We start from the raw sequence: 57,671 nt of genomic DNA, 5'->3' as shown, positions 1-57,671 counted from the left end.
GACTTCTGGAGAAGCATCAGTCAAAATCGCTCCAATCTGAGTTGCAGCTTCAAACAAACGTGCTGTTTTTGAATAGATGACCTGCATATAGCTTTCTTCAGTTGTATCTGGGTCATTACAATTCATTAATTGCTGTACTTCGCCTTCAGCAATAATGTTGACCGCATCACTCATTAATTCGAGGATCTCCATGGATCCAAGCTTCGTCATCATCTGAAAAGAGCGCGTATAAATAAAGTCTCCCACAAGTACACTGGCTGCATTTCCAAACGCTGCATTGGCGGTGGCCTTGCCACGACGCATATCTGATTCATCAACGACGTCGTCGTGTAATAAAGTGGCAGTGTGAATGAATTCAATAAAGGCTGCAGCGGTGGTATGGCTATTACCTTCATAGCCAAGTGCGCGAGCAGACAATACAGCAAGTAGCGGACGAATACGTTTACCGCCACCACTTACAATATAAAATCCTAGTTGGTTAATTAAACTCACATCAGAGTTAAGTTGAGCAAGGATGGTTTCGTTCACTTTTGCCATATCATCGGCTGTGAGCGCTTGGATAGCTTTAAAATCCATTGTTCTTCCGGCTGAGGTTATACCCTATAAGGCTTAATGATTTTTATTAATTGCTGAATATTACACTAAAAATCGTTGCGAAATACATTATCTAACGGCATGATTGGCACACTTTTCTTTGGCGATTAGCTTTTCGCCAATTTTTTAAAAATATGGCTTGTCATGGGGATAGCCTTTCTGTAGAATCTGCGCCCTATTGATGATTAGTTTAGCGCACACCCAAATTGCTCACATAGCATAGGCTGTGCGGAAAAAGCGGAGTAAAATATGTACGCTGTTTTCCAATCTGGTGGTAAACAACACCGTGTAAGCGAAGGTCAAACTCTTCGTTTAGAAAAATTAGACGTTGAAACTGGCGCAACTGTTGAGTTCGACAAAGTTCTTCTTGTAGCTAACGGCGAAGAAATTGCTGTTGGTGCTCCTCTTGTAGAGGGTGGCAAGGTAACTGCTGAAGTGGTTAAGCACGGCCGTGGCGATAAAGTTAAAATCGTTAAGTTCCGTCGTCGTAAGCACTCTCGTAAGCAACAAGGCCATCGTCAGTGGTTCACTGAAGTGAAAATCACTGGCATCAACGCTTAATAGATATTAGGAGAGTTTAACAATGGCACACAAAAAAGCTGGCGGTTCTACTCGTAACGGCCGCGATTCAGAAAGTAAACGTCTTGGTGTTAAGCGTTTCGGTGGTGAATCTGTTCTTGCAGGTAACATCATTGTTCGTCAACGTGGTACTAAGTTCCACGCTGGCACTAACGTTGGTATCGGTAAAGACCACACTCTTTTCGCTCTTACTGAAGGTAAAGTGAAATTTGAAGTTAAAGGTCCTAAAAACCGTAAATTCGTTAGCATTGAATCTGAATAAATTTAGTTTCTAGCTGAATTCAAAAGCCCTGCCGATTCGGCGGGGTTTTTTATTTATGACAGAGCCAAAAGCAAGATCTCGTCACTATCTAAATGATAAGTATCGAATTATTTTTTTAGATGGTCTTTCTTTTTGTTCCTGAATGCAGACCGATCCTGGATCTCAGGTGATCGATCTTACATCTGGATCTGCTAGAATTTATACCACTTTACTCAGGTGGTATTGCAACGCACAAAATGCGGAGTAAAAAATGAAATTCGTTGATGAAGCGGTAATTAAAGTAGATGCTGGCGACGGCGGTAATGGCGTTGTTAGCTTTTGGCGTGAGAAATTTGTCGCCAAGGGTGGTCCTGATGGTGGTGACGGTGGTGATGGCGGTGATGTTTATGTCCAAGCGGATGAAAACCTGAATACCCTTATCGACTATCGATTCCAACGCTTTTACAACGCTGATCGTGGCGAAAACGGTCGCGGTGGTAACTGTACTGGTAAACGCGGTAAAGATATCATCTTGAAAGTGCCTGTTGGTACCCGTGCTGTCGATATCCACACGAATGAAGTTGTGGGTGAAGTAGCCGAGCACGGCAAAAAAATCATGGTTGCTAAAGGTGGCTGGCATGGATTAGGTAACACGCGCTTTAAGTCGTCTGTTAACCGAGCTCCACGTCAGAAAACCATGGGCACAAAAGGCGAAGTTCGTGAATTGCGTCTAGAGCTACTCTTACTTGCCGATGTTGGTATGTTGGGATTACCAAATGCCGGTAAATCTACGTTTATCCGTGCAGTATCAGCAGCTAAACCGAAAGTAGCAGATTATCCTTTTACTACACTTATTCCAAGCTTGGGCGTTGTTAGTGTCGTTCCTGAAAAAAGCTTCGTAGTTGCGGATATTCCAGGCTTGATTGAAGGAGCTGCAGACGGTGCTGGTTTGGGGATCCGATTCCTTAAACACTTAGAGCGCTGTCGAGTATTGCTTCACATGATCGATATTATGCCAGTTGATCAAAGTGACCCGATTCAGAATGCATTAACGATTATCGATGAGCTTGAGCAATACAGTGAAAAGGTAGCGCAAAAGCCACGTTGGTTGATCTTCAATAAAACAGACTTGATGCCTGAAGAAGACGCTGACGAGTTAATCCAAGAGATCTTGGATGCACTTGGTTGGGAAGACCCTTACTTCAAAGTATCAGCTGTTAATAAACAAGGTACAAAAGAGCTTTGTTATAAGCTAGCTGACTTCATGGAAAGCCTTCCTCGTGAAGAAGAAGTGGAAGAGGTTGAAGATAAAGTCGACTTCATGTGGGACGATTACCACAAAGATGCAATGAGTGGTAAAAACGTTATCACAGAAGATGATGATGACGACTGGGACGACGAAGAAGATGACGGCCACGTTATCTACGTTCGAGACTAACCCACACATATTCGTTTTAAAAATGCCGCAAACTTTGGTTGCGGCATTTTTTATTTGTGTAGCAATTGTATAATTTTCGGCTCGTCCAATTGAGAGGCATGGTTATGGATAACAATCAGCGAGAAGTCACTCGGCTTATCGCTCAAGCGGCACAAATGCTCTTGGCTCATGGTGCAGAGAGCACGTTAGTCGGCGATATATCCCGAAGAATAGGGCTTGCAAGCCATATGGATGAAGTGGAAGTATCTCTATCTGCGAGTTCATTGGTGGTCACAACGTTAAAGTCCGGTAATTGCATCACCACAGCAAGACGCAGCCCCGATCGCGGGATTAACATGAAAGTGGTTACTCAAGTTCAGCGTATCTGCATCTTGATGGAAAAAGGATTACTGGATTGTAAGCTAGCTAAAAGTAAGCTCGCAGAAATCAATCCAGAACGTTATAACCGCTGGTTAGTTGTATTCATGATTGGTTTATCTTGTGCATCCTTCAGCCGACTTGCAGGAGGGGATTGGAGCGTTTTCGCCATGACTTTCTTGGCATCTTCTGTTGGCATGATCGTTAGACAAGAAATAGGTCATCGACATTTTAATCCATTCCTCAACTTCTCGGTCACGGCTTTTGTGACCACATTAATTTCCGCACAAGCAGTCACGTTTCAAATCGGTAACGAGCCATTTATTGCGATGGCGTCTTCGGTATTGATGTTGGTACCGGGCGTGCCCTTGATCAATGCTGTCGCAGACATGCTCAAAGGGTATGTCAACATGGGGATTGCCCGATTCGTTATGGCAAGTTTGTTGACGTTGGCAACCGCTATGGGAATTATCGGAGCCATGAACATTGTTGGTGTATGGGGGTGGGTTGGATGAGCCTAATTTTAGCGTTAATTAATGATATGTTCTTCGCCGCTATTCCCGCAGTTGGTTTTGCGTTGGTATTTAATGTTCCGGTCAACGCGCTAAAGTTTTGTGCGATTGGTGGTGCTTTGGGGCATGGTAGTCGCTTTTTATTGATGGAATTCGGAATTCCTATTGAGTGGGCTTCATTTCTTGCAGCAACGGTCGTTGGGTTTATTGGTGTGCGATGGTCACATCGATTCTTAGCTCACCCGAAAGTATTCACCGTAGCCGCTTTAATTCCAATGGTACCTGGAGTTTACGCTTTTAAAGCCATGATTGCGTTAGTTGAGTTAAACAGCTTGGGGTACAGCGAAGCGCTATTTGGTGACTTAGTAGAAAACTTCTTGAAAGCGATGTTTATCATTGCTGGGTTAGCCATTGGCTTAGCAATGCCGGGTTTGTTATTCTACCGCAGAAAACCCATTGTTTAGTTGCTTCAAAGGACCCAAATGAAGATTAGTATGATTGCCGCAATGGCTCGTAACCGCATAATTGGTAAAGACAATGATATGCCATGGCATCTACCTGCAGATTTTGCTTGGTTTAAGCGTTGTACGATGGGAAAACCTGTCGTTATGGGGCGAAAAACTTATGAATCTATTGGGCGACCTCTACCTGGACGTCGAAACATTGTTGTGAGTCGCGATCCGAATTTAGCCATTGATGGTGTAGAGACAGTGACCAGTATTGAGCAAGCCAAGTCACTTGTGGAAGGGATTGAAGAGCTGATGATCATCGGTGGCGGCTCAATATACGCAGAGTGCTTACCTATTGCAGACACACTGTATGTAACACATATAGATGCCGATATAGATGGCGACACTCAGTTTCCTGATTGGGGAGAAGGTTGGAAGCAAACGCATCAAGAATTCTTCAGTAAAAATGAAAAAAATGCGTACAACCTGGAGTTTGTTGTTCTGGAAAGAAGTAATTAAATTATTGAAACAGAACTCACCGACAGTTGATTTCTACTAGAGCTCTGCTTTTTTGGGAAAAGGAAAAGGAAAAGGAAAAGGTAAAGCTTCTTCCTTGAAAAGGACAGGGTTCTCTATATCGCTTTTTGAGTGAATAACTTTTTATCTTCCCAGCGAATCATCGTCAGCTCACCACCCCAGACACATCCGGTATCTAAACCGATTACCTTTTCTTGAATCACACCTTCCAAAGCTGCCCAATGCCCAAATAGGATGGCTTTTCCGACATCTTTCTTGTTAGGAAGGTCAAACCAAGGCACTAAACTTTCATCGGAAATGTCAGATGGAGGAAGCTTACATGCCATATCTAACCTTCCATCGGCGTGAACAAAACGCATTCGTGTAAACGCGTTAATCGCGTATCGATAACGTTCAATGCCTTTGAGCTTTGGACTCCACTGATCTGGCTGGTTATCATACATATTTTCCAGTAACCAAACCCATTTGTCGCTTTGTAAAACAGATTCGACTTTGCGAGCTTCTTTACGCGCCGTTTGTAAGTCCCATTGAGGGGAAATACCTGCATGACACATGACAAATTCATCGTGTTCAGCAATAAGCGGTTGCTCACGAAGCCATGCCATCAGCTCGTCGCAATCATCAGCTTCAATAATTGGCGCAGTCTTGTCTTTCTTTTTAAGAGGGCTAATACCGTGGTACACCGCTAGCAAATGCAAGTCGTGATTCCCAAGAACCACTTTTGTCGCTTTACCTAGATCTTTGGCAAACCTGAGTGTTTCAAGCGAGCTAGGACCTCGAGCTACAAGATCACCTGCAAACCATAATATGTCTTTTTTCCGGTCAAATTGAGCTGATTCCAGCAATAGGGTCAGCTCTTCAAAACATCCTTGGATGTCACCAACAATATAATTTGCCAATGAATTTTCCTTAATTGAGGATATTGGGTACTGCGAGGCGGAATGGGTCGATATCGGCTTTAAACTCATCGCCCGATTGGTCGTGCATTAGGTAGTGACCTTGCATGACACCTATTGGCGTCTCAATGGCGGTACCACTTGTATAAGTGTATTCGTCGCCAGCGTCAATAACGGGTTGCTCTCCGACGACACCATCACCTTCCACCACCAATTGCTTTTGGTTGCCGTCTGTAATAAGCCACTTTCTACTCATTAGCTGTACAGACTGCTGGCTGAGGTTTTTGATTGTGATGATATAAGCAAAAACGTATCGATTTTGATCGGGTTGGGATTGTTCAGGCACGTATTTCGTGTGTACCTGACATTTGACACAAGGATGGGATACTTCCATATAAGCGCTCCTTGGATGCAAAAAAGCCTTAAATCCGGTATATGACTTAACTATAACAGACTTAAGGCATTTATCAGCTTTCGAAGTATAGATTCTAGTTAGAGTGGTTAGAATCTAGCCAGTTAGCCATATCGACAAACTGCTCTAATGTGATATTTTCGGGGCGCATACTCGGGTTTATGCCCAGATTTTCTAACTGTTCTGCCGTTAATAGACCTTTATAACAGTTTCGAATGGTTTTACGGCGTTGGTTAAAGCCTTCGCGACACACTCTATCTAGCCACTTTAGACTGGTGGCAGGGTAGGGGATTTCTTCGTAAGGTACTAAACGCACAACGGCAGAGTCCACTTTAGGTGGCGGAACAAATGCAGTAGGTGGAACTTCCAGTACTGGGACCACTTTGCAATAGTATTGAGCCATTACAGTTAGGCGACCATACGCTTTGCTACCTGGTGCTGCGGCTAAGCGATTAACCACTTCTTTTTGCAGCATAAAGTGCATGTCTTGGACGTCTTTATGAAACTCAAATAAGTGGAACATTAACGGCGTAGAGATATTGTAAGGCAGGTTACCAAAAATACGCAGTTTGTTATTCGGTTTAACCAATTGCGTAAAATCGAAACGCATGGCATCGCCTTCATGAATTGTCAGCTTATCGCCCAATTCTGGGTGATTGCGCAAGCGCTCTGCCAAATCGCGGTCTAACTCAATAACCGTAAATTTGTCGACTTCTTTGCCTACAGGTTCAGTGATGGCACCAAGCCCAGGACCAATTTCAACTAAGTTCTGACCGGGTCTCGGGTTGATCGACGAAACGATTCCATCAATGATATAGGGATCGTTTAAAAAGTTTTGACCAAAACGTTTACGCGCTTTGTGTCCTAAATGGACATCGTTTCTCATTGTTTTTTCTCTACTAATTCGATGGCGTGCGTGAGCGCTGTTTGGAAACTTCCTGTATCCGCCTGACCAGTCCCTGCCAAATCAAGTGCTGTACCATGATCTACTGATGTTCTAATGAACGGTAAACCGAGCGTGATATTAACAGAACGACCGAATCCTTTGTACTTTAATACAGGTAATACTTGGTCGTGATACATCCCAAGGACAGCGTCAGCTTCTTGCAAGTACTTTTGATTGAAGATTGTGTCAGCAGGAAGCGGTCCAACTAAGTCGTACCCTTTTCCTTGGCGGATCTTGGTAAGGGTCGGTGTGATCGTTTCAATTTCTTCCATACCCAAACAGCCATCTTCACCAGCATGTGGATTCAACCCACATACGTAAATTTTAGGTTCCTTGATAGCGAACTTTTCGACCAGATCCTTGTGCAAAATCTCAATAATTTGTTCTAGACGATCTTCAGTGACAGCTTGAGATACATAAGCCAAAGGGATATGCGTTGTTACCAGAGCAACTCGCAGCCCCTCCGTTGCCAACATCATCACCACCAGTGACGTATTCGACTTTTCAGCAAAGAACTCTGTATGCCCGCTAAATGGGACGCCGGAACGATTGATGACGCCCTTGTGTACAGGGCCGGTGACAATAGCATCAAATTCATTATTCATACAGCCTTGAGCGGCTCTCTCTAATGTTTTGAGTACATAGCTACCGTTAGCTTCATTGAGCTCACCAGCCACAACTTCTGTATCAGTAGGTAAATGATCAACGATGAGCGTCCCGCTTTTTTGCGGGCTTGCTACGCTATTAGCGTTGTAATCAATGAGATCTACATTAATATTGAGCTGCTCAGCACGTCGGTTTAGCATTTCTTTATCGGCGACGACAATGATTTGGTGGTCCCAATTGTGTGCGGAAAGCGCAAGCACGAGATCTGGACCAATTCCCGCAGGTTCACCAGCGGTGACAGCAATTCGTCTAACTGTCATTTTCATCTCCCAGGATTTCGACATAAGCACCAGCACGGATTTCCTGCATCCATGCGCCCACTTCTTCATTGAACTTCCGGTTGAATAGAATTCGGTACGCTTTATTTGTCATTGCGGAGTCTGTTCTATCCACTTGGCGTCTTTCCAATACCTCAACAATGTGCCAGCCATGCACCGTTTCAAATGGCTGACTCAATTGACCGACAGGAAGTGATTCAATTTGGTGCTTGAATTCTGGAACGTAGAGATCGGGCGTTTGAAACCCTAGCTCACCATTGCTTACAGCAGAACCAGGGTCAGCACTGTATTGCTGGGCAAGATCGCCAAAGGTTCTTTCTCCAGCTTCAATCTGGCGTCTGAATTCGTTCAGCTCGCGTTTTGCTCCATCATCACTCAATATAACGGATGTTTTGATCAGAATATGACGAGCATTAACTTCTGTCACAGCAACGGTTTCCAAACCTTTTACATCTTCAAGCTTAATAATGTGGAAACCTACACCACTTCGGAAAGGACCAATAACGGTCCCTTTACCTTGCGTGGTTATTTGATCTGCAAAGATGGTTGGCATTTCTTCTTTTCTTAGCCATCCCCAATCACCACCTTGAAGAGCTTTAGGACCTTTTGAGAAGGTATACGCCATGGTTTTGAAATCTTCACCGCCGTTGATTTTTGAGACGAGTAAGCTCGCTTGATCTTCGACTTCTTGCTTCGTTTGAGAATCATTAAATCTCAGTTGAATATGGTTCACTTTGTATTGAACGGTCGCATTGCTCTCTTTGGCTAAAATTTCAGCCAAACCTTCAACTTCAGCAGGAAGGATATTAATTCGGCGACGTACTTGAGCATTTCGTGCTTCAGATGCCGCAATTTCATTTCGTACTTGTTCACGAAACTCTGCGTAGCTCAAACCTTCACTTGCCAATACCTTACGTAATTGAGGAATGGTTTTCCCTTGATTCGATGCGATTTCTTTAATTGCACTTTCAAGGCGATTATCATCGATTCGGACACCCAATTTTTCCGCTTGCTGCGTTTGTATGGTGTCTAAAATCAGCTTTTCTAAGACTTGTTCTTTTAGTATGTCTTCTGCTGGTAATGATTGATTGGCAGAACGCGCATTAGCACGGATTGTTTTCATTGCCGAGTCAATGTCACTTTTTAAGATGACACCTTCGTTAACGATCACTTCAACTTTATCAAGTTCTACCGGTTGGGCAAATGCTTCAAATGAACCAAGCGCTCCTAGTGAACCAAGAGAAACAGTGAGGCTTAGTAGCGTTTTATTCCAGATTTTCATTTATGTTTCCATGTACATCAGGAAGGGTGCTCCTGAAATAATTCGATTAGTTGTTTAGGTAAAATGGGCGTCCATAGCCTAGCGCGTTATCACCACTGGATGGTGTTGGGGCACCTACGCTGGTTCCAAACCCAAATATGCCAAAGTTCAAAGCAAAGTTGTCGTCGTATACCGGTATAGCATTTGGATCTGTTACGAAATTGCCATTCCAACTGCGCAGTTGATTACTGTAAGTAAAACTGACGTACCAACAGTCTGAGCGATACCCTAAATGCGCCATATATTCGATATTTTGTTTAACGGTCAAATCGTAGAAGTACTGAGCGCTCGCGTACCATCTCGGTGTAAACTGATAGGATGCTAACAGACCAGCCTGAGAAATACCCGACTTGGTGATATCCGTTACGTCTAATCCATCGACTGAGTTTTCGATGTACTCTTTGGTTACGTATCGGTAGTTGGACTGAACATAACCTCCGTCGAATCGATATTCCAACGCGCTGTTTGCGAGCTGAATCGCACTGGATTCTATGTCGTATTGAACGCCACCGTGATAGAAAAGGTAATCACTGAAGTTGAAGTCCGTTTCCACCGCCCAAGCGGAGTAATTGGAAGCATTTTCAGCAGAGGACACAGGTTCAAGATAATAGATTTGACCAAAAGAAATATTCATTCTTTCTTTGTAGTCGTCATCATAAAATCGAGTGGTTGCACCGTAGCTAAACTGATTGGCTTTCTGAATCCTATCCACGCCACTGTGCTTGTGGCTTCTAAATAAGCCATAGTAATCGGTTTGTAAAAGTGTGGTGTCGTAGAGCCCAATACCACTCTGGTCCACCTCTGGGATATAGAGATATTGGACTTGAGGTTCTAGCGTTTGAATATAACTTCCAGCTTGTCGTTCTAAATTAAGTAAACCATGAACTCTGACTTCAGGAATGGTTCGTGTTACAGACTCGGTGAGATCTGGATCACTGGTGTCGGTCAGTTCTTGCTGGTAATGCGTTGCTAACATTCTAGCTTCACCCGTTAGCGAGCCCCATGGTCTTGAAAAAGGAACCACCACACCAGGTTCGATGTGTACTCTAGTCGCTGAAGGCTTGTCTACATCATCGGTAACGAACCGACTGATGTGGCTAGTGAAGTCGAAGCTCACACCTGTGTAAAAATCAGGAGCGTAATAGTTGTACTTCAACTGAGGAAGCATTTGATATGGCTGGTTCCCCGCTTCATCTAATATTTGGAAGTCTTTTAGAGTGAGGGTTAGATCCCAATCTTGTGTTCGGTACGCGGCACTACCCGTTTGTAGTAGTTGCCCATCTTCTCGATTACCAATACTGGATTTAAAATCCCTAAAGTAATCAATATCACTCGCCACTGAGTAATCGACGTTGACTTTCCAAGCGTTAGCAATGATTCCATCGTGGCTAAAATTGAACCCCCAGCGCTCATCAAACTCTTCATTTCGTTTGTCTTTACTTATAAATTCGCCATGCAGAGAACCGGAACCATATGGCGTCAAATAGCGGAGCTTACTATCAAGTTGAAGCCCTCGACGTTCCATGTAATTGAATTTGGTCAAGAGGTCGTAGTTTGGGGCAATATTCCAATAAAATGGCACGTTCACGCTCAAGCCATCATTAGTATCAAGGGATACCCGAGGGAAAAGTAGACCCGTTTTGCGTTTATCACCGATCGGCATGCTCATATAAGGGACATAAAAGATCGGGACATCCATGACTTCAAAGCGCGTGTGATAGAAATACGCTTGCTCTTCATCTTGATCGATTTCGATATCTGATGCTTTAACTCGCCATGCATTATCACCATCGGGGCATGCGGTTAACGAACCGTCTTCCATTTCATAGATGGCTTGACCTGTCTTTAAAATACGCTTGGCATCTCCACGACCCGCTTCACACAAGAAATTGTATTGCGTGTTTTCCATTGTGACTAATTCGTCATCAATATTAGATGTGACCAAATCAGATTGGGACTTAATCTGACCATCACTAAAACGGACGTTGCCTTCCGCTTTTAATGTATTTTCTATCGGGTTATGGGTGACAGAATCAGCCTGCATTTGGCGATGAGCCTGTGTAATCACTACATCACCTTTATAGACGGCACTTTTTCCGGCTTGTGCAGTCACACTATCGGCTTTTACGAAAGCGGGTTGCTCGCTGACGTCGGTTGCGCCCACTTCAGGAACGTAACATTGGTCAATAGTGGGCATTTCCTGCACACTGTTGTCTTTGAGAGTATCGGCTTGAGTCGAAGGCACTGAAAGTGCAGCTGTTATTGATGCTGCCAAAAATGTGCGGGAAGAAAAAGACATCGAGTTGAGCTATCCTGTGAAACCTAATCCATTCGGTAATGTTGTCGGATACCGAATACAAATATCGTCCTTTATCATAAAGGAATTTATATTAACCGACACTATAAGACCGCTTTACTTAGTAAAAATTCATAGATTGAGAGCACAATAATGCAGATTTTCGGCAAAATCCTAGGTTTTTTCTTCGGATTCCTGTTTGGTAATATTCCGGGGGCGCTTCTTGGGCTTTTTTTGGGGCATCAGTTTGATAAGGCTAGAAACCGCCAATCACGTGGTTTCCAATCGTCTGGTGGACCTAAAGGTTTTGGTGGTCCTTCTCAGGCAGAAAAGCAGGCAGAGTTCTTTAAAAGTGCTTTTGCCGTTATGGGACATGTTGCGAAAGCAAAAGGGCAAGTGACCAAAGAAGAAATCCAACTGGCTTCTGCCATGATGGAGCGTATGAGCTTACACGGTGAGCAGCGAACGGCGGCGCAAGAAGCCTTTCGCTCTGGTAAATCTGCAGATTTTCCATTAGAAGAAACGCTTGCCAGTGTTCGAGTCGCAACAGGTGGACGCTTTGATCTGCTACAGTTCTTTTTGGAGCTGCAAATTTCAGCTGCCTTCGCTGATGGAGATTTACACCCTAGCGAACGCAATGTATTACATGTCATTGCTAAGGGGCTTGGTTTCTCATCTCAGCAACTTGAGCAAAGACTGCAAATGCAAGAAGCGGCTTTTCGTTTTCAGCAAGGCGGTTTTGGTGGAGGGCACTCTGGTCATCAGCACAGTGGCTCATCTGGTCAATGGCAAGCGTCGTCGGCAAGCCAGTTACCTGATGCATACAAAGTACTTGGTGTAGCGGAAAGTGCGGATTCGAAAGCAGTGAAACGAGCTTATCGAAAATTAATGAATGAACATCATCCAGATAAATTGGTTGCGAAAGGTTTACCACCGGAAATGATGCAAGTAGCAAAAGAGAAGGCTCAGGAAATCCAGTCGGCTTACGATCTTATAAAGAAAGAAAAAGGGTTTAAGTAGCCAAGGTTTGGAGAATAAATAGTAAGAGAAGCTCTCTTATTTTGCCAATTCACGACGATACGAGAGTTTGTTTTCAGTAATATCAAGGAGAAGATATGTATCAGGATGTACTCAATTTTTGGTTTGAAGAACTAAGCCCTAAAGATTGGTTTGCGGGGGGAGAAGAACTTGATTCTTTGATCAGCGAACGTTTTGGCTCGGTGCATGCTATGGCAGCTCAGAGTGAGTTAAGTGAATGGCGAGTGAGTGTGCAAGGCAGGCTAGCAGAAGTCATTGTACTTGATCAGTTTTCTCGTAATATTCACAGAGGCACTCCCAATGCTTTTTCTTGTGATCCACTTGCTTTGGCACTCGCTCAAGAGACCATTCAACAAGGGCTAGATAAATCACTATCTCAAACAGAGAGAACGTTTTTATATATGCCTTTCATGCATAGTGAATCATTAAAAATTCATGAGAAAGCTGTCGAGCTATTCAAGGGAAATGGCGTTGAAAATACCTTAGATTATGAATACAAACACAAAGTGATTATTGAGCAATTCGGTCGATACCCTCATCGTAATGACATATTGAATCGGGTATCAACGGAAGAAGAGATTGAATTCCTAAGTCAACCGGGGTCGAGTTTCTGAGTGCCCCTTATCTGAGTATGGATATTAGGTCCACACTCCTCGTCAACCAAGGTTATTGCTTGTTTAGATCCCAATCGTAGTCGTATTTGATGTTACTGTCAGTCGTTAACTTCAAGTCGGTACGGTATTGTTTTAAGTGAGCAATAACTCCGGCTTCATTTCCGCCAAAATCAGCAACAAACCACTCGTAGATAGAAGACAGCTGGGCATCATTTCCATTTACTACAACACCCTTATCATTGTTCACAAAGCTTGAAGCAGCTTGCTCTAGAAGTGTTTCTGTATTTTCAGCTGTAAACGCTGATAGCTGAAGGTTAGGGCAGCCAAGGCTTGCACAATTCACAGCGTAATGTGTACGAGGATCATTCCATATAGGTCTCAGAATTCGGTGTTCAATGTCGTTCAGTGTCAGATCTTCTCCTGCAATTTTGACGACGTGATCTCCCCAAGGACCAAAAGTGAATAATCCTCCCAGTTTGGTGATCGATTTAAGCGGGTAGTTATCGACGATCAAATCTACTGTAATCGCATTATATAAATTGACCCAGTAAGCGTATTGCTGTGCTTTTGAGTAATCACGTGGGTCAATATCCGCTAGATTTTTGATATAACCTTTCAACGCATTTTTATCAGAAGAAGAGACATTTGCGTAATCAAATAAATGATGCTGACCAGAAGCCACTAAATACTTGTTAAGAATAGAATCCCAAGCTTGATGTGAAATAGTCGCATTATTGGTTTCATTACGTTGATTCCAGTATGCCCAAAGGTCAGACTTTGGTGCCGCAAACGATAGGCTAGAAAAAAGAAGAATAAATACAGTAAATAGAGTTCTCATGATGGCTTCAGGTTTCTTAAGTTAATTGAGTTAGTATAGAAGACCTAGAGCGGTCAGAAATTCTTTCGTGAAAATGAAAAAAGCCCCAACAGGGGCTTTCATTCATAGTGTGACTTCAGTCGAAGTCTAACTAAGCTAAGAAATTGGGTATTTTGGACTCAAATTCAGAGATTTTTTCTTCGTGTTGAAGCGTTAACCCAATGTTATCTAAGCCATTAAGAAGGCAATGACGACGAAATTCATCAATCTCAAAGCCGTATTCTTTACCATTGGCTCGAACTTTCATAGCCTCGAGATCCACTTCCACTTGCGCACCTTCGTTACTGTCCACAAATTGGAAAATTTCATCGACTTCTTGTTCTGTAAGACGAACCGGAACCATCTGGTTGTTGATTGAGTTGCCGTAAAAGATATCGGCAAAACTTGGCGCAATCATGGCTCTAATTCCGTAGTCTGCCAACGCCCAAGGCGCGTGCTCACGAGAAGAGCCACAACCAAAGTTCTCTCTTGCGATTAAGATAGAAGCACCTTTGTATCGTGGTGCGTTCATGACAAAGTCTGGGTTTGGCTGTTTACCGGCATCGTCTAGAAAGCGCCAATCGTGGAATAAGTGTTTGCCAAAACCTAAGCGAGAGACTTTTTGTAAAAACTGCTTTGGAATGATGGCATCGGTATCAACATTGGCTGCATCTAAAGGAACAACCAGACCTGTATGTTGCTTAAAACCTGACATGATTACTTCCCTATTATTTCAATTCACGGATATCAACAAAATGACCAGCAATCGCTGCTGCTGCAGCCATAGCAGGGCTCACTAGGTGAGTTCGACCATCGCGGCCTTGGCGTCCTTCGAAGTTACGGTTACTGGTTGACGCACAACGCTCATGCGGACCTAAGCGATCGTTGTTCATGGCTAGGCACATGGAGCAGCCCGGCAAGCGCCATTCAAAACCCGCATCGATAAAGACTTTATCCAGTCCTTCCAGTTCAGCTTGAGATCTCACTTGCTCCGAACCCGGAACAATGAGGGCTTGTACGTGGTCTGCAACTTTATTGCCCTTAGCAATCGCAGCAGCGGCACGCATATCTTCAATACGTGAGTTGGTGCAAGAACCAACAAAGACTTTGTCAACTTTGTAATCAGACAGCTTTTTACCAGCTTCGAGTCCCATGTAAGCCAGCGCTTTTTCAGCTGATGCTTTTTCGACAGGATCGGCAAAGCTTTCAGGCTCAGGAATGGTGGCATCGACCGCAATCACTTGCCCTGGGTTGGTTCCCCATGTGACTTGAGGTTTGATCTCGGTAGCATCAAGAGTGACAATGGCATCAAATGTCGCATCGCTGTCTGTTTTCATAGAAGACCAGTATTCAACTGCGGCATCCCAGTCTTCACCCGAAGGTGCAAATTTTCGACCTTTAATATAGTCAAAGGTAGTTTGATCAGGTGCGATTAGACCCGCTTTCGCACCCAGTTCGATGGCCATGTTACAGACCGTCATTCGACCTTCCATTGTGAGATCGGTGATGGCTTCACCACAAAACTCAACCACGTATCCTGTGCCACCTGCAGCGGTTGTTTTACCAATGATGGCTAAAACAATGTCTTTAGCCGTTATGCCTTCAGCCACCTTGCCTTTTACCTCGATTTTCATCGTTTTGGCACGGGCTTGTTTCAATGTTTGAGTTGCTAGAACGTGTTCAACTTCCGATGTGCCAATACCAAAGGCCAAAGAGCCAAAAGCGCCGTGGGTAGCTGTGTGCGAGTCACCACAAACGATGGTCATTGCAGGAAGTGTGATACCAAGCTCAGGGCCCATGACATGCACAATGCCTTGGTATTTGTGATTGATGTCGTAAAGCGTGACACCGAATTCTTCACAGTTCTTGGACAGCGTTTCCATTTGGATACGAGCCATTTCGCCGGAGGCATTGATGTCTTTTGTTTGGGTGGATACGTTGTGATCCATGGTGGCAAACGTCTTGTTTACTTGACGAACTTTTCTGCCTTTTTCACGCAACCCATCAAACGCTTGAGGAGAGGTGACCTCGTGCACTAAATGACGGTCGATGTATAAGATCGGGTTTTCGCCCTCTGCCGCAACCGCGACATGAGCGTCATAAATTTTTTCGTATAATGTTTTCGACATTGCTTCTTCCTTGAGCGAAGCGCTCTGTATTTCTATCTTAAAGTTAAGCAGAAAGTGGTCACTGAACGGTGAGCGATGCACCTTCATGCTAACTTTGAACTGTCTTGTAGATTAATCTGTTTTGCGATTTTTTCCGTTCGTTAAAGCGATGGAATGATTACGCGTTAACATGACTATGCGTTAACTATGTACTGAGCAATCTTGTCGCCCATTTCCGATGTAGATAGCGCAGGTTTGTTCCCCGCTAAATCACCGGTTAACTCACCAGCTTCAAGCGCTTTTGATACGGCGGTCTCAATATCGAGTGCTGCTGCTTCTTCATTTAAACTATAACGCAGCATGAGCGCTGCAGATAAAATTTGAGCAACAGGATTTGCAATATTTTTACCTGCAATATCAGGAGCGCTTCCGCCAGCGGGCTCATACAAACCAAATTTGCTTTCATTCAGGCTAGCAGAAGGAAGCATGCCCATTGAGCCAGTAATCATGGCGCACTCATCTGAAATAATGTCACCAAAGATATTGGAACAAAGCATGACATCAAATTGAGATGGATCTTTGATCAACTGCATCGTGGCGTTATCGATGTACATGTGAGAAAGCTCGACATCAGGGTAGTCTTTTGCGATCTCTTCAACGACTTCACGCCATAAGATTGAACTCTGAAGTACGTTTGCCTTATCAATTGAGCAGACTTTTTTATCTCTTAAGCGTGCAGATTCAAAGGCAATTTTTGCAATACGCTCTATTTCGTAACGATGGTAAATCTCAGTATCAAATGCTTTTTCGTTTGGTCCTTCACCTTCACGACCTTTTGGCTGGCCGAAGTAAATGCCGCCAGTCAATTCACGTACAACAACAATATCAAAGCCGTTACCAGAAATGTCTGCACGTAGAGGTGAGAAAGATTCTAAGCCCTTATGAATTTGGGCTGGACGAAGATTACAAAACAGTTGGAAGTGTTTACGCAAAGGAAGTAATGCACCACGTTCAGGTTGATCGTTAGGTGGAAGGTGTTCCCACTTAGGTCCACCAACGGAACCAAATAGAACGGCATCGGCATTCTCACAGCCTTTTACTGTGCTTTCTGGTAGCGGACAACCATGGTTATCAATTGCAATACCGCCAACATCATGCTCTTCACGCGTAAAGGTAATGCCGTGTTTCTTTTCAATCGCATCCAGTACCTTATGAGCCTGTTGCATGACTTCCGGACCAATTCCGTCTCCCGGTAATACGGCAATGTTGTAGCTTGAGCCTGCCATGGTGAAATATTCCTTGTTAGTTAAGTTGTGTTTGAATTTTGAGAGTAAGCAAATTTAGTGTTAGAGAAACTAGGCAGAAAGACGCGTTATACTCGCGATGATCAATTCTGCCTATGCTTTACCCTGTTTTTATACTGTCTCTATCTTATCTTTTTTTTGCTTAATGTCAGCAATTTGGTCTGCACGATGAATACTGTTAATAACATGCAGCAATGCTTGACCTGAAGCTTCAATAATATCGGTGGATACACCCGTGCCGTGGTATTTTCTGCCTTTATAGTTGGCAATAATGTCTGCTTGACCTAAGCCATCTTCGCCTTCACCTTTAGCAGTGAGATCGAATTTATCCAATACAATGTCATACCCTGTTAACCGGTAAATACATTGGTAAAGCGCATCAACAGGACCGTTACCAACTGCAGCTTCGCATTTCTCCTCATCACCACACTTCAATTTTATGCTGGTGGTTGCCATTAAACTTCCAGATTGGACGCTTAAATAATTCAGCTTGAAGAAATCATCTTCTTCACGAAGGTTGGCAAAATGCATTAATGCTTCTAGGTCGTAATCGAAAACCTGGCCTTTTCTGTCAGCAAGTTTTAGGAAATCGGCATAAAGCGTATCTAAATTGTACTCGTTTTCGCCATAGCCCATGGTATCCATATGGCTTTTAACCGCCGCACGACCACTTCGGCTCGTTAGGTTCAATGCTTGATTTTTCAGGCCAATCGACTCAGGCGTCATGATTTCGTAGGTATTTTTGTTCTTCAACATACCATCTTGGTGAATACCTGAAGAGTGGCTGAATGCGTTAGTTCCGACGATGGCTTTGTTGCTTTGAATCGGCATGTTGCACAATTGGCTAACCAACTTACTGGTGCGGTGAATCTCTTCGTGTTTAATGGCGGTTTGCACTCCCATTAACTCAGAGCGCGTTTTCAAGATCATCGCCACTTCTTCTAGTGCACAGTTACCTGCACGCTCACCGATACCGTTAATTGTCCCCTCGATTTGACGAGCACCGGCTTGAACTGCGGTAATAGAGTTAGCGACGGACATGCCCAAATCGTCGTGGCAGTGAACTGAAATGATGGCTTTATCGATGTTTGGAACGCGGTTAAACAGCGTTTCTATAATGCCTGCGAATTCACCTGGAATGGTGTAACCAACGGTATCTGGAATATTAATAGTGCTGGCACCAGCGTCGATAGCGGCTTCTACCATACGACATAGATTATCGATTGGGGTACGCCCCGCATCTTCACAAGAAAATTCTACGTCATCGGTATGCTGACGAGCTCGCTTTACGGCTTGTACGCCCATCTCAACAACATCTTCGTAGCTGCGGCGCAGTTTATCTTGGACATGGACCGTTGAGGTGGAAATGAAAGTGTGAATTCGAAAGGCTTCGGCCACTTTCAACGCTTCTGCTGCTACATCAATGTCTTTCGCAACAGCACGAGAAAGACCACAGATGCGGCTATTTTTAACATTTTGAGCAATGGTCTTTACCGACTCGAAGTCGCCCGGAGAAGAAACGGGGAAGCCTGCTTCAATAACATCTACTCCTAAACGTTCGAGTGCATAAGCGATCTGCAGTTTTTCCTTAACGGTTAAACTTGCTGATAAAGCTTGTTCGCCATCACGCAAAGTTGTATCGAAAATAATGACTTGATCGCTCATGTTTGCTGTCCTTTTCCTGTTAGTTAATCGTTTTCTGTCCGCAGATGCCGATTTTTTATTTTCTTAAGCTATAAAAAAACCCGCATTTGAATGCGGGTTTTGAGAATCTTATGTGGTTATTTTTCTTCCACTGCCTACCCGCGCGATCGATTCACGATAAGGAGGAGGCTTAGCAGGATAGAAAAACGAGATGTCATGTAAAACATTTCCACAAAATTAAGTTAACAAATTAGTACCGTACTCCTGATGATGCGTCAACCTTTTCGTTGTTTTTTTCTTCATATCGGAGCAGTTCCGCTGTGAAATCCCATAAACGTGTCGAATTTAACAAATTCAAACCTCAGTAACTTAATTATTCAAATGATTAAATAGTGATTAATTATTCTACTATCGTGATGAAATTTTGGTCTCTATAATTATTCGGATGATTAATTCTGGAGATTGAAATGAGCCGAAAAGTTGGGCGTCCCGCCGAAAAGACTGATGCCAGAGAAAAGCTTATTTTAGAAGCAAGGAGACTTTTTACCTTGCATCCTTATGAAAAAGTATCGACCCGTTTATTGTCTGAGAATGCTGGCGTCAACATGGCAATGATTCGATATTACTTTGGTAGTAAAGATGGGTTATTTGAAACCATGCTGAGAGAAACACTGGCACCCATGAAAAATCACATAAGCAATATTGCCGAGCAAGGAAGTGGCAATGGTTGTAGAGGTGACAAAGACCGTGCAAGTGATCATAGCGGTGAATGTAGTAAGAGTAGCAGTAGTGATTTCACTGGCATAATGAAAACCTACTACAGCATGATGGTGAAAAACCCAGATTTCCCACGGTTGGTTGCCAGAATCATGATGATGGATGAAGGAGCCGTCCAGCGTCAGATGATGGAAAAGGTATTTATGGAAATCGCGATGCCTGCCCAGAAGCTCATTTTCCAATCGATGCAAAACAACGGTGTGATAAGAGATGACCTTGACCCTATGCTGTGTAAGGTAAGTTACATCAGTTTAATGGTATTCCCATTTATCGCCCCTCCTCAGCTTTTAAAAATACACGATGTCACATTGGATGAAGATTTTCTTGCTAGGTTGTTAGAGCACAACCTGCAACTATTGTCCCGTGGCTTTTTATCCTCCCACCTTGAAGATCACAAGGAGTAATCGATGGCGTTTAACCGTAAATTACTGTTCTTTCCGGCGTTAGCTGTCGGTATCGTTATTCTTATTCTCGCTGTAAAACTTAAACCCACTCCTCCGACAAAGCCGGCAGGCGATCGTGCTCGATTGGTCGAAACCATGCCGCTTGAATTGAAGGCAATGGCACCCGTGGTGATCGGTTTTGGCAAAGTCACGCCTAAATTGGAATGGAAAGCTATCGCGGAGGTATCTGGCAAAGTGGTGTACAGGCACCCTCAATTGGAAAAGGGACGAATGTTGCCTGCTGGAACGGAAATTCTAAGAATCGATCCTCTGGATTACGAATTAAAACTGGCACAGACCGAAGCCGATCTAAGTTCAAGTAAAACCCAGTTAGCGAAACTCGATCTTGAAAAAATCAATTTAACCAACACGTTAAAGATCGAAGAAAACCGACTGGCAATAAGCAAAACGGAATTAAACCGTAAGAAAAATTTGCGAAAGAAAGGACTCACATCTCAGTCGGATGTGGATCAACAAACTCAGTCTTATTTATCTCAGCAAAAACTCGTTCAAGACATGCGAAATCAACTTGCTCTTTTTCCCGATGAACGCAAAGTGGCATTAGCGCAAGTGAAAGTAAATGAAGCAAGACTGGACGAAGCCCAACGCTCTTTAGATAAAACGTCGGTTGTTTTGCCTGAAAATCTACGTATCGCGGAAGTCGACATCGAGCAAGATCAAGTCGTCAATTTGCAACAAACGATGATCGTTGCTCATGGTGTCACGACGATGGAAGTGGAAGCGCAATTGCCTCTTCACGATATGAGAACGCTAGTTTCTAGCCTCAGTACTTTCAATAAGGATGAGTATGGAAACCCAATACCAGCTACAGAAGAGATACGGGCGAGCATTGAGTTAACCAGCGGAAGCCTAGCTGCCAATTGGGACGCTAAAGTGGCTCGAGTCAGTGAAACCGTCGACCCTAATCAGGCAACGGTAGGCGTGATTTTAGAGATAGACCAAGACTATCGCCAGTTAAAGCCTCAGAACTCCCCTCCATTAGTGAATGGCATGTTCGTCAAGGCGGAAATTATTGGTCAAGAAAACCCAAGCTGGGTGATCCCTGAGCGAGCGCTGCATGGCAATCGAATTTATATTAAAGATGAGCACAATAAGCTGCGGATTAAAAACGTAACAGTACTCTACCGCCGTGATAACCAAGTGATTGTAGATGGCAACCTCGAACAAGGTGAAGCGCTGATTTTGAACGATTTGCTCCCAGCGATTGAAGGGATGCAACTCAAGACAGCGGAAACGGCGGAGGCATTGGAATGATTCGGTTTTTTGCTAGGCACCCCACTGCCGCTAATTTGTTGATGTTGGGCTTTTTGATTATAGGAATTACGTCATTACCCAAGTTAAAACGCGAGACATTTCCTGAATTTTCTCCACCCTATATTATGGCAGGCGTGGCCTACCCAGGGGCTTCTCCACAAGAAGTGGAGGAAAGCTTGTGTGTGCGAATGGAAGATGCTGTTGATGGGCTCGCCAATATTGAAGAAACTCGTTGCGAAGCGGTAGAGGGCTCAGCGCGATTGATTCTTAAGCTGAATGAAAAGGCGGATATCGGCCGAATGCTGGTGGATGTTCAAACCCAGATCAATTCGATCAATGATTTCTCTGATGAGATTGAATCACCTGTGGTAAGGGAAATGGATTGGAATGAGCCTGTGGTGGATGTTGCTATAACAGCCAACACCACTTGGCCAGAGCTTAAAGCCTATGCCGAGCAGCTTAAACGTATTTTGAAGCTTGATTATGACGTTTCGTTGGTCGATGTAAGCGGTTTTTCTGATCACCAATACCGAGTGGAACTAGATACCATCGCCATACGACAATTAGGGCTAAGCGTTGGTGATATTGCAGAGCAAATTGGCAGACAGAACGTCAAGCTTCCTAGTGGGAATATCGAAACACCAGATAAAAACTTCCTTATCCGTTTTGACGAGCGGAGCATCACACCTAACGAACTGAGCCAGATCGTCGTTGGTTCGGCGCCTAATGGTAGTGTTATCAGGCTAGCTGATATTGCATCAATTACCGACAGATTTGAGTTAGATGAACAAAAAGTGTTGTTTGATGGTCAACCGTCTGCCGTTCTGAAAATCAGTAAAAATAAAGAAGATGATGCATTAAGAATCAAAGATCAGGTTGCTGAATTTGTTGAAGCGCAGAGAGCGGTTGCTCCCGATGGTGTAACACTGGAATTGACCAACGATCTCTCTTCTGTTTTGTGGGATCGACTCAGCATGATGCTCTCCAACGGTTGGCAAGGGATCGTGTTGGTGTTTGCAACAATGTGGCTGTTCTTTAGCTTTCGTTACTCATTTTGGGTGGCTGCGGGTTTGCCTGTCGCTTTCTTGGGCGGCATGTTCTTAATGGCAAACTTAGGGCTTTCAATTAACATCATGTCTCTCGTTGGGCTGTTGATGGCGATTGGTATCATGATGGATGACGCTATCGTAATAGCAGAATCCATCGCTTCGCATTTGGATCGTGGGCAAAGTGTTGATGAAGCCGTGTATAACGGTGTACGTAAAGTCTTTCCTGGTGTGTTGTCCTCCTTTCTAACGACGATCTGCATCTTTGGTAGCTTACTGTTTCTTGAGGGAGAAATGGGTGCAGTGCTCCGTGCGGTGCCTCAAGTACTCATTTTGGTTTTGTGCTTAAGCCTTGCAGAAGCATTCTTGATTCTGCCAAATCATTTGTCCCATTCGTTGCACAAGCAAAAAAATGATCGCCCACCCTTAAAATTCAAGCGAGTACTGCTTGAACGTTTTGAGAGTTTCCGTAACAACCAATTGGTATCTGCTGTGACCAAAGTGGTGGAGTGGCGATATGCCTTTTTAGGAGGAGTATTGGCGACGTTGTTGGCATCAGTTGCCATGTTGGCTGGTGGTGTAGTGAAGTTTGTGCCGTTTCCTGATTTAGATGGTGACATTGCAGAGGCACGCATCATTCTTCCCCCAGGAGCGTCATTAAGCCAAACAGAGGCGGTCGTTGAGCATATTGTACTCGCGGCAGAGAAGTTGAACCGAGATTGGAGCGAACGGGTTGAAGGTGGAAGAACTTTAGTTCAGCACGTCACCAGTAGTTACAACGTCAATGCCGATGCAGACGAAGCTGGCCCGCACTTGGCTACGGTACGGCTAGACCTTTTAGGGGCGGAGTCACGCAATACTCTGATTGATGAGTTTGTTGATGCATGGCGTAATGAAGTGGGAGAGCTTGCTCAGCCTGTGTCACTGGTGTTCAAACAACCTACGATGGGACCTGGCGGTCGGGCGATAGAAATTCGAGCCAAACATGATGACCTGTCGGCACTAAAATCGGCATCGATTGAAATGCAAAGCTATCTCAATGAGTTTGATGGCGTGCATGGTGTGTTAGATGATATGAGACTCGGCAAAGAAGAAATACTAGTGAAACTGCGTCAGGGAGCGGAAACTTTTGGGGTTAACGGGCAAATGATAGCGGGTCAATTGCGTTCTGCTTTTTTTGGTCAAACCGCCGACGAGATTCAAATAGGTGTAGAAAACATAAAGATCGACGTTCAGCTTGATAAAAAGCAGGCTGGCGATCTGCAGCAGCTCGCGAATTTCCCCATCATAAAGTCGGATGGCTCTCAAATTCCGCTAGGGGCTATCGCCACATTAGATTTCCAACGTAATTATGTACGAATCCAGCGAGTAGATGGTTTGAGAACGATCAGTGTTTACGGTGACGTAGATAATTCAAAAGCCAGTTCATCAGAGATCATTACTCAGTTCCAAAAAGAAGAAGCGCCCAAGTTAATGGCGAAGTACCCAGGGCTAAGATTTGACTTCGAAGGTGAGGCAGAAGATGCAGCCAAAACCGGTAGCTCAATTGCAAGTGGGTTCTTACTCGGTCTATTTGGTGTATTTATTATTCTGAGTTACCAGTTCCGCAGTTACATGGAACCGTTTGTGGTAATGGTGGCGATACCCTTGGCGTTAATTGGGGTCATCTGGGGGCACTTCTTGCTAGGGCATTCTTTAAGTATGCCAAGCATCATGGGTTTTGTTTCATTGGCTGGGATTGTTGTGAATGACTCTATTCTTCTGGTCCAATACATACGTCATCATGTTGATGAAGGTGATTCTGTGTACGAATCGGTGGTAAAAGCCAGTCGGGAGCGTTTTCGAGCAGTATTCTTGACGTCCATTACCACCGCAGCAGGGCTATTACCGTTACTGACAGAAACGAGCCTTCAAGCACAAGTGATACAACCACTGGTAATTTCCATTGTATTTGGCATATTTGCCTCTACACTATTGGTGCTGTTTATGATTCCTGCTGCGTATGCAGTACTAGCAGATTTTGGATTGGTACGTAAGCACCAAGAAATCCACTAACGAAAGAATCATAAAGTATTCATGCAAAAGCAATAAGGGGGAAAGAATCCCCCTTTCGTCGTGATTTGACTCTAAAAATAATAATTTTGATGTTTGTTACACTTGAATATCAATAGTATGTAAATACACCATATGCATATGTTACGATGGCTTATCTAAATGCATATCAAATCAGTTGCTCATTGGTTTTACAACAATTCTTCGCTTGGCTGGCAAAGGACGAAAAGCATGAGTGTTGATCCCAAGAGATGCGTATTGAAGCAAGTAACACTTAGCTTGCCGAACAGAAAATATAAGGACCCAATATCAATGTCATGGCAGAAACGCAAAATTCAATTACGCCCACTTTCCATTAAAAGTCTTATCGGGTGTGCAGGATTGATCCTGCTGACAGGATGTCAAAGTACCGGAACAGATTCGAATGCAGCTTCTGCTAACAAAGTGTCTGGTAGTACAAGTTCAGGTTTGGTTAGTACGCAGCTAGACGAGTTTTTTGGTCAGGAAGCGCGAGATCAGTTCTTAAAGCAATCCATTGAAGCACTGGAATCTCAAAATACCAGTGAGTGGCAAGGCATTGATTCGTCCAATAGCGCAAAGTGGCTTATAAAAGTAGCCACTCCAGAAGTGCAATCCATTGAAGTTCACTACCCAGTTGAAGAAGCGGTAGATACTGCGCAAACTTTAACGTTTGTTGGTTTGACACATGAAACGACAACTGCACTAAATTTAAGAACGGGTCCGAGACAATCCAGCCAAAAAATTGGTCAGCTACAAAAAGGTGAAGCCTTCAATGTACTTGCTCAGGCAAGTGGAAAACCTTGGGTTTTGGTTGAGCAAGAGGGTGATGTTCGCGGATACGTGCATCATGACTACATTAAGCCAGCAGGTCCAAAGCAAGATTTAATTGTTTCTAAAGTTGGGATCCAAAAACACTTAGAGACAGAAAAAGAAACATCTGTGTTAGCCGGCAGCTACGTTTGCCGAGATTTGCAATACTCTTTCTCTCGCGATGAGAAAGTACAGTTTGGCGAATTTACAGCGTGCCAGAAGCAGCAAGGCTCTTGGTATATTGAAGAAGGCAGTGCCCGAATTGTCAAAGCATCAAACTAAGTTGGTGTGACTTGTTAACTAAGGGGGAAGCGCTCGTTTCCCCTATCAAACTCTTCTCTTTCTCATTGTCATCGAAATACAAACATCTCGTCACTTAGCTGTCACCTGTTTCACCTAATTTCTAATCAGGAAATAGGAAAAGAGGGAATGGGCTATGCGTGCGATCGAACCCATTGCCAGATTCGATCTGGCATTTTCAAGCTTTTGCTTACAACACCGTTTTAACTTACAAGTAGCAAGAATCAGCAAAGCTGTTTCTCGGAGTGGCGATGGGCATTTCTATGCCGTACTTGGCATTGTGCTTTGGTTGTTCGATTCAATGTCAGGAGGGGAGTTTCTTGCCGCAGGATTGATGGCATTTGCAATTGAGCTTCCCATTTATTGGGTATTAAAAAATAGCTTTAAGCGACGACGCCCTCAAGAGTTAAGTAATCTGCTCACCGCTTTTATCACACCTTCTGATCGTTACAGCTTACCGTCGGGGCATACCACGGCTGCATTTGTAATGGCGACTCTGATAGGGGAGTTCTACCCCAGTTTCTATCTACTAGCCGTTATATGGGCATCATTTATTGGGCTTTCTCGCATTCTTTTAGGCGTTCATTTTATTACAGACGTGGTTATCGGAGCTGGGCTTGGTCTTGTATGTGCTAAAGCCGCGCTGCTGGTTTTGAGTTAGAGGATACGTTGGATCATGAAAATTCTTTACGGTGTTCAAGGTACGGGGAACGGCCATATTGCGAGAGCAAGAGCGATGGCCAAAGCATTTGAAGAACAGAATATCGATGTGGACTTTCTGTTTTCTGGACGAGATAAAGACAAATATTTTTCCATGGAGTCTTTTGGTAATTATCAAACCAGAAATGGGATGAGCTTTATCACCAAAAATGGAAAAATTAATCTTACGCAAACCGTACTTCAAAACAGTTTACTCAATATAAAAAAAGAAATTGATGAGTTAGACCTGAGTGGGTACGACGTAGTGATCAATGATTTTGAACCCGTATCGGCTTGGGCGGCCAAAAAGCAAAATGTGCCTTGTATTGGGCTTAGCCACCAAAACGCGTTTCGTTATCAGGTACCCATCAAGGACTCTCGTTGGTTTGATCACTGGATAATTCATTATTTTGCGCCAACAAGTATTCCTATCGGGCTGCACTGGTATCATTTTGACCAACAAATTTTACCTCCTATTGTTCATACAACTTCTGGCTTACCTGAAGACGTAGGTGCATCCATATTGGTATATCTGCCATTTGAGTCCTTAGGTGATATTCAAGAATTACTTGATAGATTTGGTCATCAGCACTTTGATTGTTATCACCCAGGTGTTGAGCAAGTCCATGTGTTGGAAAACATCACTTTTCATCCTCTTTCTCATGAGAGATTTCAAAGTAGCTTGAAATCGTGTTCCGGAGTGATCGCTAATGGTGGTTTTGAGTTACCTTCAGAAGCGCTAACACTAGGGAAAAAACTGTTACTAAAACCGCTAAAAGGTCAATTTGAACAGCAAAGTAACGTTGCCACCTTAGAGCACTTAGGGCTGGCGTCGGCGATGGACTACCTTGACCCTACCGCTGTGCGCAATTGGCTCGATGAACAAAGTGCTGAAAAAGTGATCTACCCAGATGTGGCAGCTTCAATAGTGAATTGGATAATGCAGGGGCGATGGGATTGCGTTCAAGAATTGTGGTCTTTGCTTTGGGATCAGGTGGATTACCCCAGTTATGCGACGATTCAAGGCTAGGCAGGCGCAGTAAACTCTCGTCGAACCAAGTATCTTGGTGTCACTTGAGTACGTACGTTAATGGGAGGAGAAGTATAATAATGCCCACTAAGATGTCTCTTCTCGTTAACAATTCAGTTCGAATACCAGAACCTTTTCTGTGTCATTTTTGCGACAGCTCCCTCTCAATTATTATAAAAAGAATCGTTTTAGCTTTTTTTATACCACTTGTATCCTATTGATTAGTAAGACCAAATCATTAAACAGACTAAAAAATGATAATTTAATATTAAACCACTTGTCCTACCCATGGTATTTGGGGATATTCTTGAAAAGAGCGAAAGCATTAGTGCAGTAAATACCAATCAAAGGCTTTCGAATAACCAAGGCTAATGCCTATTTTAATAGAACTATTGATAAGTGAGAGGCAACCCAATGTCGAATAGGATTGAAGCAAGTCAAGCTGTAGCAGGTTATCGAATGGAATCGACATTACGTGGAGTGGACCTAAATTTACTCACCGTCTTTGATGCAGTAATGCAAGAGCAAAATATCACCCGTGCAGCGCACAATTTAGGTATGTCACAACCTGCTGTGAGTAACGCCGTGTCGCGTTTAAAGAATATGTTTGATGATGAATTATTCATGAGACATGGGCGAGGAATTCAACCCACACAACGTGCTCGTCAGCTATTTGGTCCTGTGAGACAAGCACTCCAGTTGATCCGCAATGAGTTACCGGGATCAGTGTTTAATCCAAAAACATCGTCTCGTCTTTTCCGTCTCGCAATAAGCAGCCCTTGTGATGTTCGATTTGCACCTGCAATCATGAGTACTATTGCTAAGCAAGCACCTGTGATTCAGTTGCAAATGGAGTCTGATGTTGATAACGAATTAGCAGAAAAAATGCGCTTTCAAGAAGTGGATTTTGTTATCAATTACGAACGTTTCGAAGAAGCGGGCTATTCGAGCACAGAAGTCTTTAGTGATGAATTGGTTGTTGTAGCATCGTCTTCTCATCCGCGCATTGGTAACGATATTTCTATAGAAGAACTTCAGTCAGAAATGCATGCGACTTTATCAAAAGTGAATGGTGTACGCTGCTTCTCAGAGCAAGCCTATAAGAATTTAGATTGCCGCAGCGCATATCAAGGAACAAGCTTAAGCAATATTCTCTACGTTGTAAGCCAATCTGAATTGATTTCAATTGCACCAAAATGGTTAGTTGAAAACGCAGTGAACTTGCCAAACCTGAAAGTATTGGATCTCCCCATGCCAAACAAATCAATTTCGGGTTACTTAAGCTGGCATGAATCGAGTGAGAAAGATAAAGCACATATCTGGATGCGCGATCAGTTAATGATGATTTGCGGTGAAACCGTCGCAATTCGTTAAAGAAAATGACGTAATACGCCGGCATTGTCCGGCGTTTTTTTTATCTAAATTTTGGAGTTGAAAGAGAAGACAAAGTGTGGGGTATGTGCAGGATATGAGTTTTTACAATTAATGTGGCAAAGCTTGGTCTACATCAGTTGCCTTTTTTAATCGCGCTTGTAAACTTGGGCGGCTTATTCAGCTTACATGTGTTTACTCAAAATACCATGCGGTCGACGAAATAACACATGATTCAGCTAAGCTGCAAAAAACGTAGCTGGCGAAATGGCAAAAGGAGATGCCATTCATCCGAGCCTAAGTTAGGAAACAGAGGCGCTGTTAGAGGTAAATAAAGACATGTTGAATAAAGACTTTCACATCGTAAAGTGCATTCGAGAGCGAATTGCACAAGGCGGAGCCAAAACAGCGCTCAAACACAAAGTCTCGGACAAATGGGAAAGCATCAGTTGGAAATCATTTGGTGAGCAAGTTGATTCGCTTTCTCTCGCGCTATTGTCACAGGGTATCGATGTCCAAGATAAAGTGGGCATCTACTCCAATAATATGCCTGAGTGGACAATTGCGGATATTGGCACGTTACAACTTCGCTGCGTTACCGTTCCTATTTATCCAACAAATACCGCCGCTCAAGCTGCATATATCTTAGACAATGCCGACGTAAAAGTTCTGTTTGTTGGTGAACAAGAACAATACGACGCCGCTCTCTCAATATTTGAGCAGTGCGCACAGCTTGAGCTTATCGTTGCCATGTCGAAAGACATTAAGATTGTAGAAGGGGCTAACAGCCTGAGTTGGGAGGCATTCATGTCTCTGGGGCGAGAGCATGCGAGTGATGAACTTGGTCAACGACTAGACGATATCGATCTCGATGATCTAACAACCCTTATCTACACTTCTGGTACAACTGGTCAGCCAAAAGGCGTGATGCTGACTTATTCGAACATAGCGGCGCAACTTGAAGGGCATGACCGTCGACTAGGCTTGACGCCAAAAGACGTATCACTGTGTTTTCTTCCTTTATCGCACGTATTTGAGCGAGCTTGGACATTTTATGTGCTTTATAAGGGAGCAGTGAACTGCTACCTAAAAGACACCATGCAAGTGCGAGAAGCGCTTGGGGACATTCGCCCTACGGTTATGTGCGCCGTCCCAAGGTTTTACGAGAAAATATTCTCTGCTATCCACGAAAAGGTATCCAAAGCGCCTGTCATTCGAAAGGTGCTCTTTACTTGGGCTGTCAACATGGGCGCAAAAATGGCAGAGTGCAAGCGCACCAATACCCAGCCTTCGTTCATGTTAAAACGTAGCCACAAACTGGCCGATAAATTGGTTTTAAGTAAACTCCGTGCATTGCTTGGTGGAAACATCAATTTTATGCCGTGTGGTGGTGCCAAGTTAGATGAAACCATAGGTCGCTTTTTCCACGCCATTGGCATCAATGTAAAACTCGGATATGGCATGACTGAAACAACGGCAACAATCTCGTGTTGGGCGGATGGTTCGTTTGATCCGGATTCTATCGGTACATCAATGCCGGGTGCTCAAGTGAAAATAGGTGAGAACAATGAAATTTTAGTTCGTGGACCTATGGTTATGAAAGGGTATTACAAACTACCGGAAGAAACGGCTAAAACGTTTGATGAGCATGGTTTTCTAAAAACGGGTGATGCCGGAACATTTGATGATAAAGGCAATTTATTCATTACCGACAGAATCAAAGAGCTAATGAAAACATCTGGTGGCAAATACATAGCGCCTCAAATGATCGAAGGTGCCATCGGGAAAGATCACTTTATTGAACAGATTGCGATAATAGCGGATACACGAAAATTTGTGTCAGCTTTGATCGTACCTTGTTTTGATTCCTTAGAAGAATACGCTAAAGAACTGAATATTAAATACCAAGATAGAATGGAGCTCATCAAGCATTCTCAAGTCGTTGAAATGTTCGAAAGCCGCCTTGCCGAACTTCAAAATGAATTGGCGAAGTTTGAGCAAGTGAAAAAATTCACATTGCTTCCAAAAGCATTTTCTATGGATTCTGGTGAGCTAACCCCAACACAGAAACTTCGTCGAAAAGTGATTAACGATCGATACCAAGACGAAATCGAAGAAATGTATACAGAGTTTCCAAATAAAAAGTAATTATGCGTTACTTTTCTTTCAAAAATAGCCTGCAGTTTTGCAGGCTTTTTTGATGCCATAAAGTTTGTATCTCAGAGCTGAGAAACACGATTTGTTACAAGTGTAAAAAATTTTCGATTTAAATTTGTGTGATTAAAGGATTTATATTTTTCAATATTACAATTTTATAACCTAATAGACTGATATTAGGTTGTTGTACAACATATTGACAAAAAAGCGCTAAATACACGATTAGACAGCCAGATTCATTTGGATGTAAAGTTCAAATGTGATCTTTTTATTGGTTATGACTGATAAAGAGTACATAGATGAAAAATTGGAAGTATTTCGAATAGGCTACGAATAAGCCCTAGACTATGTGACATCAAACTCAGCAGTTGACCTTACTGCAAGGTGTTTGATAAGGAGAAAATATGGCGATGTTGTCCGGCGCAGAGATGATTGTGCAATCTCTGATTGAAGAGCAAGTAGAACAAATCTTCGGCTACCCAGGTGGTTCCGTACTTGATATTTACGATGCTCTGCATGCAAAAACTGAACAAATCAAACACGTATTAGTACGACATGAGCAAGCCGCTACGCATATGGCTGATGGTTATACTCGCTCTACCGGTAAACCCGGTGTGGTACTGGTATGTTCTGGTCCTGGTGCTACCAATACCGTGACAGGTATTGCGACGGCATACATGGACTCTATCCCAATGATCGTTATTTCAGGTAATGTACCAAACAACCTGATAGGAAATGATGCCTTTCAGGAATGCGACATTGTTGGTGTTTCTCGTCCCATCGTAAAACACAGCTTTCTAGTGAAGAAAGCAGAAGATATCCCAGAAACCATCAAAAAGGCGTTTTATATTGCGACGACTGGGCGACCTGGCCCTGTGGTTATTGACCTGCCGAAAGATGTTCTGAATCCTCAAATCAAGCTTCCGTATAGCTACCCAAAAACAATAGGAATGCGTTCCTACAAGCCAACGACTTCTGGTCATAAAGGGCAGATCAAGAAGGCTCTTAAAGCACTATTAGAGGCTAAGAAACCAGTCCTTTACATTGGCGGTGGTGCGGTTATTTCTGAAGCGCATGAGCATATATTTAAGCTGACTGAGGCATTGAATTTACCTGTCGTTAGTACGCTAATGGGGCTGGGCGCGTTTCCGGGGACACACAAGAATGCACTCGGTATGCTGGGAATGCATGGGCATTATGAAGCCAATATGGCGATGCACAATGCTGACTTAATTTTTGGTGTAGGTGTACGTTTTGATGATCGTACGACCAACAACCTTGAGAAATATTGCCCCAACGCCAAAATAATGCACATTGATATCGATCCGTCGTCTATCTCTAAAAATGTGAAAGTGGATTTACCCATTGTAGGTTCAGCAGAGAAAGTGCTGGAAACCATGGTTAAATTGCTTGTTGAACAAGATAAATCCAATGATGAAGCTGCGTTAGAGCAATGGTGGAGCGAGATTAAAGTATGGCAAGACAAAAACTGCCTCGCGTATGAAAAGTCACCAGAATGTATTAAGCCTCAAGAGGTCATTGAAACTCTGCATAAGCTTACAAATGGGGATGCCTTTGTAGCATCGGACGTTGGTCAGCATCAAATGTTTGCAGCGCTTTACTATCCGTTTAATAAGCCACGTCGCTGGATCAATTCCGGTGGTTTGGGAACCATGGGCTTTGGTCTGCCTGCTGGAATGGGAGTGAAATTTGCCAATCCGGATGAAGAAGTCGTTGTGGTAACGGGTGATGGTAGTATTCAGATGAATATCCAAGAGCTTTCTACAGCGCTTCAATACGGCATTCCAGTCAAAATTATTAACCTAAATAACCGATTCCTTGGCATGGTTAAGCAGTGGCAAGACATCATTTATCAAGGTCGTCATTCTAACTCCTATATGAGTTCTGTTCCCGATTTTGCAGCAATCGCAGAGGCTTATGGTCACGTTGGTATTCGTATCTCTTCTCCAGACGAACTGGAGTCAGGCTTGCAAAAAGCACTGGATATGAAAGACCGATTGGTATTTGTCGACATCAGTGTCGATGAGACTGAGCATGTATACCCAATGCAAATTAAAGGCGAGGGTATGGATAAGATGTGGCTAAGCAAGACGGAGAGAACTTAATATGAGACATATACTTTCACTACTACTGGAAAACCAGCCGGGTGCTTTGTCTCGAGTTGTGGGATTGTTTTCTCAGCGCGGGTACAACATTGAATCGCTGACGGTTTCACCTACAGATGATGAGACGTTATCTCGTTTGAACATCACAACCACTTCAAGTGAAATGCAATTGGAACAAATTCAAAAGCAATTGCACAAATTGATCGATGTTCTGAAGGTTCAAGAAGTTACTGATCTTGAACACGTAGAAAGAGAGCTCATGTTAATTAAGGTGAAAGCCGACGGCTTTGCACGTGCAGAAGTTAAACGGACTGCGGATATCTTCCGGGGTCAAATCGTAGATGTCACGGCCTCTCAGTACACGGTTCAGATGGCAGGAACAAGTGAAAAATTAGACGCATTTATCAACGCGTTGACGGAAGTAACGGAAGTTATTGAAGTCGCTCGAAGCGGTGTTGTCGGAATTGCGCGAGGTAAGCATTCGCTGAAAGCGTAACCAATTGTATCTTTGAGGCAAGCCACTTCTTTAGAGAAGTGGCTTTTTTGTTATATTGCACCTTCTAAAGGTAGTCTGATCTCATAACTTTTTATTGTTTGTATAAAAATCAAGCGGATCTAACCTGTTTATAGAGTTTGGTTATATACTTGCAGACAGCGTATTTTCGTTTCGTCGTGTAATGATTCGGTTATTGGTTTTTGAGGTCATCTGTGAAAGTAAAAAATCTTGTTATTTACATTGCTCTCACATGCCTCATTCTGTCTTCTGGCGCTGCGCTTATGTACCACAAGCGATACAATCAATTAGTGGATCAACATATCGATCAGTTGATTAGCCAATCCCAGCATCAGATGGCTTTTTCTGAGCGAGAACTCAACGAGATAGAGGTTCAGCTGCGTGCGACTATGGAACTTCTACGGGGTAATCGTTTCTTATACGACTATGTCGAATATCCTATTCAAAGTCGACGAGTGTTGGTTGAAGAGCTTTGGATGTCGATAGCATCGAGCCAGCAATGGTTTAAAAGTATTTATTACATGGATAACAAAGGAAAGGAATCTATCGCCGTTGATTTTTCTTTCCAAGCAAGTAGTGCTCAGGCTAGACATCATTTAGCAGATCATCAAAATACTCCTCTCTTTCAATTCTCAGAGTCCTTAAACGCCAACGATATTGCCAGTTATGGATTAACGATCCGAGCTATGGAGCATGTCGAAGAATCCAGTTTCAGCCCAGTTCTTGAAATAGTCACTCCCATTTACTCTTTAGGGGAGCGTGCTGGCTACCTAGTTTTCGTATTGGATGTTTGGTTTTTGATGTCAGTGATCGAATATTCACCCAGTTCGCAACTAATGCCAGAAGTCGTCACCAAAGATGGGGACTATTTAGTGAGTAAAGATCGTCAGAAACTTTTTGGCTTTCTAATACCTGAAAGACAGAAATACAATCTTGCGGTGACTCATCCAGAAGCTTGGCAGAAAATAAAGAACAGTAGACGTGGTCACGCCATTGAGGATGGCAATCTATTGGTTTTCTACCAAGTCGAATTCTTTAAAGAAGGCGAAGTTAAGCTGCTTATAGAAGTGAAACAAGAACAGCTTGAGGCAGGCATTAAGCTGCAAACGTCCAATTTAATGAAGCAGTTTACTTATGTATTAGTATGGATTTTCTTATTTGCCATTCCGACTGCGTATTTTATTTACCTGTATAAGAAGCGTAACTTAGAAAGTAAGTTAGCCATTGCCGCTTTGCATGGCATGTCGGCGGTAATCATTGCGGATAAACGTCATCGCATTATTCAAGTGAATACAGAGTTTGAGAATTTGTCGGGCTTTACAAATAATGAGCTTGTTGGGCGGAACGCACTCAAATTGTTATGTGGTAAACACAGTAATGATCAGATCATTGAAATAGCGGAAGGGTTGAAAGACTTTGGGTTTTGGGAAGGAGAATTAGAGAATAACAAATCCTGCGGTGATATTTTTATTAGCCTAACTCGAATTCAATCGATTGATTCTGAAAATGCTCGTTCGAAATATTACATTCTTTCGCTGTTTGATATTACAGAACGCAAACACCTTGAAGAGCAGTTACGTCAGCTGAGTGAGAAAGATGCGCTCACGGGATGTTGGAATCGAAGGAAGTTTGATCAAGAGTTGTTTAAACAAACTCGGTTGGTCGAGCGCTACTCTTCCCCATCTTGTTTGGTATTAGTGGATATCGATCATTTCAAACGCGTAAACGATCAGTTTGGTCATGATGAGGGTGATAGGGTTATCCAAAGTGTTGCGAATTCTATGGAAGGACAATTAAGAGAAACAGACTTTTTAGCTCGAATTGGTGGTGAAGAATTTGCCATTATTTTACCGAATACACAGGTTGAACAAGCAGAAGTACTGATGAATCGACTGAGAGTCTCTATAGAGCTGGAACCTTCTAACCGAGTAACGGTGAGTGCAGGTGTAACAGATGTGTGCAGCGATACAAAACGTTCTTATAAATGCGCGGATATAGCACTGTACGAATCAAAAACTCAGGGGCGGAATAAGGTATCAGTGTGTTTGAGTAACGATGAAATTGCTTAACAAAGCGAAATCGATACATAAGAATTTTGAGTGAAAAACAAATAAAAACGCTGAGCCATGGCTCAGCGTTTTTTTTAAAAGAGGGGTTATTCTTCTTCAGGCAAAACGGATTCAATTTTGCGTTGGGTATTGTCCAAGTGCTTGTCCATAACTTGAAGCGCTTGTGCTTCATTTTTGGCCAGAACCAGTTTCATCAAGCTTTCATGCTCGTCAATGTTAATGAAGGTATTTGACTCAAATTTATCTGAGTTTAATGCAACATAACGGTAACGCTTTAATTGATTATCGAGCTCAAGGAAAAAACCATACATGGTATGGGCGTCAGAGCCTTCTAATAATGCAGTATGGAAGCGTTGGTGGCGCTCTTCCCATTCTGAATTGTCGAATGCATTTTCCGTGTGTTGAATACGGGAAAGTTTATGGAATGCAGACAGTACTTCCAATTCCCAATTTTCGTCACCTTGTTGGATTGCCTTTTTAAGCAAATGAGCCGACGCAATTTTCATACTTTCAAATAAATCAGACAGTTCACTTTTCGTTACTGAAGAAACCCAGCAACCTTTTTGTGGTTCAAGTCGGACATATTTCTTCCAAGAAAGCTGAACTAATGCTTCACGAATAGGTGAAGCTCCTACTGCATATTTGTCCTTGAGTTCTGCTACAACTAGTTTTTGACCAGGGATAAGAACGCCATTTAAGATATCTTGGCGAATCATTTTTGACACTTTGTCAGTCAGAGTGGGGCTAGACACGATATCCTCATTAGTACTTCAATTGCATATTTATTGTAGTAGGCTTTTCGCACTGAGCTCACATTAAAATGTGTCTCACTTTTAACCACATACAGTTCAGTATGTTGAATAATACGCCATGCGGATTACTGGGGCAAGCTTGTTTCATAAAAAAAGAGGGCTTAAGCCCTCTTTTTATCAGATGTTAACTGTTTGATCTTACAGAACGTGTACCGATGCTGTGTTTGTTGTGCCGGATGCAACTAATGCACCTGATACCATAACAACGATGTCACCTTTTTTACCAAGACCAGATTCAAGCGCTAGCTCTTTACCGCGTACATAAAATGCATCTGTGTTGCTGATTTCTTCAACAACGACTGGTGTAACACCTTTAGTTAGAACAAGCTGAGCAGCAGTCTTCGTGTTTGTTGTTAGAGCAAGGATGTTCGCCGTAGGGAAGTACTTACGTACTGAACGAGCAGATTTACCGCCTTGCGTTGCAACAACAATAAGTGGTGCTGCTAGTTTTTCAGCTGTGTCTACCGCACCTTTACATACTGCTTCAGTGATACGAAGACGAGGGCTGTCTAAGCGAGAACCTAGCTCAGCTTCTAGCGCTGAATCTGTACGGTTCGCGATTTGAGCCATGATCGTTACTGCTTCTACAGGGTATTTACCTTTCGCAGTTTCGCCAGAAAGCATAACGGCATCAGTACCGTCCATTACTGCGTTGGCAACATCGCCTGCTTCCGCACGTGTTGGACGTGGGTTGTTGATCATAGAATCAAGCATTTGAGTGGCAGTGATAACCATCTTACGAGCACGGTTACACTTCTCGATCATCATTTTCTGAGCGAAGATAACTTCTTCTGCAGGAATTTCTACACCTAGATCGCCACGAGCAACCATGATGCCATCAGAAAGCTCAAGAATTTCGTCGAAGTTATCAACACCTTCTTGGTTTTCGATCTTAGAGATGATGTGGATGTATTCGCCGCCGTTTGCGTTTAGAAGCTCACGGATTTCACGAACGTCTTCTGCTTTACGAATAAAAGAAGCCGCAACGAAATCGACACCTTGCTCACAACCAAACTTAAGATCGGCTTTGTCTTTTTCAGATAGAGCAGGAAGTTTCACAGAAACGCCAGGAAGGTTAACACCTTTGTTTTCACCTAGTGCACCGTTGTTAAGCACTTTACACTTAACTTCAGTTTCAGTAGTTGCGATAACTTCCATTTCGATTAGACCATCGTCTACAAGAATAGTGTTACCAGCTGTCAGGTCATTAGCGAAACCTGCGTAAGTTACTGCAACTTTATCTTTGTCGCCAACAACTGTTGCGTCTGTAGTGAAAGTGAATTCTTGACCAGCTACTAGATCAACGTCGTCGCCGTTCTCTAGTTTGATAGTACGAATTTCTGGACCTTTAGTATCGAGAAGAATCGCTAGCTGGTTACCAGTGTCTTTCATTACTTGACGGAAGTTAGCAATGCGGTTGCCGTGTTCTTCGAAGTCACCGTGAGAGAAATTCAGGCGCATTACATTCATGCCTGCATCAACGAGCTCGCGTAGCTTCTCTACTGGTTCAGTTTTAGGGCCAATCGTACAAACGATTTTGGTCTTTTTCATGGAAAATACTCTCCGGTACGTATAGTTGCAATTTTAATTTGGGTGAACCAAAGGAAACGCTCATAAGAAAGAAAATGACAACATTTTCGTAAGTTGTGACTTTCTGTAACTTTAGACGTCAACGCCCTCTGGTATCGCAAAATCTTTCAACAAGTTTAGTGTGTATGAGCCTAAACGATATTGATGTAAGTAAATTTTTGCCTATTTAAATCAGCCTAACTGAAATTGATTGCAAAAAAATAACGTGAATTTCTGTAATTTTTTTTCTTTTAGGGTGCGGATTCTACCACCGAATTTCGTAATTATCACGGGTCTGGGTTGTCTTAGAACAAGGTTTTGACGCAAATTGATTTATTTTTTGCTGTAAAAAAAATAGACAATTATGTTTCAGATCGACTATATTTCTTTCAAAGTGAAACTTTAAGTATCGATTCGAAATGTCAAAGCGAAATACACAACTAAGAAGACACGCAATTTCCAAGCTTGTAGAAGAGTGCGGTGAGGTGAGTGTTGAAGAGCTATCCCATCAATTTGAGACCTCTGAAGTCACTATAAGGAAGGATCTGGCAACATTAGAGCAGAGCGGTCTTTTACTTCGTAGATATGGTGGTGCGATCGCACTGCCAAAAGAAACGGTTCATGATGACTTTCAAAGCAAAGTTTCAGTTCGTAAGGTTAAATTGGCGCAAGCTGCCGCTAAGTTAATAAGAGATCACAATCGAATTGTTATCGATAGTGGGAGCACGACGGGGGCGTTAATTCAGCAATTAAATGAAAAGAAAGGGTTGGTTGTCATGACCAATTCACTGAATGTTGCGAATTCTCTTAATGAGCTGGAAAGTGAACCTACTTTATTGATGACTGGAGGGACTTGGGATACACATTCTGAATCGTTTCAGGGGCAGGTCGCTGAATCTGTTTTACGTGCATATGACTTCGATCAGCTATTTATAGGTGCTGACGGTATTGATTTAGATCGAGGAACGACCAGTTTTAATGAATTACTGGGGCTGAGTAAAGTTATGGCAGATGTGTCTCGAGAAGTCATTGTGATGGTTGAATCTGAGAAGATTGGACGAAAAATACCAAATCTTGAGCTACCTTGGAAAGAGATAGATGTGCTTGTAACAGACGACCAGGTTAAGGCTGAGTCTGTTGCGATCATTGAATCTCATAACGTTAAAGTTATTCAAGTTAGCTAACTTGCTTGCTAGGTCGAAAGACCCCAAAAAATACAATTAGAAATCGGAGTTACTATGTGTGGAATTGTAGGCGCAGTTGCGCAACGCGATGTTGCTGAAATTTTGTTACAAGGATTACAACGACTGGAGTACCGAGGATACGATTCGGCTGGTATTGCGGTTATCGATGCCAATTCGAATATTCAGCGCTTACGAAAGGTTGGGAAGGTTCAGAACTTAGCAGATAGCATCGACTTGAATGCGTTTTCAGGTGGTACGGGGCTGGCTCATACTCGTTGGGCGACTCACGGTGAACCCTCTGAAGCCAATGCACACCCACACATGTCCAACGAACGCATCGCGGTTGTGCACAACGGTATTATTGAAAACCACCAGATATTGCGAGAAAAGCTACAAGCGCAAGGGTATCCATTCCATTCTCAAACGGACACTGAAGTCATCGCGCATCTTGTTGACCTTGAATTGAAGCAAGCCAGTTCATTGGTTGAAGCCGTTCAATCTGCTGTGAAGCAGTTAGAAGGGGCTTATGGAATGGTTGTTGTTGATCGAGAGCAACCGGAAAGGCTAGTTGTTGCGCGTTCAGGCAGCCCACTGGTTATTGGGCTAGGGGTTGGAGAAAACTTTTTGGCTTCCGATCAATTGGCTTTGTTGAATGTGACACGGCGTTTTATCTTCCTTGAGGAAGGTGATGTCGCTGAAATTACCCGCCGTGATGTAAATATTTTCGATGTGAACGGGGAGTCGGTCGAGAGAGAAGCGAAAGAGTCTACGGTTGAGCAAGATGCGGCGGACAAAGGTCAATACCGCCATTACATGCAAAAAGAGATACATGAACAACCTGTTGTTCTTAAAGACACCTTAGAAGGGCGAGTCACTGGTAACTCTATTCTTTTAGAATCGTTTGGCGCAAATAGCGCAGACATGTTTAACCAAGTTGAACATGTACAGATTGTCGCTTGTGGTACGTCATTTAATGCTGGCATGGTGGCGAAATATTGGTGTGAGTCATTGGCAAAAGTAAGTTGTGACATTGAAATTGCTTCTGAATTTCGATACCGCCCATTTGTTACTCGACCTAACAGCCTCCTCATTACCATCTCTCAATCAGGTGAAACCGCAGATACATTGGCGGCACTTCGCCTCGCAAAAGAGAAAGGTTACATGGCAGCAATGACGATCTGCAACGTGCCGGGTTCCTCTTTGGTTCGCGAATCTGATTTTGCTTTCATGACGCGCGCAGGAGCAGAAGTTGGGGTCGCATCAACTAAGGCATTCACAACTCAGCTCGCATCATTACTGATGTTTGTTACCGCACTGGGTAAGCAAAAAGGGACGATAGATCTCGCTAAAGAAGCGGAGATCGTTAAATCTCTTAATGAATTACCCGTTCAGCTGGAAAATGCACTAACAAGCAATGCAGTTATTGAATCGCTGGCGGAAGATTTCGCAGATAAACATCATTCTTTATTTTTAGGTCGAGGTGAATTCTTCCCTATCGCTGTTGAAGCAGCACTAAAACTTAAAGAGATTTCCTACATTCACGCTGAAGCTTATGCCGCAGGGGAGCTGAAGCATGGTCCCCTTGCTCTGATTGATGCTGAAATGCCAGTTATTGTTGTAGCGCCAAGCAATGATTTACTTGAAAAAGTTAAATCCAACATCGAAGAGGTGCGTGCGCGTGGTGGGCAGCTTTATGTCTTTGCTGATGCGGAAGCGGGCTTTGAAGAAAGCGATGGACTGAAAATCGTTACAATGCCACATGTCGACGAGGTGATTGCCCCCATTTTCTACACGGTGCCAATGCAGCTGTTGTCTTACCATGTTGCCTTGATTAAAGGGACAGATGTCGATCAGCCTCGTAACCTAGCGAAATCGGTGACGGTCGAATAACGGGCTATGCTCTAAGAAAACAAAAGAGCCATCTTTAAACTGATGGCTCTTTTCGTATAACGCAGACTCTATAAGTATTAGCTGCTAGTGATCTTTCTATATAAGGCGTCTTTTAGAAAAGCACGTTCACTTTTCATGCGGTGCATTTCATCGTCATCAATAGGAGCATTTCTGAGTTCTAACGTTCTAATCTCCTTATCTAGGGCGGTATACTTTTTGTTCTCTTCCGCAAATTCAGCATCGGACTGCATCAGTTCTACAATTGTCGTTTCCAACTCAGGAAAATCGACGATTAAACTATGATCTTCTCCTAGCATATTTATCACCTCGTCATTTATGGTTGCACAATACTTTTCAAGGTCATACTTGAGTGGCTATTGATAGATTACCTCATACCTGAATCTCTGTTTTGAGTATGAAGGTAAAAATGACTCCTCGGCTTTTAAGCGTGCTCTAAACAGAAAAAGAACCGTCAATGCGGCTCTTTTTCTTTGTGTTTTTTAGGTTGGATTATCTTACTGTTGATCGGAATTGAGGTAAGCTTTCAGCGATATATCGGTCCATGCTCTCGCCTTCTTCAAATAGTCTGCTTGAGATTGAATGATTTCTTTTGCAAGCGCGTCTTTGTTGGCTTGCTCTTGCAGCAACTCATCAGTGGCGCTGCGCATGGCTTTAAGTACTGAAGGCGGGAAATCACGTACTTTAATGTCTGGGTATTCGCTTTTCATTGTTGCCCAACTATTGGCGTTTGCATCCAGTGCTTGGTTATACATATCGAAAGCGGTCACTCGGAATGCCGTTTCTAAAATAACCTGAAGATCTTTAGGTAGCTTTTCCCACACTCTTTTATTCACTAGAAATTGGGTTTCACTTCCAGGCTCATGCCATGCTGAATAGTAGTAAGGGGCAATTTTCTGAAAACCCATACGTAAATCGAATGCCGGCCCAACCCATTCGAGCGCATCAATTGTGCCTCGTTCCAATGAAGTATAAAGCTCACCTGGTGCGATATTGGTTGGTTTTGCGCCAATTCGAGCCATCACCTCGCCAGCAAACCCTGGAATGCGGATCTTTAAGCCTTTTAGATCGTCGACGGAATTGATTTCTTTTTTAAACCAGCCACCCATTTGAATGTCGGAATTGCCGCCGGGGAAAGAAAGCAAGTTATGAGGAGCGTACACCTGCTGCATGAGCTCCATGCCTCCGCCTCGGTAAAACCACGCGTATTGCTCTGTAGACATCATGCCAAATGGCATAGAAGAGAAATACAATGTGTTTGGCACTTTACCTTTCCAGTAATAAGAGCTGGAATGCCCCAGATCGTATTGACCTGATTTGACCATATCAAAAATGCCCAGAGGTGCTTTGTGCTTGTTTGCCGAGTCCACGCGAATATCGAGGCGACCATTGGACATTTCTTTTGCTAATTTCGCCATATTTTTAGTGGCGTCTCCAAGTATTGGGGTATTCGGTCCCCAAGTTTCAGCCAACTTTAATCGGTAGATCTTTTCAGCAGTACTTGCACTTAACGGTAAAGATATTGCGGCTAAGGCAATGAGCACTTTGGCGGCACATTGTTTTATTGTCATTGTTATTCATCCTGTTCCATGGTTTTTAGCCAGCATAAAGACAAATAATGAAGAATAAAAATAATGCGCTAGAGCTTTGATTAATTGATTATTCTTACGAATTCTGTTTGGTAAGGCGATAAAGATAATTGTGCTAGAAAGGGTGGGATATCAAGCCAGAATATTGTTCTTAACTAGTGCTTTATGTGGAATTCAAAGTGATATGAACATCACTTTTAAGGTAAGTTGCCCCTCAGAGATATGAGGGGCAACTGAATCAGTTTAGGCTAAAGTCGGGTTCATCCCCGGACAAGTACCTCTAAGGATGACATCTTCGAACGCAAGCTCATCGGCATCTGAAGGTGCTTTTAGAGTTACAAAGCTGCTAGCTGAAGCTGTAAACTCAAAAGCTATCGCCGCCTTAAATTTCAAATTTAATACTCCACCTTATTGACTTGCAATACAAAGTCTTGACCTTGCTCTCGAGTCACGCTGCCAGAAACATAAGCTGGAAAGTAGTTACCTTTGTTGTCGGGAACACCAACCTTGGCATTGTTGAAAGTACAGCTGACTGGTGTTTTTTCTGTGATTGGAGAGGCTGATATACAGTTTCTGACCAATTCTCTTTTGTTATTAATTACACCATCAGTAGGCTCGCTACAGTATCGAGTGTCTATATTCGCAACCTGTATATCCGCGATGGACTTAGGCGAGCTCTCCGTAATTTTTACTGAGGTAGGTAAAGCTACTGTGCATTGAAGCGGAAGTTCCGCTAAGTACATGGCTTCTGAGTTTGATGGTCTAAAATCTTGATAACTGCTGCCACTACCAATAGCAACGACAGAATAGAGCTCTACCTTGTTGATAGTGGTATTCACGAATTCTGGTTTGCTATCCTCGACCCATTTTTGATACGACTCGACCGGTGGGAGATCGTATTGGACACGAAGGGTGGGTTTAAAATAAAACTGCTCGCCTGTAGCTAAGTTACCTTGCGACTCTCCTTCCCAAGTATGGTAGGCATAACCGCTTAATGCATCGATGGTTTGCTGACATTGGGCTGAACTGGAGGTTAATGTCGTATCCACCGACCCGCTGAAGGCGCTAGGGTGTACTCTAGAAAGGATCCTTGATTGTTGCTCTTGTGTTCCCCAATAAGAACTGACCAATTCGGTGTTGCTATAACCTCTATTTAAGTGAATTTCGCCACAATTACTTTTGGCTGTAGGGTGAGTGGAAGAGTTGGTATCCCCGCTTCCACCACCGCAACCGACTAACACAATACTTGAGAAAGATGCCGCTATAACCGCCTTATTCACTCTATACCCTTAATTTGTTGAATATAAAAATTAAGGGGACAATATCAACCCTAAGAGCTTAATGGCATATAAATGAGAATGATTACACTTTGTTGCTTTTAAAAATCACACCATTCTCAAGTTAGCTGCATGTAGGCTGAAGACTGAGAGTATCTTCTGCAACATCTTCAATCAGTTGCTCTAATAGTTCGGTGTTATCGATCATGTGTCCTGTAATGATGAGATGTGCATGCTTAGCTGAATTCGCAAGCCCATACTTACGCCATACGGCTTCTGTAGGTGTTGGGAATACCACAATAACAGAGTTTGGGTTACACCAAGCCGCAACGCCTTTGTTCTGAAGTTTTTCTACGGCGTATTCGGCTAACCTAAGGCAGCGTTTAACGCGTAACTCTTTTTCCTGTTCAGTGCTACTTTTGATGGCATGCCACATCATTAATGGTGTTAAGCCATTACGGGATCCTGTAATGGTTTTGTCGATAGCGACAATGTAATCCACGGCAACGCTGATATTGTCTACGTAGGATTTCTTGGTGAGCACAATGCCACAAGGAATAGGAGCCCCAATCATCTTATGACCAGAAACAGAAATGGAGTCGATACCATCAGAGAAGCAGTATTGCTGTGGGGTGTCGACAAAAGGTAGGATCATGCCATGAAAAGCCGCATCGGCATGAAGGTAGTATTCGTCCCTTTGGAAACCAGCGCTCGATAAGATGCGCTTAATTTTGCTGAGGTCATCCGTAGCGCCGTATAGAGTTGTGCCAATATTAGCGAATATTATTGGGTTGGCTTTTCCATTCGAAGCAATGTGTTTTTCAAGATCGCTGTAATCCATTTCGCCATTTGGAAGGCTTTTTACGACTCGGTGTTCAATTCTTAATAGGCGAACGATTTTTGCGACAGAGTAGTGCGTATCTTCCGAGAAATATAAGATACCGTTGGGGAACATTTCGCGCGCTAGGTAGCACCCATACATATTGCCTTCCGTACCACCATTGGTCACGTACCCCCAAGACTCATCAAAGGGCAATTGAAACTTATCTGCAAAATACGCCATCACTTCTTTTTCGAAGTAAAAAGAATTCAATCGGTAGTTTGATGTTTCAGCCCAATCTCCACAGTTATTAAATGAAAACTGCCAGAACTCATCGAGCTCTTTGTAGTTAAAGTCTGCTGCAACAGGGTAACCAATATTGTTGTATTGGTGTGTTTTGCAGTATTCAAAGAATTCTTGAAGCGTTTGCTGGTCCTGAGGAGATAATGCCATTTATATACATCCATTTACATATGTGCGTGCGTCTAGTAAAGATGCTAGCAATTGATGTAAGAGTGAACAATAAATGTAACTTGATTGACATATCTCTACTTGAGTTGGCTGTGTAAATTTATTTTTACGGTCTTTAAGCCGAACGCCTAGCGTCCGGCTTAGTATTGATTCTTCAATGTTATTCGCATTTAATTATGCTCATTGGAGGCGTGCCTTGTTAGATAGCACTGCGCGTTCTCTAGCCCCATATACCTTGCCAATGTTTTTATTGGTACATTTCGAAGATCAACAAGAATTAGCCCATCAAGCGCATTGTTGAATGCAGGATCGACGTTGAAGCTGACTAATTTTCCGTTGAGAGCAAGATATTGGCGCAGCAATACTGGTAACGTCTTCCCATCATCTATTCTAGCGATCACTCTAGAGAGAAGTTGAAGATCTCCTAGTGCCGCAAGCATACTGGGGTTCCACACACTGCTTTCATCTTTCAGAGGGTTAGTGGGTTTAACATAATGCGCGCTATCTGTATCGTAATGGTGCATTGTCATCGTTTCAGCAAGTAGCTTTCTTGCTTTGTCACTGTAATCGTTGCTGATACTCACTGGACCAAAAAGGTGGGTGTATTCAGGGTTTCGCTGAATGTATGTTCCGATCCCTTTCCATAACAATAATAAAGCGCTCATACTGCGTTGGTAATCCTTGGCGATAACCGAACGCCCCATTTCAATACATTTGCCGTTTTTGCTCATTTTTTGAATGAATCGTTGTTTATACTGGAACAAGGTTCGAGAGTAGAGTGCATTGAGCCCACCGTTTTGCATTAGGTGATCAACAACGCCAAGGCGATAGGCACCTACTAGGCACTTTTTATCGTTATCCCAAACAAATAAGTGCAGATACTCCTTATCAAAGGCATCTAAATCTAGCTCTCGCCTCGTGCCTTCCCCTACCAACCGAAAATTCTCTTCTCTCATTCGACCGATTTCATGTAAAAGGGCTGGGATACGTTTTGAATGGCAACAATATACGGAGAATTGATTGCTATCCAAAAGATGCGCTTCATCTGGAAGGCTTTTCAGGTCGTCTAATAGCTCGTGTACTGGAAGCTGAGGCGCAATTGGAATGGCATTACTATATATATCTCCGGTTGTTGAAGGAGAGGTGTAGTGCTTAATTGAATTTGCTGGTTTCAAAAGATAAGTATTTAGGCGCAGATAATTGATCAGCTGAGAGTCACAAAGGGAGTGAACTTCTTTGTACTGAATGGCGTCGCCAATGCTGATTCCGATATTACATTGACGTTTGTTCAGTAGCTCTCGTCCTAGCATTAGCGTACGGAGCAAGGGATGAATCTTTCCAGCCATGTAGAAACGACGAGAGTTTTGACCATCAATAAAGCATGGCACTGTGGCAGCTTTGTTCTTTTTGATGAGAGAGCTGACAGAACGACTCCACTCTTTGTCTTGTATTTGCGCTTTTGCCCGTTTTCTTTCTATCCGAGACACTTCTCCCGCTGGGAAAACCAGCAGTATCCCTTCATTGGCTAAGTGCCGGTGTGCTTGACGCAATGCTTTGAGGTTCGCTTTGTGAGCTTCTCGACCTTCAAATACATCCACGCCAATGAATAGCTTATCCAATTCTGGCACCGTTTTAAGATACTGGTTTGCCAAAATTTGAACATCAGATCGAATTGTCAGAAGAAGCTCTGCCAGTATTACCCCTTCGACACACCCAAGTGGATGGTTAGCAACCACAACGGTTGCCCCCGATTTCGGAACTTTTTCTAATGTGCCTTGCAAAAGCTGATATTCAATCCCCAACTTCTCCAATGTGAAACGAAGGAATTGCGTGGTATCACATCCTACTGGACGTTGAGCATAGAATTTGTCGAGTTGATTGAGCCCTGTTGCCCATTCTGCAACGGCTTCACCAATTCCAAATGGGGTTTTCCTTGGGATTTTGAATGGACTGCTTACTGTCATGCGAACCTCTAATCAATTTTTAAGAGCGTAAGTTTGGGAGTTCAACCATTTACATCTAATGCGCTTTAACTACCTAATCCATTGATGAACCGACTAATTAAGGCGCTTGAATGAGAGAACCTTACGTCTGCACATTTATGGAGGAGGCAAGGTTATGCTATGACGGAGAAGTGACAATTTGGCTTCGATTACAAGTCGAAAAAATGACAGTGTGGATTTCATTAAGGCAGCAAGATCATTTTGGATCTTCTTGCTTAGACGCAATAATCAGCAAAAGTGTGTAAAAATGTAACGATGATAAATTTTGAAACGCTAAAAAATAACTCAGTCGCAAAATGCTGAATAATTCATCGTACTTATATTTGAATATGCTAATTTAGATATGTGGCTCATGAGATAAGCCCATTTCCACACTAGTACAACATAATGATATCTCGCTTACTGCTGCTTGGATGGCGGGCATGTTAAGATTTCTTGCTCGCCAATTTACCCCTTCTTATATTTCCTCCTAGCTCTTCCATCTAGTTACCTTTTATCTTTAATCTTTCTTAAATATCTAATTTCCGTGCCTCATTACACTTGGCATTTGTACTTTTCATTTTTCGAAATGATGATGTAAATAAATCTGAAATAAATTACTGATTATAAAAGTGTTTCAACGTGTTTCTGCTTATTGAAACTTGATTGTTAATTAGGTCTCATGTCTATTGATATAAATATTTTTACCGCACGATGATGTTTTTGATTTCCCATCAGTTAAGCGTCATTAGAAGTGTAAAAGCTGGCTTGGATAAGCGGATTCAGCGGAGTAATCATGGGACGATTCATCAATAGATTTAAACTTTCAAATGTCATCATTGGCGCGCTTCTTTTTATTGGGCTGATTCCAGCTTTAATTTTAGGCTTATGGTCATCTGGATTGGCAGAAGAGGCGCTAAGAGAGCGTTCATATGATCAATTGGATACGGTTCGAAGTATTAAGCAATCGCAAATAGAAAACTTCTTTAAAGAGCGCGAAGGGGATATGGATGTTCTCACTGAAGTCGCCAACACTTTGCAACTGGAAGCATTTCGAAAGCTCAGCGCGGTTAATCAATCCCAAAGGCAACAGCTTGTTGATTACTTAGAACAACTCAAATCAGGTTTATCCCTTCTTGCAGAATCAAAGATGGCTGAAGAAGCTTTACAGATGTTTTCACATGCTTCCTACGGGGATGGGATGTGGGAGTTTCATGCCATTATGTTTGAAGATGAAATTGATGCGTATGTAAAGCATTTTGGTTGGTATGACGTCTTCATGATTACGCCAAATGGGCAAATCATGTACACCAGCGCTCGTGAATCGGACCTAGGACAAAATTTAGACTCTGAGATGTTAACTCATTCGGGTTTAGCAAAGGCATATCGCCAAGCGGTAGATAAGAACATCGATGAAGGGCAAGTTGTGGTCGGTGATTTTACCCTCTACGAGCCTTCTAATAATGAACCAGCTGGCTTCTTTCTTTCCGCAGTCAAAGACATATCCGGCAATGTGGCTGGGTATGTAGCGCTTCAATTCCCCATTAACAAGATTAACCACATTGTTAGCCAATCACAGGGAATGGGGAGTACAGGGGAAACCTATTTAGTGGGGCCTGATAAGCTCATGCGTTCTGACTCCAAGCTCGATCCTACAGGGCATTCTGTTGTAGCGTCTTTCAAAAACAACACCCAGGTAAATACCGATGCTGTAGAGATGGGGCTAGAAGGTCAAAGCGGACAAGGCATTTTCAAAGATTATAACGGTAACTTGGTATTATCTGTGTGGGACATCATCAATGTTTCAGATGAACTGAGTTGGGTTATGGTGACTGAAAAAGATGTTGCCGAATCATTTGTGCCTAAAAACAATGGTGGTATAGATTTTTATAGTCAGTACATAGAAAAGTATGGCTACTATGATCTCTTCTTAATCGAACCAAACGGTGAAGTTTTTTATACCGTAGCAAAAGAGTCGGACTACCAATCCAACATTCTGACAGGTGAGTATTCAGGTTCAAATTTAGGTGAACTCACTCGAAAAGTGTTAGATAACCAGCAATATCACATCGCGGACTTCGAACCTTACGCGCCATCTAATGGCGACCCTGCTGCGTTTATTGGTCAGCCAGTTTTGGATAACCAAGGCAACACCGTAATGGTGGTTGCACTTCAGTTATCGATAGATGCGATCAATAACGTCATGCAGCTAAGAACAGGAATGGGGGAGACCGGAGAGTCTTACTTAGTTGGACAAGACTTTCGCATGCGATCCAACTCGTTTTTAGATCCAGAAGGTAGGACAGTAAGCGCCTCATTTGCAGGGAACGTGAAAAACAATGGTGTTAAAACAGAAGCCACCATGGAAGCGTTCCAAGGCAAGTCCGGAGATAAAATCATCGAAGACTACAATGGCAATCGCGTCCTTTCCTCCTATTCGTCTTTAGATATTGGTGATTTTACTTGGGCATTAGTGGCAGAAGTCGATGAGTCGGAAGCTTTTTCGGCGGTGAATACCATTCGTACAAGCATCTGGACTCTACTGGCTATCACCGTGGTACTTACTGTTGGCTTTGCTATCTATCTCGCGAATACCATTAAGCGACCTCTTGGCGGCGAACCTAAAGAAATGATTCAATTAGCTCGGCAAATTGCTAATGGTGATTTAACGCATCATTTTGATCAGAAAGTCTCTTCCGAAACGCTGTATGGCGCATTGCGCGATATGTCTAAAAAGCTGACGGCGCTCATTGCTCATATTCAGCAGGCTTCGAATTCATTGGCGTCGACGGCGGAAGAAACATCCGTTGCGTCAGAGCAAACGACGACGGCGGTAAGCCATCAACATCAGGATACTGAAATGGTCGCGACGGCTATCAATCAAATGTCGAGCACGATAGCGGATGTTTCCAGAAGTACTGCCGGTGCTGCGAGTGCTGCACAAGATGCCCACACCAAGAGTAATTCAGGTCAGAAGGTATTAACCGATAGCGAAGCAGCCTTGAATCAACTGGTTGAAGATGTGAAATCCACGAATGAAAACATGCTCGAGCTCAAGAGTAAGAGTGGAGAAATTGGTCATGTGCTTACAGTGATTCAAGAAATTGCAGAGCAAACCAATCTCCTTGCATTGAATGCAGCCATTGAGGCGGCTCGTGCTGGTGAATCCGGAAGGGGTTTTGCCGTCGTTGCAGATGAAGTTAGAACCCTTGCTCAGCGCACGCAAACGTCCGCTTCTGATATTCAAACTATGATCACTGCCGTTCAAAAAGCCGCTGACTCAGCGACAAGTAATATGGCGAAAAGTAAAGAACAAGCCAATATCACTGCTGAGTTTTCCGAACGCACCAGGCAAGCATTTATTGAGATAACAGAGTCTATAGAGCAAATAGACGACATGATGACGCAAGTTTCAGCCGCGTCGGAGCAACAATCTCAAGTAACGGAAGAGGTGAATCAGAGTGTTTTACGCATCAGTGAGGCGTCTATGCAAACTGCCGCCAGTGCCGAACAGCTATCGGGTGCCAGCCAAGAAGTTGCCCAATCCGCTGAAAACCTGAGTGAATACACGCATCAGTTTAAGGTTTAGGTGCGATCAGTGGCTCAAAATTTTATTAATAAACAGTGATAAGCGTAGTTTTTTACAAAAGAATCAATTCCTGTTTTATCAATGATTGATAAGTTCTAACTTGAATAAAAAGACACATGGATAACAACGTGAAAATGAAAAATACAGTTTTGGTTTTAGGGATAGTAAGCGCATTTAATACTGCCGCCTCTTCTGATCAGCCAGTGAGAACCCCCACTTCACCGGAAAGAATTATCGGTGGTAGCAAATCCACCGAAGGTGAATGGCCGTTTATGGCGGCTTTAGTTGCTAAAGGAAAAGATGCCTTTTTAGGGCAATCATGTGGAGGAAGTTTCCTCGGTGATCGGTATGTTTTAACGGCTGCTCACTGTGTTGATGGGGTAAACCCTGAAGAGTTGGATGTCATCGTTGGAATTCATGATCTTAAAAAAGCGAGTTCTCAAGGAACTAGGGTTGGCATTCAAAGTATCTATTCACACGAGCTTTACAGCAACCAAACACTGAATTATGACGTTGCGGTTATTGAGCTCGACCAAGCGATTAACTCAGATAAAGTCTTACTCGCTGCTAATAACCAAGAGCCTTCTAATGGAGAAACCGTCACGGTTATTGGTTGGGGTAATCAGCAACCTAACAGTGATCTGAAAGGCATTTTCCCTTACGAACTGTATGATGTGGATTTGCCGATTGTTTCCCGTTCTACATGCAAAGCATTGGGTGGGTTATACAACAACATTAATCAAGCTGCTATATGTGCGGGCTTCTCCTATGGCGGAAAAGATGCTTGCCAAGGTGACAGTGGTGGTCCATTAGTTCAAGACCTCAATGGAACACCGACTCAAGTGGGCGTAGTCAGTTGGGGTGAAGGTTGTGCTCAAGCAGGAAAGTATGGGGTCTACGCAAACGTTGCTTACTTAAATAGTTGGATCAACGATCAAATGAATGGTGTCAGCTACCGCCAGAATGTGTACTTTGGCTTTAATCAAGCTGGAAACAAACTGTCTAAAACGGTGACGATTAAAAATAATGAATTGACCCCTTTTCGCGTATCCAGTGTCTCCTCTTCTGATACGAGTCAAATGAGAGTCATCGAGAACCAATGTGAGACAGCTGGCGATCTCCAACAAGGTGAAAGCTGTAATGTTAGCGTTGAAGTGACGGTTCCTTTAGGTAAAGGGGAATCTGAAATTATTGCAAGTACCACTCATGCTGATAAAAGCGAGTTGAAAACTAAATTACACACATATGGTTTAGTTGCCGCAAGCAGTGACGTGAAAAATGTTGCTGGGTTAGGAAGCGCTGTTTATGCGAACGCCTCACCGTGGGAAGTATATTCCACTGATACGTTAAAAGCAGGTAGCACACCACGAGGGCAGAGCTCTTTGCTGCGAATCGAAAATATAGAGAAAGGTGAGCTTACGTTTGACGCTAGAATATGGGCTCAAAAAGATCTAGGTTATTTCAAAATGTACGTGAATGGCCAATTTGAGTTTGAGTACTCGGGGCATGAAACGAGTTATTACTCCTATCGTGTGCCCCTGAGTCAAGACAATAATGATGTGATGTTTATCTATGAAAGAGGGGCCATCGGTTACTCTTCAGACTACGATACTGTGTACATCCAAAATATTAAATTGAGTACGCCTAATTCAGGATCTTCAGGTGGTAGCCTTTCGTTTGGCTGGCTCTTATTGCTATTGCCTTTCGCTATATTTAGAAATAGGAGAACACACCAGTGAAAATAGTAAAGATGCTCGTTGCTGCAATAGCTTTTACTGGGCTTGCAGGCTGCGCGATTGAGACCGCTCCAAATGTGTCCGTAAATACTGTTGAAGGGACGGTTGAGCCGTTGGTTTCATCAAAGCGTTGGGAGCATCTATTGATGTTCGTCGCGCAATCAACAGGGTGTACGGATGACAAAAGCTTTGAACTTCAAATTGATAAAGTGGAAGCGGGTAAAGTCAGTGTTAGTGTTATCCGAACAAAGCCGGACTATTGTAGAAGAGCACCGATGTACGAGGAATTTCAGCTCTCATTGCCTCCTCAATTGAAGGACGTAGAAGTCAAGGTGTTGAACCCAGAGGCGGTTACTTCCGTGAAATAATAGTCTGTATTATGTATGACTAATTTATTGCCTATAAAGCCATGCAGACGCATGGCTTTTGTCTTATCTAGGCAGAAAAAAGTATTTTGGCACAGTCTTTTACTCTAACTAACAATTGAACAGATGATTTAGTACCCAGCTTAACTATACTTTTATTTTGTGAAATAAAGGTGATTTTATGAAATCAAGGCTAATGCTTGTCTTTGCTATGATGTTCTTACCGAGCACTTCGTATTCGTATCAATGTGCGATCGAGATGTCGCCGATATCTTGCGAGAAGAGAACAGGGATTTTTATGAAGAACCCTGGTGGCATCGTTACTCAGTGGAATGAGCAGTCTCCTTACTTGGTTGAAGAGGGTGAACAGCTATCTGTCGCCGTCTGTCATTACAAAAATAGCAAAGCGTCAGAGAAGGTCATTTCTGATTATTCGGTTATTCCTACGATTATTGGCAGTGTCGGAAAGAATGCGTCTTTGCGAATCGATATCGTGAACAGTGCTAATATCGAAGTAAGCCAAAAACTTGTGATGGGAGAGGAGCTCCCAGAAGGTATTCCTAATAACAACCAATCACCGGCTTCAACTATTCCTGAGCGAGATATCGCCACTCCCGCCCTTATCTCTGACATCATTCATGGTGAGGTAAAAGAAGGGGTTCAAATTCAAGTTAACGTAGAGTCTTCCGCGAATGTTTACTTAACAGGAGTGGATTCTGAGCTCCATATTGGTAAAGCCAGTTTATTTGAAGAAGTCATTAACAAGCCAAGAGATGGTCAGCATTCTCACATTCACTTTGGCTGCTTGCAGTTGGATTTAGAAGACACAGCGAATGTTTATGGCACGAACTCAAGCCGTGTTTATATTCGGGATGGCCAGCTAGAAGATGAAAACATCGATTACACCTTGGAAATCTCGAGCGTTTTAGTGGAAAAAGAAAACGTGGCTAATGTTCACGCAAAAGAGCTACACATTTTTGATGGTGAACTTTCCGATGAAAGTCTTGATACTCAAAGCTTTTCAAGCTCCAATATTAGTTTGATTTTAGAAGATGTAGGTAATGCGTTTGTCGATAGTTTGCGTGTAATAGATGGAGAACTGGTGGATGAAGTATTAGATACATCGAACATACAGCACAGCTTAGTTTCTATCTCTCTAGAAAATGTGGCCAATGTTAGTGGTACGATGCTGCACATTCACGAAGGAGAGCTCCTAGATGAAGTCTTGGATGCCAATCACATTAATCATTCGAATATTTCTATTTCTGTTGAAGAGTCTGGTAATAGTGCAACGTATCAAGACGTATATATTCTTCAAGGCGAATTGATTGATGAAGTGATGGATATAGAAATGATTAATCATTCGCTGGTATCGGTTCATATAGAGGAAAGCGCCAACTCCAATGCGTTCAATACTGCAATCAAACACGGTGAGCTATTAGATGAGTCCATTGATGCTGGTGAGGTTAATCATTCAGGTATATCTATTGAGATTGAAGAATCGGGAAACGTGTTTGGCGGCGGAAAAACGCATATCGAATGGGGAGAGCTTGTTGATGAAGTGTTTGATATTGAAAGACACCTCAAGCACTCAAGAGTAAATATAGAGATTTCAGGTACAGCCAATAGCAATACAAAAGAGATTGAAATTCTTCAAGGAGAACTGCTTGATGAAACATTGGATGTACAGGACGTGGCTTCTGCACATATTTCTATAGATTTAAAACACTCTGGTAATGCAAAGACCGTTAATGCGCTAAGCATTCGCCATGGTGAGCTTGTCGATGAGGTATTCGATCACCGTTCTATATCGAATTCAGTGGTTAATGTTAGCCTGAACAATGTGGCAAATGCGGGTTCCAAAAGCAGTGTGGCTCAAGTCATCACATTGAATCACGCCGAACTTCTTGATGAAGTGGTGGATACTGAGATTTCAATGCTTTCAACGTCTGGACGAATTTCCGTGGAGCGTACTGCGAATGCGTACACAGAAGCTCTGAGTATAGATGTAGGCTCGTTAGCAGACCAATTTGTTGATGTGCCGAATGGCTCGACTCTCTCTTTCCATAAAGCCAATGCTGCACAGTGGATACAGAAATGAGATTCTTCTAGATGAAACCTTTCTGAAAACAGAGGACCAGAAAAGCAAAAAGCCTGAGAAGTGAAATCACTCTCAGGCTTTTCTTTATATGGTGGCCCCTCGCAGACTTGAACTGCGGACCAATCGATTATGAGTCGACTGCTCTAACCACTGAGCTAAGGGGCCAGTAGGTGGATGATTATAGGGGAAGCCTAAGGGTGTGTCTAGATAGTGAGGGGGTAATTTATGTCTAGTTTTTGCGCACTTAGAACACTAGAAACAAAAAAGGTGAGCAAGTGCTCACCTTTTATACATATTTGAGTTTTTATTACTCGTCCAAGAAGCTGCGAAGTGTTTCCGAGCGGCTTGGGTGACGAAGCTTGCGAAGTGCTTTTGCTTCAATCTGACGAATACGTTCACGTGTTACGTCAAACTGCTTACCCACTTCTTCAAGAGTATGGTCGGTATTCATATCAATACCAAAACGCATACGAAGTACTTTTGCTTCACGAGGTGTCAACCCTGCTAGTACATCTTTTGTTGCTACACGCAAACTTGTTGATGTAGCAGAATCGAGCGGTAGCTCAAGAGTTGTATCCTCGATAAAGTCACCAAGATGCGAATCTTCATCATCACCGATAGGCGTTTCCATCGAGATAGGCTCTTTCGCGATCTTAAGTACTTTACGTATCTTATCTTCAGGCATTTGCATGCGCTCTGCCAATTCCTCAGGAAGAGGTTCACGACCCATTTCCTGTAGCATTTGACGAGAGATACGATTCAACTTGTTGATCGTTTCAATCATGTGAACAGGGATACGGATTGTACGTGCCTGGTCAGCGATTGAACGTGTAATTGCCTGACGAATCCACCATGTAGCGTAAGTAGAGAACTTATAACCACGGCGATATTCGAATTTATCTACCGCTTTCATCAGACCGATATTACCTTCTTGAATCAAATCCAAGAACTGTAAACCACGGTTGGTGTATTTCTTCGCGATAGAAATAACAAGACGCAAGTTTGCTTCAACCATCTCTTTTTTCGCACGGCGAGCTTTCGCTTCACCAATAGACATGCGACGGCTGATGTCTTTAATGCTTTGAACCGGAAGAGATGTTTCTTCTTCAATGGTTTTTAGCTTCAAGATACTGCGGCGAATTTCTTCTTCGTTGCGTTTAATCTTCGCTGCGTAGGGTTTGTCTGAAGACAATACTTCATCTAACCACGCTTCTGAAGATTCATTACCTGTAAACAGAGCAACAAAAGATTTCTTTGGCATGTCACCGTATTCAACACACGAACGCATAATTAAGCGCTCTTGTGTGCGTACGCGATCCATAGAGGTGCGAAGCTCATTTACAAGGTAATCAAACTGTTTTGGAATCAAACGGAACTGACGGAAAATATCGAGTAGCTCGGTAGCAGTTTCACCCGCTAGAGCAACATCGCGACCTTGTTCGTTGATTTCAAGTTGAAGGTTTTGGTAAGCGTTGCGTAGCTCAGAGAATTTATCTGCGGCTAGCTCCGGGTCAATACCTGTATCTTCTTCTTCATCATCGTCGTCGTCAGAATCAGCTTCGTCTTTGTCTTCGTCTTCCAGATCTTTTTCTGCAAGCTCTGAACCGATGTGTGTTGCAGTCGGTGCAGCAGTTTCTTCGTCGTTAGGATCAACAAAACCAGAAATGATGTCGGTCAGGCGCAATTCTTCGGCTTGAACTTTGTCAAACTGCTCAAGTACATAAGAAATTGTGCCTGGGTATTCTGCAACTGAACACTGAACTTGGTTAATACCATCTTCAATGCGTTTTGCAATATCGATCTCGCCTTCACGAGTCAATAGTTCTACAGTACCCATTTCACGCATATACATACGGACAGGGTCTGTGGTGCGACCAATTTCACTTTCTACGCTAGAAAGTGCTGCAGCTGCAGCTTCAGCCGCATCTTCATCGGTGATGTTCGTGTCATCGTTCAGTGCTAGATCATCAGCATCAGGAGCAGTTTCAACTACTTTGATACCCATATCGTTGATCATCTGAATGATGTCTTCTACCTGTTCAGAATCGACAATCTCTTGAGGTAGGTGGTCATTTACTTCGGCGTAGGTCAGATAGCCTTTTTCCTTGCCTTTAATAACAAGTATTTTTAGCTGTGACTGCGGATTTTGATCCATAGACGATATCCAACTTCAGGTCTGGTGATGAGTTTAGTTTTGCGAAATGCAAACCGCCAATTTTATCAAAAAAAATAGCTGATGACTATGATAACTTAGCACATAATTTCACCGCTACATGGTGGTTATCTATGCCTTTAAGTCCAGCATTAGAGCGACGAGCTCTCTTTTTTCGTCGGGTGTTAGGCCGACACTTCTATCTTTCGCTTGTAGCGATTCAATTTGTTTTTCAACACACTGGGCAATAATGTTATCCAGTGAGTCGAGGAAAATGTCTTCCTGATTATCGTCTTCGAGTGGTACTTCCCAACCTGCGAGTCGTGATAACAGTGATCCG

Annotated in this window: 47 protein-coding genes and 1 tRNA gene (2 of these 48 only partly in view); 25 read left to right on the top strand and 23 right to left on the bottom strand. The window is 43.1% G+C overall.

The genetic code is table 11. From position 1 onward, the window contains the following. Positions 1 to 576, bottom strand: the 5' portion of a protein-coding gene (gene ispB / locus CW749_RS16410; protein WP_101113346.1) for an octaprenyl diphosphate synthase. It extends 396 nt beyond the left edge of the window; only the first 576 of its 972 coding nucleotides appear in the window; it begins with the start codon at positions 574 to 576; its stop codon lies off the left edge, out of view. 267 nt (positions 577 to 843) lie between these two features. Between ispB and rplU the strand changes: the two genes are divergently transcribed. The 6 genes from rplU to folA all read left to right on the top strand — a co-directional run bounded on the left by rplU (position 844) and on the right by folA (position 4,689). Continuing rightward, positions 844 to 1,155, top strand: a complete 312-nt coding sequence (gene rplU, locus CW749_RS16405) for a 50S ribosomal protein L21 (RefSeq protein WP_101113345.1) — start codon at positions 844 to 846, stop codon at positions 1,153 to 1,155. A 22-nt stretch (positions 1,156 to 1,177) separates the two neighbouring features. Then, positions 1,178 to 1,435, top strand: coding sequence for a 50S ribosomal protein L27 (rpmA, locus tag CW749_RS16400; RefSeq protein ID WP_101113344.1), 258 nt, complete (start codon positions 1,178 to 1,180; stop codon positions 1,433 to 1,435). Positions 1,436 to 1,685: 250 nt separating this feature from the next. After that, entirely contained in the window at positions 1,686 to 2,852 is a 1,167-nt protein-coding gene (gene cgtA, locus CW749_RS16395) for an Obg family GTPase CgtA (RefSeq protein WP_101113343.1), read from the top strand. 104 nt (positions 2,853 to 2,956) lie between these two features. Beyond that, positions 2,957 to 3,724: a threonine/serine exporter ThrE family protein gene (locus CW749_RS16390; protein WP_101113428.1), complete on the top strand. Its 768-nt coding sequence runs from the start codon at positions 2,957 to 2,959 to the stop codon at positions 3,722 to 3,724. Next, complete coding sequence (locus CW749_RS16385; protein ID WP_101113342.1) at positions 3,706 to 4,185, top strand: threonine/serine exporter family protein; 480 nt, start codon at positions 3,706 to 3,708, stop codon at positions 4,183 to 4,185. The genes CW749_RS16390 and CW749_RS16385 overlap by 19 nt, the downstream gene beginning before the upstream one ends. An 18-nt stretch (positions 4,186 to 4,203) precedes the next feature. Further along, positions 4,204 to 4,689 (top strand): type 3 dihydrofolate reductase, encoded by a 486-nt coding sequence (gene folA / locus CW749_RS16380; RefSeq protein WP_180958429.1) that lies wholly within the window; start codon positions 4,204 to 4,206, stop codon positions 4,687 to 4,689. 113 nt (positions 4,690 to 4,802) lie between these two features. On the opposite strand, the gene CW749_RS16375 is transcribed toward folA, so the two are convergent. From CW749_RS16375 to lptD, 6 genes are all read right to left on the bottom strand, one after another. Next, a complete protein-coding gene (locus CW749_RS16375; RefSeq protein ID WP_101113340.1) occupies positions 4,803 to 5,606 on the bottom strand; it encodes a symmetrical bis(5'-nucleosyl)-tetraphosphatase in 804 nt (267 codons plus the stop codon). Between the two features lie 10 nt (positions 5,607 to 5,616). Continuing rightward, the gene (gene apaG / locus CW749_RS16370) at positions 5,617 to 5,997 is read right to left on the bottom strand and encodes a Co2+/Mg2+ efflux protein ApaG (protein ID WP_101113339.1); all 381 of its coding nucleotides are present in this window, start codon (positions 5,995 to 5,997) and stop codon (positions 5,617 to 5,619) included. 94 nt (positions 5,998 to 6,091) lie between these two features. Next, positions 6,092 to 6,901: a 16S rRNA (adenine(1518)-N(6)/adenine(1519)-N(6))-dimethyltransferase RsmA gene (gene rsmA, locus CW749_RS16365; protein ID WP_101113338.1), complete on the bottom strand. Its 810-nt coding sequence runs from the start codon at positions 6,899 to 6,901 to the stop codon at positions 6,092 to 6,094. Then, on the bottom strand, positions 6,898 to 7,887 hold the full coding sequence (gene pdxA / locus CW749_RS16360; protein ID WP_101113337.1) for a 4-hydroxythreonine-4-phosphate dehydrogenase PdxA: 990 nt from the start codon (positions 7,885 to 7,887) through the stop codon (positions 6,898 to 6,900). The genes rsmA and pdxA overlap by 4 nt, the downstream gene beginning before the upstream one ends. Beyond that, positions 7,877 to 9,187 (bottom strand): peptidylprolyl isomerase SurA, encoded by a 1,311-nt coding sequence (gene surA, locus CW749_RS16355; protein WP_101113336.1) that lies wholly within the window; start codon positions 9,185 to 9,187, stop codon positions 7,877 to 7,879. The genes pdxA and surA overlap by 11 nt, the downstream gene beginning before the upstream one ends. 46 nt (positions 9,188 to 9,233) lie before the next feature. Then, positions 9,234 to 11,525: an LPS assembly protein LptD gene (gene lptD / locus CW749_RS16350; RefSeq protein ID WP_101113335.1), complete on the bottom strand. Its 2,292-nt coding sequence runs from the start codon at positions 11,523 to 11,525 to the stop codon at positions 9,234 to 9,236. A 150-nt stretch (positions 11,526 to 11,675) separates the two neighbouring features. On the opposite strand from lptD, the gene djlA reads away from it, so the two are divergent. Both djlA and CW749_RS16340 read left to right on the top strand, forming a co-directional pair. Then, positions 11,676 to 12,542: a co-chaperone DjlA gene (djlA, locus tag CW749_RS16345; RefSeq protein WP_101113334.1), complete on the top strand. Its 867-nt coding sequence runs from the start codon at positions 11,676 to 11,678 to the stop codon at positions 12,540 to 12,542. Positions 12,543 to 12,637: 95 nt separating this feature from the next. Next, the gene (locus CW749_RS16340; RefSeq protein WP_101113333.1) at positions 12,638 to 13,174 is read left to right on the top strand and encodes a DUF924 family protein; all 537 of its coding nucleotides are present in this window, start codon (positions 12,638 to 12,640) and stop codon (positions 13,172 to 13,174) included. A gap of 52 nt (positions 13,175 to 13,226) precedes the next feature. Here CW749_RS16340 and CW749_RS16335 read toward each other — a convergent pair whose 3' ends face one another. The 5 genes from CW749_RS16335 to leuA all read right to left on the bottom strand — a co-directional run bounded on the left by CW749_RS16335 (position 13,227) and on the right by leuA (position 19,107). Continuing rightward, positions 13,227 to 14,012, bottom strand: coding sequence for a DUF547 domain-containing protein (locus CW749_RS16335; protein WP_101113332.1), 786 nt, complete (start codon positions 14,010 to 14,012; stop codon positions 13,227 to 13,229). Between the two features lie 130 nt (positions 14,013 to 14,142). Then, on the bottom strand, positions 14,143 to 14,745 hold the full coding sequence (gene leuD / locus CW749_RS16330) for a 3-isopropylmalate dehydratase small subunit (RefSeq protein WP_101113331.1): 603 nt from the start codon (positions 14,743 to 14,745) through the stop codon (positions 14,143 to 14,145). A gap of 13 nt (positions 14,746 to 14,758) precedes the next feature. Beyond that, on the bottom strand, positions 14,759 to 16,159 hold the full coding sequence (gene leuC / locus CW749_RS16325; RefSeq protein WP_101113330.1) for a 3-isopropylmalate dehydratase large subunit: 1,401 nt from the start codon (positions 16,157 to 16,159) through the stop codon (positions 14,759 to 14,761). Positions 16,160 to 16,332: 173 nt separating this feature from the next. Then, positions 16,333 to 17,424 (bottom strand): 3-isopropylmalate dehydrogenase, encoded by a 1,092-nt coding sequence (gene leuB / locus CW749_RS16320; protein ID WP_101113329.1) that lies wholly within the window; start codon positions 17,422 to 17,424, stop codon positions 16,333 to 16,335. Between the two features lie 129 nt (positions 17,425 to 17,553). Further along, positions 17,554 to 19,107 (bottom strand): 2-isopropylmalate synthase, encoded by a 1,554-nt coding sequence (leuA, locus tag CW749_RS16315; RefSeq protein ID WP_101113328.1) that lies wholly within the window; start codon positions 19,105 to 19,107, stop codon positions 17,554 to 17,556. 446 nt (positions 19,108 to 19,553) lie between these two features. Here leuA and CW749_RS16305 point away from each other — a divergent pair, with 446 nt between their 5' ends. From CW749_RS16305 to CW749_RS16255, 11 genes are all read left to right on the top strand, one after another. Further along, on the top strand, positions 19,554 to 20,267 hold the full coding sequence (locus CW749_RS16305) for a TetR/AcrR family transcriptional regulator (protein WP_101113327.1): 714 nt from the start codon (positions 19,554 to 19,556) through the stop codon (positions 20,265 to 20,267). Positions 20,268 to 20,270: 3 nt separating this feature from the next. Then, positions 20,271 to 21,581: an HlyD family secretion protein gene (locus tag CW749_RS16300; RefSeq protein ID WP_101113326.1), complete on the top strand. Its 1,311-nt coding sequence runs from the start codon at positions 20,271 to 20,273 to the stop codon at positions 21,579 to 21,581. Continuing rightward, on the top strand, positions 21,578 to 24,682 hold the full coding sequence (locus CW749_RS16295) for an efflux RND transporter permease subunit (RefSeq protein ID WP_101113325.1): 3,105 nt from the start codon (positions 21,578 to 21,580) through the stop codon (positions 24,680 to 24,682). Before CW749_RS16300 ends, CW749_RS16295 begins: the two co-directional genes overlap by 4 nt. A 309-nt stretch (positions 24,683 to 24,991) precedes the next feature. Continuing rightward, positions 24,992 to 25,792: an SH3 domain-containing protein gene (locus tag CW749_RS16290; RefSeq protein ID WP_180958428.1), complete on the top strand. Its 801-nt coding sequence runs from the start codon at positions 24,992 to 24,994 to the stop codon at positions 25,790 to 25,792. A 154-nt stretch (positions 25,793 to 25,946) separates the two neighbouring features. Next, positions 25,947 to 26,471: a phosphatase PAP2 family protein gene (locus CW749_RS16285; RefSeq protein WP_101113323.1), complete on the top strand. Its 525-nt coding sequence runs from the start codon at positions 25,947 to 25,949 to the stop codon at positions 26,469 to 26,471. Positions 26,472 to 26,486: 15 nt separating this feature from the next. Continuing rightward, complete coding sequence (locus tag CW749_RS16280) at positions 26,487 to 27,539, top strand: MJ1255/VC2487 family glycosyltransferase (RefSeq protein ID WP_101113322.1); 1,053 nt, start codon at positions 26,487 to 26,489, stop codon at positions 27,537 to 27,539. A 414-nt stretch (positions 27,540 to 27,953) separates the two neighbouring features. Continuing rightward, positions 27,954 to 28,913 carry a transcriptional regulator LeuO gene (gene leuO / locus CW749_RS16275; protein ID WP_101113321.1) on the top strand — a complete coding sequence of 320 codons (960 nt, stop codon included), beginning with the start codon at positions 27,954 to 27,956 and terminating at the stop codon, positions 28,911 to 28,913. Between the two features lie 336 nt (positions 28,914 to 29,249). After that, positions 29,250 to 31,058: a long-chain fatty acid--CoA ligase gene (locus tag CW749_RS16270; RefSeq protein ID WP_101113320.1), complete on the top strand. Its 1,809-nt coding sequence runs from the start codon at positions 29,250 to 29,252 to the stop codon at positions 31,056 to 31,058. A 413-nt stretch (positions 31,059 to 31,471) separates the two neighbouring features. Continuing rightward, entirely contained in the window at positions 31,472 to 33,193 is a 1,722-nt protein-coding gene (locus tag CW749_RS16265) for an acetolactate synthase 3 large subunit (protein ID WP_101113319.1), read from the top strand. 1 nt (position 33,194) lies between these two features. Next, positions 33,195 to 33,689 (top strand): acetolactate synthase small subunit, encoded by a 495-nt coding sequence (ilvN, locus tag CW749_RS16260; protein WP_101113318.1) that lies wholly within the window; start codon positions 33,195 to 33,197, stop codon positions 33,687 to 33,689. A gap of 212 nt (positions 33,690 to 33,901) precedes the next feature. After that, positions 33,902 to 35,776, top strand: a complete 1,875-nt coding sequence (locus tag CW749_RS16255) for a sensor domain-containing diguanylate cyclase (protein WP_101113317.1) — start codon at positions 33,902 to 33,904, stop codon at positions 35,774 to 35,776. A gap of 86 nt (positions 35,777 to 35,862) precedes the next feature. Here the strand turns inward: CW749_RS16255 and CW749_RS16250 are convergent, their stop codons facing one another. Further along, a complete protein-coding gene (locus CW749_RS16250) occupies positions 35,863 to 36,528 on the bottom strand; it encodes a GntR family transcriptional regulator (RefSeq protein ID WP_101113316.1) in 666 nt (221 codons plus the stop codon). Between the two features lie 198 nt (positions 36,529 to 36,726). Next, positions 36,727 to 38,139, bottom strand: coding sequence for a pyruvate kinase PykF (gene pykF, locus CW749_RS16245; protein WP_101113315.1), 1,413 nt, complete (start codon positions 38,137 to 38,139; stop codon positions 36,727 to 36,729). A 437-nt stretch (positions 38,140 to 38,576) separates the two neighbouring features. Here pykF and CW749_RS16240 point away from each other — a divergent pair, with 437 nt between their 5' ends. Then, the gene (locus CW749_RS16240) at positions 38,577 to 39,341 is read left to right on the top strand and encodes a DeoR/GlpR family DNA-binding transcription regulator (protein ID WP_101113314.1); all 765 of its coding nucleotides are present in this window, start codon (positions 38,577 to 38,579) and stop codon (positions 39,339 to 39,341) included. 54 nt (positions 39,342 to 39,395) lie between these two features. After that, positions 39,396 to 41,231: a glutamine--fructose-6-phosphate transaminase (isomerizing) gene (gene glmS, locus CW749_RS16235; RefSeq protein ID WP_101113313.1), complete on the top strand. Its 1,836-nt coding sequence runs from the start codon at positions 39,396 to 39,398 to the stop codon at positions 41,229 to 41,231. A gap of 77 nt (positions 41,232 to 41,308) precedes the next feature. Here the strand turns inward: glmS and CW749_RS16230 are convergent, their stop codons facing one another. The 6 genes from CW749_RS16230 to CW749_RS16210 form a co-directional block, all read right to left on the bottom strand. Beyond that, positions 41,309 to 41,548 (bottom strand): YdcH family protein, encoded by a 240-nt coding sequence (locus CW749_RS16230; RefSeq protein ID WP_101113312.1) that lies wholly within the window; start codon positions 41,546 to 41,548, stop codon positions 41,309 to 41,311. A 198-nt stretch (positions 41,549 to 41,746) separates the two neighbouring features. Further along, positions 41,747 to 42,820 carry a TRAP transporter substrate-binding protein gene (locus tag CW749_RS16225; protein ID WP_101113311.1) on the bottom strand — a complete coding sequence of 358 codons (1,074 nt, stop codon included), beginning with the start codon at positions 42,818 to 42,820 and terminating at the stop codon, positions 41,747 to 41,749. A gap of 261 nt (positions 42,821 to 43,081) precedes the next feature. After that, positions 43,082 to 43,231, bottom strand: coding sequence for a hypothetical protein (locus tag CW749_RS28225; protein WP_180958427.1), 150 nt, complete (start codon positions 43,229 to 43,231; stop codon positions 43,082 to 43,084). A 2-nt stretch (positions 43,232 to 43,233) separates the two neighbouring features. Beyond that, positions 43,234 to 44,118 carry a hypothetical protein gene (locus tag CW749_RS16220; protein ID WP_101113310.1) on the bottom strand — a complete coding sequence of 295 codons (885 nt, stop codon included), beginning with the start codon at positions 44,116 to 44,118 and terminating at the stop codon, positions 43,234 to 43,236. A gap of 121 nt (positions 44,119 to 44,239) precedes the next feature. Continuing rightward, a complete protein-coding gene (locus CW749_RS16215) occupies positions 44,240 to 45,388 on the bottom strand; it encodes a histidine decarboxylase (RefSeq protein ID WP_101113309.1) in 1,149 nt (382 codons plus the stop codon). Between the two features lie 188 nt (positions 45,389 to 45,576). After that, entirely contained in the window at positions 45,577 to 47,370 is a 1,794-nt protein-coding gene (locus CW749_RS16210; protein ID WP_101113308.1) for a GNAT family N-acyltransferase, read from the bottom strand. Between the two features lie 814 nt (positions 47,371 to 48,184). Between CW749_RS16210 and CW749_RS16205 the strand changes: the two genes are divergently transcribed. The 4 genes from CW749_RS16205 to CW749_RS16190 all read left to right on the top strand — a co-directional run bounded on the left by CW749_RS16205 (position 48,185) and on the right by CW749_RS16190 (position 55,179). After that, positions 48,185 to 50,977, top strand: coding sequence for a methyl-accepting chemotaxis protein (locus tag CW749_RS16205; RefSeq protein ID WP_101113307.1), 2,793 nt, complete (start codon positions 48,185 to 48,187; stop codon positions 50,975 to 50,977). 134 nt (positions 50,978 to 51,111) lie between these two features. Beyond that, positions 51,112 to 52,716 carry a serine protease gene (locus CW749_RS16200; RefSeq protein WP_237322471.1) on the top strand — a complete coding sequence of 535 codons (1,605 nt, stop codon included), beginning with the start codon at positions 51,112 to 51,114 and terminating at the stop codon, positions 52,714 to 52,716. Beyond that, a complete protein-coding gene (locus tag CW749_RS16195) occupies positions 52,713 to 53,081 on the top strand; it encodes a hypothetical protein (protein ID WP_101113305.1) in 369 nt (122 codons plus the stop codon). The genes CW749_RS16200 and CW749_RS16195 overlap by 4 nt, the downstream gene beginning before the upstream one ends. Before the next feature lie 178 nt (positions 53,082 to 53,259). Next, positions 53,260 to 55,179: a hypothetical protein gene (locus CW749_RS16190; protein WP_145997857.1), complete on the top strand. Its 1,920-nt coding sequence runs from the start codon at positions 53,260 to 53,262 to the stop codon at positions 55,177 to 55,179. Positions 55,180 to 55,268: 89 nt separating this feature from the next. On the opposite strand, the gene CW749_RS16185 is transcribed toward CW749_RS16190, so the two are convergent. The 3 genes from CW749_RS16185 to dnaG all read right to left on the bottom strand — a co-directional run. After that, positions 55,269 to 55,344: transfer RNA gene (locus CW749_RS16185), tRNA-Ile, on the bottom strand. Positions 55,345 to 55,486: 142 nt separating this feature from the next. Next, the gene (rpoD, locus tag CW749_RS16180) at positions 55,487 to 57,334 is read right to left on the bottom strand and encodes an RNA polymerase sigma factor RpoD (protein ID WP_101113303.1); all 1,848 of its coding nucleotides are present in this window, start codon (positions 57,332 to 57,334) and stop codon (positions 55,487 to 55,489) included. A 129-nt stretch (positions 57,335 to 57,463) separates the two neighbouring features. Next, a protein-coding gene (gene dnaG / locus CW749_RS16175; protein ID WP_101113302.1) for a DNA primase crosses the window boundary here: on the bottom strand, positions 57,464 to 57,671 show its 3' end. It continues 1,535 nt past the right edge of the window; 208 of the gene's 1,743 nt are visible here — the last part of the coding sequence; the start codon falls outside the window, past its right edge; its stop codon occupies positions 57,464 to 57,466.

It is taken from the genome of Vibrio sp. vnigr-6D03, from assembly GCF_002835515.1.
GTDB lineage: Bacteria > Pseudomonadota > Gammaproteobacteria > Enterobacterales > Vibrionaceae > Vibrio > Vibrio penaeicida.
The sequence above is the reverse complement of the archived record's forward strand: the minus strand, read 5'-3'. Positions and strand labels throughout refer to the sequence as shown.

Excerpts from the sequence above, each read along its gene's own strand:
- CW749_RS16280 (WP_101113322.1), top strand. The coding sequence starts at position 26,487 with ATGAAAATTCTTTACGGTGTTCAAGGTACGGGGAACGGCCATATTGCG.
- CW749_RS16340 (WP_101113333.1), top strand. The coding sequence starts at position 12,638 with ATGTATCAGGATGTACTCAATTTTTGGTTTGAAGAACTAAGCCCTAAA.
- leuC (WP_101113330.1), bottom strand. The coding sequence starts at position 16,159 with ATGTCGAAAACATTATACGAAAAAATTTATGACGCTCATGTCGCGGTT.
- CW749_RS16290 (WP_180958428.1), top strand. The coding sequence starts at position 24,992 with ATGTCATGGCAGAAACGCAAAATTCAATTACGCCCACTTTCCATTAAA.
- surA (WP_101113336.1), bottom strand. The coding sequence starts at position 9,187 with ATGAAAATCTGGAATAAAACGCTACTAAGCCTCACTGTTTCTCTTGGT.
- rplU (WP_101113345.1), top strand. The coding sequence starts at position 844 with ATGTACGCTGTTTTCCAATCTGGTGGTAAACAACACCGTGTAAGCGAA.
- folA (WP_180958429.1), top strand. The coding sequence starts at position 4,204 with ATGAAGATTAGTATGATTGCCGCAATGGCTCGTAACCGCATAATTGGT.
- leuD (WP_101113331.1), bottom strand. The coding sequence starts at position 14,745 with ATGTCAGGTTTTAAGCAACATACAGGTCTGGTTGTTCCTTTAGATGCA.
- CW749_RS16225 (WP_101113311.1), bottom strand. The coding sequence starts at position 42,820 with ATGACAATAAAACAATGTGCCGCCAAAGTGCTCATTGCCTTAGCCGCA.
- CW749_RS16305 (WP_101113327.1), top strand. The coding sequence starts at position 19,554 with ATGAGCCGAAAAGTTGGGCGTCCCGCCGAAAAGACTGATGCCAGAGAA.
- CW749_RS16385 (WP_101113342.1), top strand. The coding sequence starts at position 3,706 with ATGGGGGTGGGTTGGATGAGCCTAATTTTAGCGTTAATTAATGATATG.
- CW749_RS16205 (WP_101113307.1), top strand. The coding sequence starts at position 48,185 with ATGGGACGATTCATCAATAGATTTAAACTTTCAAATGTCATCATTGGC.
- CW749_RS16270 (WP_101113320.1), top strand. The coding sequence starts at position 29,250 with ATGTTGAATAAAGACTTTCACATCGTAAAGTGCATTCGAGAGCGAATT.
- djlA (WP_101113334.1), top strand. The coding sequence starts at position 11,676 with ATGCAGATTTTCGGCAAAATCCTAGGTTTTTTCTTCGGATTCCTGTTT.
- pdxA (WP_101113337.1), bottom strand. The coding sequence starts at position 7,887 with ATGACAGTTAGACGAATTGCTGTCACCGCTGGTGAACCTGCGGGAATT.
- CW749_RS16215 (WP_101113309.1), bottom strand. The coding sequence starts at position 45,388 with ATGGCATTATCTCCTCAGGACCAGCAAACGCTTCAAGAATTCTTTGAA.
- CW749_RS16265 (WP_101113319.1), top strand. The coding sequence starts at position 31,472 with ATGGCGATGTTGTCCGGCGCAGAGATGATTGTGCAATCTCTGATTGAA.
- rpmA (WP_101113344.1), top strand. The coding sequence starts at position 1,178 with ATGGCACACAAAAAAGCTGGCGGTTCTACTCGTAACGGCCGCGATTCA.
- glmS (WP_101113313.1), top strand. The coding sequence starts at position 39,396 with ATGTGTGGAATTGTAGGCGCAGTTGCGCAACGCGATGTTGCTGAAATT.
- lptD (WP_101113335.1), bottom strand. The coding sequence starts at position 11,525 with ATGTCTTTTTCTTCCCGCACATTTTTGGCAGCATCAATAACAGCTGCA.
- CW749_RS16285 (WP_101113323.1), top strand. The coding sequence starts at position 25,947 with ATGCGTGCGATCGAACCCATTGCCAGATTCGATCTGGCATTTTCAAGC.
- leuA (WP_101113328.1), bottom strand. The coding sequence starts at position 19,107 with ATGAGCGATCAAGTCATTATTTTCGATACAACTTTGCGTGATGGCGAA.
- leuO (WP_101113321.1), top strand. The coding sequence starts at position 27,954 with ATGTCGAATAGGATTGAAGCAAGTCAAGCTGTAGCAGGTTATCGAATG.
- rsmA (WP_101113338.1), bottom strand. The coding sequence starts at position 6,901 with ATGAGAAACGATGTCCATTTAGGACACAAAGCGCGTAAACGTTTTGGT.
- CW749_RS16200 (WP_237322471.1), top strand. The coding sequence starts at position 51,112 with ATGAAAAATACAGTTTTGGTTTTAGGGATAGTAAGCGCATTTAATACT.
- rpoD (WP_101113303.1), bottom strand. The coding sequence starts at position 57,334 with ATGGATCAAAATCCGCAGTCACAGCTAAAAATACTTGTTATTAAAGGC.
- pykF (WP_101113315.1), bottom strand. The coding sequence starts at position 38,139 with ATGAAAAAGACCAAAATCGTTTGTACGATTGGCCCTAAAACTGAACCA.
- CW749_RS16390 (WP_101113428.1), top strand. The coding sequence starts at position 2,957 with ATGGATAACAATCAGCGAGAAGTCACTCGGCTTATCGCTCAAGCGGCA.
- CW749_RS16335 (WP_101113332.1), bottom strand. The coding sequence starts at position 14,012 with ATGAGAACTCTATTTACTGTATTTATTCTTCTTTTTTCTAGCCTATCG.
- CW749_RS16300 (WP_101113326.1), top strand. The coding sequence starts at position 20,271 with ATGGCGTTTAACCGTAAATTACTGTTCTTTCCGGCGTTAGCTGTCGGT.
- CW749_RS16295 (WP_101113325.1), top strand. The coding sequence starts at position 21,578 with ATGATTCGGTTTTTTGCTAGGCACCCCACTGCCGCTAATTTGTTGATG.
- CW749_RS16230 (WP_101113312.1), bottom strand. The coding sequence starts at position 41,548 with ATGCTAGGAGAAGATCATAGTTTAATCGTCGATTTTCCTGAGTTGGAA.
- CW749_RS16210 (WP_101113308.1), bottom strand. The coding sequence starts at position 47,370 with ATGACAGTAAGCAGTCCATTCAAAATCCCAAGGAAAACCCCATTTGGA.
- CW749_RS16190 (WP_145997857.1), top strand. The coding sequence starts at position 53,260 with ATGAAATCAAGGCTAATGCTTGTCTTTGCTATGATGTTCTTACCGAGC.
- cgtA (WP_101113343.1), top strand. The coding sequence starts at position 1,686 with ATGAAATTCGTTGATGAAGCGGTAATTAAAGTAGATGCTGGCGACGGC.
- CW749_RS16240 (WP_101113314.1), top strand. The coding sequence starts at position 38,577 with ATGTCAAAGCGAAATACACAACTAAGAAGACACGCAATTTCCAAGCTT.
- ilvN (WP_101113318.1), top strand. The coding sequence starts at position 33,195 with ATGAGACATATACTTTCACTACTACTGGAAAACCAGCCGGGTGCTTTG.
- apaG (WP_101113339.1), bottom strand. The coding sequence starts at position 5,997 with ATGGAAGTATCCCATCCTTGTGTCAAATGTCAGGTACACACGAAATAC.
- leuB (WP_101113329.1), bottom strand. The coding sequence starts at position 17,424 with ATGGCAGGCTCAAGCTACAACATTGCCGTATTACCGGGAGACGGAATT.